Below are 46,260 nucleotides of genomic sequence, written 5' to 3'. Positions count from 1 at the left end.
AATCACGCAGCAAAACCTCCCACCCTCAGGCAATGCCCAAGGCGCAATCCGCAATCCCCAAAGCCGAAACCCCAGGGCCCTGCCGCAATCGCGATATCTTGTAAAGACCAAATCGGCAAACATCCAGGGCCGAAACCCCGGAAGGAGCAGAGCGCCCGTCGCCGTCGGTGATGCGTATATAGATCCGTGCCCCTTTCGCCGTCAACGCCCTTTCGCGATCGGCGTCGCATTTTTTTCATCCTCCGCCCCTCTCGCCTAGAGGGGCAAGGATTCCGGCTCGTGAGAAAGTGCCTCAAGCCTCACAGGCGCCATATTGGGCGGCACAATGCCGGTCGTCGCCGGAGCGCGCTTCGCACCGGTGGCGGCGCCCCGCGGACACGCCGCGGCGCCTTTGCAAGTTGACAGGGTCGGGGCGTGGACGCATCGTCCCTCCACTCCTGTGCAGAGCGTCATGGCCTGCTTCGCGTGGGCCGGCGTTCAGGCCTTCATGGCCCGCCGCCGGCGGTCCAAACGATAACCGTCCCGTCCGCCAGGACAGGCAGAAGGAGAAGCTGGCAGCGCCCATGGCAACCGTAGACCTCGGCAGGGAGCCGCCGCTCGGTTTGACCCGGTCCGCGCAGGACCAGCTGCCGGATCGCCATTTCCTCAATCTTCGCTGGCTGGCCTGCACGTGCCTGACCGGGCTCGCTGGCGGCACACTGATCGCGGGAGCGCTGTTCATCGCCGCCGACCGGCAGGCCCAGTTCGCGGAAGCCCCGCGAATGGCGGTCGGCCAGGCCGAGGCCGCGTTCCAGCGCCCCTCGGCCTTCGGCTCCGGCAAGACAGACAGGCTCGTCGTCCTGCCACGCCGAGCCGCGAGCCGGCAGGTCATCCAGGAGTCCTCGACGCGCAGCGTCGGCGGGAAGGAGTTCGTCAACGTCAGGTCCTACATCCGGGCCGGCGGCAACCTCGCTCTCAATCGCGGCGACCACGCCGAGCGCGCCCCGAAATTCGACCCCGTGAGGATCTACGCCGAGGTCGGCGCCTTCAGTGCCGGCAAGGCGGACGACGCGCCGGCGACGAAGCAGGACGACCCGGGCGACGAGAACGTCGCCGTCGCCTTCAGCGACCTCTCGGCTTCGCTCGCGCAGTTCGACGAGGCGGACCTGCTCAGCCCGGAGGAAGTGTCGGAGACGGTCCGCGAAACGGCCGCCTTCCTGCCGGAAGGGACGGCCTTCGCGGTTCCGATGATTTTTCCCGTCGGCACGGGCACCGCCGGCTGGGCCACCGCCGCCGCAAGCCTCGGTCCGGCCGCAGCGGGTGACCTCGTCTCGAGCTTCGGGGCCAACGTCACGACGATCGCGAAGAGCGGCGCGTCCCTCCCGGAGGAGGCGACCGACGAGATGAGCGTGACGCTCAATGCGGGCGACACGCTGAGGTCGGTGCTCCTTGCGCACGGGGCGACCGAGGACGAGGCGGACGAGATCCTCGCCGCGCTCGGCCGGGGAGGCCAGGCGCCTTCGCTGCGGCCGGGGGAAGAGGTGCGACTGACGATCGCACAGGCCGGAGAGTCGGAGCGACACCGGCCGGTCCGGGTCAGCCTCCCCTCGGAGCGCGGGCACCCTCTCACGGTGGCCCTGGCAGGAAACGGGTTCCAGCGCATGGCGAACGTGATCGCGCCCGCGATGCTTCGGCCTTCGCAAGGCGCTTCCGCCCGGCAGGGTCCCCGCGCCAACGTCTACGACGCGCTGTGGGAAACCGGCGCGGAGCTCGAGATCCCCGAACCGCTCGTTTCCGAGCTCATCCACATCTTCGCCTTCGACGTCGACTTCCAGCGCACGACGAGCCCTGGCGACACGATCGAGGTTTTCTTCACGGATACCGACGAAGACGGCGAGCAGGCCCAGCCCGAGATCCTCTTCGCCTCGATCACGACACGCGGCGAGACCCACCGCTTCTACCGCTACCGCACGCCCGACGACGGCGAGATGGACTATTACGACCCGACAGGAAAGAGCGCGCGGAAGTTCCTTCTGCGCAAGCCGGCTCCCAACACGGTCTTCACCTCCGGCTTCGGCATGCGGCGCCATCCCATCCTCGGATACTCCCGCATGCACACCGGCGTCGACTGGGCGGCGCGTACGGGCACGCCGATCATCGCGGCAGGCAACGGCAAGGTCGTGCAGGCCGGGTGGAGCTCCGGCTACGGACAGCGTGTCGAGATCCAGCATGCCAACGGCTATCTTTCGACGTATAGCCACATGTCGGCGATCTCCGTGAAGGAGGGACAGTCCGTCCACCAGGGCCAGCTCATCGGCAAGATCGGCTCGACCGGCCGCTCGACGGGACCGCACCTGCACTACGAGGTGAAGGTCAACGGGCGGTTCGTGGACCCGATGCGCATCAGACTGCCGCGCGGTCGCGTGCTCGACGGTCGCGTCCTCGCGGGCTTCGAGAAGGAGAAGGCCCGCATCGAGGCGCTGATGAACCGGTCGCCCGCCTCGACCAGGGTCGCGTCCGCCGGCGGAGCCTAATGCTCTCAAGATCCGACGCCGCGGAGCCCGTTCCCTCCGAGAAGAAGCCGCCGCTCCTCATCATCGACAGCGACGGCGGCGTCGACGACATGCTGGCCTTGACGATGGCGGCCAGCCTCTGCCGCGACCGCCTCGCCGCCCTCACCGCGGTCTTCGGCAATGTCGGCGTCGCCCAGGCAGCCTCCAACATCGCCTACTCCCTGAGGCTCGCCGGGATCTCCCCCCTGCCCCCCATCGCGCTGGGTGCCGCATCTGGGTCCTGCGGCTTCTCGCGCGGGGCACAGGATGTCCACGGCGAAGACGGTCTCGGCGGCGCCAGACGGGTGTTCGCCGGCGAGGATCCGCCGGAGTTCCCTACGCTCGACACGGTGGTCGAGCGTCTCCTTCCCATGCACGGACGGCACGCTCGCTTCGAGATCCTGGCGATCGGCCCCGCGAGCAACGCTCCGCGCCTCGTGGAGCTCCTCGGGCCGAGCCGGATCGTGCGGATCGTGACGATGGGAGGCTCGCTCCTCGACCGGGGCAACATCACCGAGGTGGCCGAGTTCAACGCCCACGCCGACCCCGAGGCCCTGCGATCCGTTCTGGCCGGCACGGTGCCGGTGACGCTCGTCCCGCTCGACATCTGCCGGAAGGTCGTCTTGTCCCGGGCGGCGATCGAGGCCTTGCCGCCAGGCCCGGACGGGCGGCTGGAGCCGCTGAAAGCTGCGTTGAGGGCGTACGCCGCCGGCTATCGACGGTGGGAAGGCATAGAGGGGTGCTTCCCGCACGATGCGATCGCGCTGCTCGTTCTCCTCCGCCCTGACCGCTTTCACATCGTCCGCTGCGATGTCGATGTGGACCTGACGCCGGAGCGGTACGGCATGACGCGGGCGATGCGCATGGACGACGGCGGAAGGCACGGCGTCGCCTTCGGCGGCGACCTGAAATGGGTGCGCGGCATGATCGAGCGAGGTTGGCTCCGCGACGCGGCGGGTTCCGCTACCTGAAGAGCATCACCGGGATCCGGCAGGAGCGCACCATCTCGGTCGTCGTGGAGCCGATGACGAGGCTGCGGATGCGCGAGTGGCCGTAGGCGCCCATGACGAGGAGGCCGATCCTCTCGTTCTCCACCGCCTGCGCGATGACCGTGTCGGCCTGCCCCGGCACGATGTCGGCGTCGACCGCGTAGCCGGCGCCTTCGAGCACCCGCCGGGCGTCGTCGAGGCGCTTCGTGTTCTCCGCCGTCTCGTTGCCGACGGTGAGCAGCCGGCACTTCAGCCCCTGAAAAAGAGGGCTCCGCGCCACGTGATCGAGGGCCTTCATGCTGGAGACGCCACCGTCATAGGCGATCAGGAAGCGCTCGACGGGAGCGAAGGCGCGGGAGGCGACGAATATCGGCTTCTTCGACGAGCGCACGATCCGCTTGAGGTTCGAGCCGAGATGCCCCTTGGCGAAATCGGCCGCCTCGCCTCGTTTCCTGACGATTACCATGTCGGCCCCGGCCTCGAGCTCGGCCACCGTCTCGACGATGTCGCCGATCCGCAGGTTCATGCCGGCCCCAAGGCGCCGCTGCAGTGCAATACGACGCCCCGGGGACCGCCGCGGAACGACAAAGCCGGACGCGGTGGCCGCGTCCGGCTTCAAGAGACGCGGCGGCAGCCCGTCAGGTGCGGCGGGCGACCATCATTTCCTTGATCTCGGCAATGGCTTTGGCCGGATTCAGTCCCTTGGGGCAGGTCTGGGCGCAGTTCATGATCGTGTGGCAGCGGTAGAGGCGGAAGGGGTCCTCGAGCTTGTCGAGCCGCTCGTCCGTCGCCTCGTCACGGGAATCCACGAGCCAGCGCCGCGCCTGCAGCAACGCGGCGGGCCCGAGATAGCGCTCGGAGTTCCACCAGTAGGACGGGCAGGCCGTGGAGCAGCAGGCACAGAGGATGCACTCGTAGAGGCCGTCGAGCTTCTCGCGGTCCTCATGGCTCTGACGCCATTCCCGTTCCGGCTCCGGCGTCTTCGTCTGGAGCCAGGGCTCGATGAAGGCTTGCTGGGCGTAGAACATCGTGAGGTCGGGCACGAGATCCTTGACCACCGCCATGTGCGGCAGGGGGTAGACCTTCACCGGCCCTTCGATCTCGTCCATGCCCTTCGTGCATGCGAGCGTGTTCATGCCGTCGATGTTCATCGCGCAGGACCCGCACACGCCCTCCCGGCAGGAGCGGCGGAGCGTCAGGGTCGGGTCGACCGTGTTCTTGATCCAGAGAAGAGCGTCGAGCACCATCGGCCCGCAATCCTCGACATCGACCTCGAACGTGTCGATACGGGGGTTCTGGCCGTCGTCGGGGTTCCAGCGATAGACGCGGAACTCGCGGGTCTTCTTGGCGCCTTCCGGTTTCGGCCAGGACTTGCCCTTGGTGATCTTGGAGTTCTTCGGGAGGGTGAGCTGAACCATCGCTTTCCCTGGGGCTAAGGGGCATGCCGCATCCGCGAAGCGGCGCGTGCATCCGCGAGAAACTCTTGTTCCCGCACTCTTTCGCATGCCGCAGGGTCCGTGTCACCCCCGGCGCGCGGGCGGCAGCGAGGTTGCATGGCTGGTACGCGCGGCGCGACGCCGGCTCAGGCGGCCTCGTCGCGCTTCACGTCGCGCCGGACCGTCTCGAGATGCTCTTCACCGAGCCAGCCGCGCTCCGCGGCATGTTCGGCCGCGACCCACAGGTCGTCGCCGCAGGCCGTGTCCACGCCGAGCCCGCGCGCTTCCTCCAGCGCCTCCTCGACGAGCGCATGGTGGCGACCGCCCTTGATCTCGCGGATGTAGATCGCGGCGATCCGGCCGGGATGGGCCTTGGCGATGTCGCGGTAGATGAAGGCGTCGCGCTGGCCGGAATCGCCGATGAGGATGAAGCGGAGGGCGGGATAGGCTGCGAGGATGGTCTCGATCATCTCGCTCTTGTGACCGTGGTGCCCGCCCGTCAGCCAGCGCGTCTGCGTCAGACCGAAATCCTTCAGCAGCATCGGCCCGTGCGGGATGCCCCGGAGATGCAGAAAGCGCTCGAAGAGGTCGAACAGGTTCCACGGGCTCGAGGAGACGTAGAAGACGGGGTTGCGTTCGCCCGGTCCCACGAGGCCGCGATAGAAGGCCGCGAGGCCGGGGAAGGCGACGCGGGTTTGGGCCGAATTGGCGATGACGGTGCGCCAGTGCCTGACGAGGTTCGTCGCCCCCGTCTCCACGATCGTGTCGTCGATGTCGGAGATGATGCCGAAGGAGGCATCACGCCCGGGTGTGCGCACCATGGCCCGGGCGAGGTGAGGCCTCGTTCCCCGGACGGGGCTGTCGAGAAGCTCGACCTCGACCGCCTGCCACGCCCTGCCGGTGTCGTGCGCGCCGCCGGGCTCGATCGTCGTCTCGAAGTACCCCTCCTCGTCCGTCGTCACCTCGCCGCTCCGCTCCCCGAAGCGCCATGCGAGACGGGCGTCAGGCACCTCGTCGGTCTCGTAGCGCTTGTAGGTGAGCCAGAGGTTTTGCCTCAGCGAGTGCTCCGCCGCCTCCTGCGAGATGCCGGGATCCTCGAGCACCCGCCCCTTGAGCCAGTAGCGGGTCGCGTCGCCGAAGCCGCGATAGGGAATGACGATCGGCGGCTCGACGAGGCCGAGCCGGTTCTTGACGGCGAAGCGCGTGCGATCCCAGACGCCCTCCGCCCGGCTCAACGGTCCTCGCGCGTGCCTGTGGAACGCGATGCGCATGCGGCCTCCCCGGCTTGAACTTGTGTGACGTCAACGTTGAGGCGGGAGGAACGTTCGGTAGCTCGCGCCTCGCCCTGGCGCTGCGGCGTCGCCCCGGCGCTGCGGCGTCGCCGCGGCCGCGCACATGGCCCCCAAGGCTGTCCGCGATCCTCTCGCGGACAGCCTTCGCGTCGTCTACTTCACCTCGCGGACAGGCATGTAGATGTCTCCGCCCTCTCGGTAACGCTGGGCCATGTCGGCCATGCCCCTCTGCGCCCGCGCCTCCTCGCGAATGTCGTGGCTGATCTTCATGGAGCAGAACTTCGGGCCGCACATGGAGCAGAAATGGGCGACCTTGTGTGCCTCCTTCGGCAACGTCTCGTCGTGGAAGCTGCGCGCCGTTTCGGGGTCGAGCGAAAGGTTGAACTGATCCTCCCAGCGGAACTCGAAGCGCGCGCGGCTCAGCGCATCGTCGCGGATCTTCGCCGCAGGATGCCCCTTGGCCAGGTCGGCGGTATGCGCTGCGATCTTGTACGTGATGACGCCCGTCTTCACGTCGTCGCGGTCGGGAAGGCCGAGATGTTCCTTTGGCGTCACGTAGCAGAGCATGGCCGTTCCGAACCAGCCGATCATCGCAGCGCCGATGCCTGACGTGATGTGGTCGTATCCCGGCGCGATGTCCGTGGTGAGGGGGCCGAGCGTGTAGAAGGGCGCTTCGCCACAGACGGCGAGCTGCTTGTCCATGTTCTCCTTGATCTTGTGCATCGGCACATGGCCGGGGCCCTCGATCATCACTTGGCAGTCGTGGGCCCATGCAATCTGCGTGAGCTCGCCAAGCGTCCCGAGCTCGGCGAATTGCGCCGCGTCGTTGGCATCAGAGATAGAGCCGGGGCGCAGCCCGTCGCCGAGCGAGAAGGACACGTCGTAGGCCCTGCAGATCTCGCAGATCTCGGCAAAATGCTCGTAGAGGAAGCTCTCGCGATGATGGTGCAGGCACCACTTGGCCATGATCGAGCCGCCGCGCGACACGATGCCGGTGACGCGGTCCACCGTCAGCGGAATATGCGCGAGCCGCACGCCGGCATGGATCGTGAAATAGTCGACCCCCTGCTCGGCCTGCTCGATTAGCGTGTCGCGGTAGATCTCCCACGTCAGATCCTCGGCGACGCCGCCGACCTTCTCCAATGCCTGGTAGAGCGGCACCGTCCCGATCGGCACCGGCGAGTTGCGCAGGATCCAGTCGCGAATGTTGTGGATATTGCGCCCGGTCGAGAGGTCCATCACCGTGTCGGCGCCCCAGCGGATCGCCCAGACCATCTTGTCGACCTCCTCGGCCATCGAGGATGTCACCGCCGAGTTACCGATATTGGCGTTGATCTTCACGAGGAAGCTACGCCCGATCACCATCGGTTCGGCTTCGGGATGATTGATGTTGGCCGGGATGATCGCGCGGCCCCGCGCCACCTCCTCGCGTACGAACTCGGGCGTCACGAAATCCGGGATGGCGGCGCCGAAGCTCTCGCCGTCGCGCTGGAAGCCTTCCGGTGCCGCCTGGCGACCGAGGTTCTCGCGGATCGCGACATATTCCATCTCGGGTGTCACGATGCCGGCGCGCGCATAGGCGAGCTGCGTCACCGCCTTGCCGCCCGCCGCGCGCAGAGGTCGGCGCGGGACGGGAAACGGCGGTGTCAGCTTCTCCCCCGACACGAACCCGTTGTCCGCAGGCAGGACCGTACGCCCCTCATAGGTCTCCACATCGCCGCGAGCCTCGACCCAGGCGCGGCGAAAGGCAGGAAGACCGCGGTCGATCGCGATCTCCGCCTTCATATCCGTGTAAGGGCCGGAGGAGTCGTACACCGTCACCGGCGGCTCGCCGGCGCTCGGATGCACCGAGATCCGACGCATCGGCACGGCGATCTCCGGATGGATCGCGCCGGAAACGTAGACCTTCTCGGAGGCCGGCAGCGGCCCCGTCGTCACGGCCGGAGTGGCTTGGGGAGGAGTGGCTTGGGGAATGGAACGTGCAGGCGACATGAGGCTCCCTCGCTCTCGCGCATGGAAACCCAGTTCCGAAACGAAGGCGGGGAAGAATGCCGGTCGATATGAGCTGCGCCGTCGCCCGGGCATTCGCACCGTCCCTACGCCAGTGTGAACTGGATCAGGTTCGTAGGGTCACCGCGCTGCCGTGAACGGCCAGCGGAATCTCAGCCCCTTGTCGGGACCCCCCTGGTGAAGATGCGAGGATGCTGGGGAACGGTGGGCCTGTCAACAATGTGCAGTTGGCCGCCTGCTGCTGTGGTGAAAGGCGCCATTGCTGCGTCGCCGCGCAAAGCCAGACCGGGGACCCGCGACCCGAGGAGCCGATACCGACAGACTCGTTCTCAACGTTATCGCCACGTGCAAGGAAGCGCCTTCGGCGTCAGCCGATGTCGCGCCGGGGCCGGAAGCCCACAAACGAAGCAGGCCGGCTCCCGGGAGCCGGCCCTACGTGATCCATTCGATGGGACCAGCCTCAGTACACCCGCGCCTTCGGCTCGATATAGGCGATGTCGTTCGACATCGTGTAGGTGTGCACCGGGCGGTAGTCGATCGTCACTTCGCGGGTGTTCGTGTCGGCCCAGGCGAGCGTGTGCTTCATCCACGTCGCGTCGTCGCGGTCGGGGAAGTCCTCGCGGGCGTGCGCGCCTCGGCTCTCCTGACGATTGACCGCGCTGTCCATCGTCACGACGGCCTGGCAGATCAGGTTGTCGAACTCGAGCGTCTCGATCAGGTCGGTGTTCCAGATCAGCGAGCGGTCCGTCGTGCGCACGTCGCGCGCCGCCTGCCAGACGTCGTTGATGAGCGTGTGGCCTTCCTCGAGGATCTCGCCCGTGCGGAACACGGCGCAGTTCGTCTGCATGACCTTCTGCATGTCGAGGCGCAGCTTCGCGGTCGGCGTGTCGCCGTCGGCGTAGCGGAACCTGTCGAGCCGGTCGAGCGAGTTCTGCCCCGCGTCCGAAGGCAGGTCGGGCTGGCTCTCGCCGGGCTTCAGAAGCTCGCCGCAGCGCAGCCCCGCCGCGCGTCCGAACACGACGAGATCGATGAGCGAATTCGAACCGAGCCGGTTCGCGCCGTGGACGGAGACGCAAGCCGCTTCGCCGATCGCCATCAGGCCCGGCACGACGTAGTCGGGATCGCCACCCTTCAACGTCAGAACCTCGCCGTGGAAGTTCGTCGGGATGCCGCCCATGTTGTAGTGCACGGTCGGCAGCACGGGGATCGGTTCCTTCGTCACGTCGACGCCGGAGAAGATCCTCGCCGACTCCGAGATGCCCGGCAGCCGCTCGTGCAGGACGGCGGGGTCGAGATGGTCGAGATGCAGGTGGATGTGGTCGTTGTTCCGGCCGACGCCCCTGCCCTCGCGGATCTCGATCGTCATGGCGCGGCTGACGACGTCGCGCGAGGCGAGGTCCTTCGCGGTGGGCGCATAGCGCTCCATGAAGCGCTCGCCCTCGGAGTTCACGAGGTAGCCGCCCTCGCCTCTGGCCCCTTCCGTGATGAGGCAGCCCGCGCCGTAGATGCCCGTGGGGTGGAACTGCACGAACTCCATGTCCTGCAGCGGCAGGCCGGCGCGCAGCACCATGGCGTTGCCGTCGCCGGTGCAGGTGTGGGCGGAGGTGCAGGAGAAATAGGCGCGGCCGTAGCCGCCGGTGGCGAGGATCGTGCGGCGGGCGCGGAAGCGGTGAAGCGTCCCGTCGTCCATGCACAGCGCGACGACGCCGCGGCAGACGCCCTCCTCGTCCATGATCAGGTCGATCGCGAAATACTCGATGAAGAACTCGCTCGAGTGCCGCACCGCCTGGCCGTAGAGCGTGTGCAGGATCGCGTGGCCGGTGCGGTCGGCGGCCGCGCAGGTGCGCTGCGCGGTGCCCTGGCCGTAGCGGGTCGTCATGCCGCCGAACGGGCGCTGGTAGATCCGTCCGTCCTCGGTGCGCGAGAACGGCACGCCGAAATGCTCGAGTTCGTAGACGGCCGCCGGCGCGTTCCTCACGAGGTATTCGATGGAGTCCTGGTCGCCGAGCCAGTCCGACCCCTTCACGGTGTCGTACATGTGGTAGCGCCAGTCGTCCTCGCCCATGTTGCCGAGCGAGGCGGCGACGCCGCCCTGCGCGGCCACGGTGTGGGAGCGGGTGGGGAAGACCTTGGTGATGCAGGCGGTGCGGAGGCCCGCCTGGGCGCAGCCGAGCGTCGCGCGCAGGCCCGCGCCGCCGGCGCCGACGACGACGACGTCGTAGGTGTGGTCGACGAAGGAATAGGCGCGGCCGTTCGCGCCGGGTGCGGAACCGTTGCTGCCGTTCTGGGCCATGCGCATCAGCCTCCGAAGGAAATCTTGAGAATGGAGAAGACGGCGGCGAGCGCGATCGCTGCGGCGAAGAAGTTGTTGCCGATCACGGCCAGGATCTTCAGCCCCTCGGTGTGGACGTAGTCCTCGATGATCACCTGCATCCCCACCCGCATGTGCAACGTGACGGAGACGATCGCGAGAAGGAAGGGGATCGCGACGAGCGGCCGCTCGAGGATCGCGACGACGGTCAGGTAGTCCTCACCGGCCAGCGCGACGACGAGGCCGATGAAGAACAGGATGAGCAGGATGTTGGACGCCGCCGTCATCCTCTGCAGCAGGAAATGGCCGGTTCCCTCGCCGGCTGCGCCGAGCCCACGAACGCGTGCGCCTGGTGTGCGGATCGATTTCGCCATGACGCCTCACATTACGATGTAAGCCGCGATCCAGATCAGGATCGTCAGCGTGACCGAGCCGATGATCGTCGCCCAGGCGAGCCGGCTCGCATTCGGCGGATCCATCGCCAGCTGGAAGTCCCAGATGAGGTGGCGGATGCCGCCCAGCATGTGATGGATCAGCGTCCAGGTGTAGAGAGCGAGGACGATGCGGCCGAGGATCGAGCCGTAGAGGCCATGCACCGTCTCGAAGGCTTCCGGCCCGCTCGCCGCGGCGACGAGCCAGACGACGAGAAGCAGCGTGCCGAAGTAGAGCGCGGCACCGGTGATACGGTGCACGATCGACATCACCATGGTGATGATCGGCCGGAAGACGGACAGATGCGGCGAAAGGGGACGTTTCTGTTCGAGTGCGGGCGTTGCCATCGAAGCTGCGCTGGATCTCGGTGAACGGGGCGGGGGCGAAGAGGCCCGGTCGTGCGGCACTTCTAGCGCGCGCCGCCGGGTGACGCAATTCGCAGGCGCGAAGGCATGGCTACCATGCCATCAGGGCGAGGCGGCGGAGCGAGATTCACCCACCTTCCTACCGCGGCAGCACCGCCCAATAGTCGAGGTCGAGCACCACGCTCGGATCGTAGCTGCCGTCGGGCTCGGCATAGGGGAAGTCGTAGCAGGGCCGATCCTTGGTGGCGACGAGACGCAGGCGGAGCGCGCCGACGTCCTCCCGGCCGGGCAGCGATGCCGTGTCGAGCACCTCGCTCCAGGCGTGGATCGTGTCGCCCGCGAAGACGGGCATGACGTGGCGCCCGCGATTGATGGCGGCGATCTGGAAGGCGTTCTGCAGGCCGTTGAAGGAAAGCGCCCGCGCCACGCTGATGACGTGGCCGCCATAGACGACCCGGCGACCGTACCGGCCGTTGACCTCCGTGATCTGGTTGAAGTGCAGCTTCGCGGAATTCTGGTAGAGGCGAGCAGCCATCTGGTGCTCCGCCTCCTCGATCGTCATGCCGTCGACATGGTCGATGCGCTCGCCGACGACATAGTCTCCGTGGCGCGAGGGGCTGCCCGACAGGCGCCAGTCCCATTCGCCGGCGTCGATCTCCGGCACGGCGTCTCCGAGCGCGTCCGGCGCGATCGCGGAGGGCACGTCCGGCACCAGCGGGTCCGGCGCCGGCGAGCCTTCCTCGGACTTGCGGATCAGGACCCAGCGGACATAGTCGAGCACCCGCTCGCCCTCCTGGTCGACGCCCTGGCTGCGGACATAGACGACGCCGGAGCGGCCGTTCGTGCTCTCCTTCAGGCCGATGATCTCGGAAATCGCCGTCAACGTGTCGCCGGGGTAGACGGCCTTCAGGAACCGGCAGCCGGCATAGCCGAGATTGAGGATCGCGTTGCGCGATATGTCCGCGACCGTCCTGCCGAAGACGACGTGGAAGACGAGGAGGTCGTCGACCGGCGACCGGGGGTAGCCGACCGCGCGGGCGAAGGTGTCGCCCGAAGGCAGCGCGAAGCGCGAGCCCGTGAGCGCGGTGTAGAGCGAGACGTCGCCATGCGTGATCGTTCGCGGCGTCGCGTGATGGATGACCTCGCCGACGGCGAAGTCCTCGAAGAAGCGGCCGACGGACGATTTCGCCTCGCCGGTCATCGCGCCTTCCGCCCGATGACCTCGTGCAGGGCGAGCGTCCGCCGGGCGATGTCGGCGTGGAGGATCTCCACCATCCGCCCGCCGAGGTTGATCGCTCCCTTGCCCTTGTTCTCGGGCCGGTCGAAGGCCTCGATGATCGCCCTCGCCTCCGCCAGATCCTCCTCGCCCGGCGCGAAGATCTCGTTTGCCGGACCGATCTGCGAGGGATGGATCAGGGTCTTGCCGTCGAGCCCCATGTCCCGCGCCTGGCGGCATTCGGCGACCAGGGCCTCCCCGTTGCGGAAGTCGTTGCACACCCCGTCGAGGACGGCGAGGCCATAGGCGCGCGCGGCGATCACCGCGGCCGAGATCCACGGCAGCATCGGCGCCCGGCCGGGCACCTGCCGCGCGCCTGTCTCCTTGGCGAGGTCGTTCGTGCCGAGCACGAAGGCGCCGAAGCGCGGGCCGGATTCCTCGGCCTTGGCGGCAATCTCGCGCAGGTTCAGCATCGCGTGCGGCGTCTCGATCATCGCCCAGAGCTCGACGGTCTCGCCTGCCCCGCCGCGCTCGGCAAGGTCGCGCGCCTCGTCGACATCCTCCGGGCGCCCGACCTTGGTTACGAGCACCGCCGACGGTCCCGCCGCGACGGCGGCCTCCAGGTCGTCGCGGCCCCACGGCGTGCCGAGCGCGTTGACGCGGATGACGACCTCGCGCTCGCCGAACCCGCCTTCCCTCACCGCTTCGCAGACCCGTGACCGCGCCTCTTCCTTCAATTCCGGCGCCACCGCGTCCTCGAGGTCGATGATCACGACGTCGGCCGGCAGCGTCTTCGCCTTCTCGAGGGCCCGTTCGTTCGTTCCGGGTAGATAGAGCGCGCTGCGGCGCGGGCGGACGTCGATCATCGTTCTTTGGTATCCGTCGGCTGGTCGAATGTGAGCGGAAGCCTAGCCGCTCGCCGCCCGATGTGCGAGTCTCCGGCGCCATCGAAGGGGGCAGGAATGGCAAGGCTACTGACGATCTCGTCCTGGGTCGCCCGCGGGCACGTGGGCAATTCGGCCACCACCTTTCCGCTGATGCGCCGCGGCCACGACGTGATCTCGCTGCCGACCGTGGTGCTGGCCCACCATCCCGGACACGCGCCGAACCCGACGCGGACCGAGATCACCGGCCTCTTCGAAATGGGAACGGACGTGCTGGAAAGCCCCGAGCCGCACCCGGTCGACGGGGTGCTCGTCGGCTACGTGGCTCTCGCGCCGCAGGCGGTGAACATCGCCGGCATCGTGGCGCAGGCGCGGGCGCTGAAGCCGGCCATACCGCTCGTCGTCGATCCGATCATGGGCGACGACGGAGAGCTTTATGTCGACCCGGCGGTGAACGGCGAGATCGCGACGCACCTCCTGCCGATGGCCGACATCATCGTGCCGAACCTGACCGAGCTCGCCGCCCTGAGCGATCCGGCATCCGTGTCGCGGGCCCTCGAGATGAGCGAGGCGGAGGCGATCGAGCGGGCGCTGGCCCTCAGCGTGCCGGCGGTGCTCGTCACCTCGGCTCCCGCGACGAGCCGCGACCGGATCTGCAACCTCCTCGTGACGAGGAACGGCGCCTGGCGGATCGAGACCGCCCGCCTGCCCTGCCGCGTCAACGGCACGGGCGACCTTCTCTCGGGCATCGTGCTCTCGGAGATCGCGATCGGGCGGAGCATGCTCGAAGCGGCCGCACTCGCCGCCGGTATCGTGCACGACGTGCTGGAGGAAACCGCGCGCCGGGATGCCGACGAGATGGTGCTGGCCGACGCACAGGACGTTCTCCTGTCGCCGCGAACGAGCGCGGTGGTCACGCCGATATGACGCGGTGGGTCGCCGGCGTCGACGCCTACCGCGCCGGCTGGATCGCCTGTGTGCTGACGGAGGATCTCACGTCGCTCCACTTCCGCGTCATCCTCCGTCTGGAGGAGATCGTCGACGGCCCGGATGCGCCCTCGATCGTCTCCGTCGACATGCCGATCGGGCTGCCGGAGCGTATCGAGGGCAGTGGCAGGGCGTGCGAGATGGCGGTGCGGCCGCATCTCGGCCCGCGCCAGTCGAGCGTCTTCTCGACGCCGTCGCGCCGCGCGGTCTTCGCCGGCGACTACGCCGCCTCCTGCGCCGCGGCCCTCGCGACCTCCATGCCGCCGCGCAAGGTGTCGAAGCAGTGCTTCATGCTCTTCCCCCGCATTCGCGAGATCGACGGCCTGCTGGTCGCGCGCCCGGAGCTGCGGGCCAGGGTGTTCGAGACGCATCCGGAGATGTCCTTCCTGCACATGAACGGCGGCCGACCGGCCTCGCTGCCGAAGAAGATCAGGAGCCGCGCCAACCCCGACGGCCTCCAGGAGCGCGCGCAACTTCTCCTCGCGGCGGGCATGCCGCAGGACATCGTCTCAACGATGGAGCGGCCTCCTGCCGGGGCGGGCGGCGACGACGTGCTCGATGCGGCAGCCTGCACATGGACGGCGCTGCGAATCCTGCGCGGCGAGGCCGTCGTCTACCCCAGCCAGCCGCCGCGGGATGCGAACGGCATCGAGATCGCGATCAGGGCCTGATTCCACGGGTCACGCGGCGCGGCGACCGAGCCATGCGGCCGGACGACCGTCCGTCGCTGCGATGCCGAGCGCGATCAGGGCCATACCGACGAATGCCTCCGGACCCAGCGCCTCGTCGAGGAACAACGCGCCCAGGACCGAGGCGCTGGCGGGAATGAGAAGCGTCACCAGCGTCAGGTTCGTCGCCCCGGCCGTCCGCAGGATGCGGAAGTAGAGGAGATAGGCGAGCGCCGTGGAGGCGAGCGCCAGCGCGAGAAGAGCGCCGATCGCAACGCCGCTCGGGACGTCGCCGAGCCACGGCCGCTCCACAGCGACCACGATCGGGACGAGGATGACCGTCGCCGAGAGGAGCTGGCCGGTCGCCGGCACGGTGAGGGGCTTGGAGCGGAAGCGCCGCGCCCAGATGCTCGAAACGGCATAGGCGATTGCGGCCCCGACGCAGGCGAGCGACGGCAGGAGCTCGTCTCCGACACCGTGCAGCGCCTTCGCTCCGATGAGGGTGGCGACGCCGGAGATGCCGATCACGACGCCCATCACCTTGCCCGTGTTGATCTTCTCGTCGTCGGTCAGGATCTGCGCGAAGATGACGGCGAAGAACGGCGTGGTCGCGTTGAAGATCGCGGCGAGGCCGGGCCCGATATGCTGGAGCGCCCAGAAGAGAAGCGAGAAGGGGATGACGTTGTTGAGGACCGCCATCACCACGTAGTCGAAGACGTCGCGCGGCCGCTCGACAACCTTCGACCCGCGCAGCTTCGTCGCCACGAGAAGAGCAAGGCCCGCGATCGCCACCCGCCCCAGGACGACGGTGAGCGGCCCCATCTCCCGTACTGCGAGGCCCGCGAACAGGAACGACCCGCCCCAGAGGAGCGAAAGCAGCAGGAGGAACGTCCACTCCGCCGTTCCCATCGGTTGAACCTTGTGCACGTCTCTCCTTTCGCGCGTGATCGGCGGCCGCCAGAGTTACGCCGCCCTCTTTCCCGCGGACACCCGTTTTTGGCGCCCGCGCGACCTTTTCCGCTCTTCCCGCGTTCAAGACGAGAAGGCTCGAAGCCCGCGTCGCGCCGCCCCGTTCGGCACGATCCGAAAGCCAGTCGAAGGAGCGAACATGTTCGGTGACAAGGAAAAGGCGAAGTCGCAGGAGAGCGAGCGCGAGAAGCGCGAGCAGGACCACGAGCTCGACGAGGAACTCGAGGACACGTTCCCCGCCAGCGACCCGCCGTCGACGACACGACCGGGCGAGCACGACAAGTAGGACCGGCGGCTCTCCCGCGACGGCGCGGCGCGCGCCGCGCCGTCTAGATTGACGGCGATCAACGCGGTTCCCATTCTGCCTGCTAAGCTTCGTGCCGAAGTCGAGCCGCACAGGAGCAGGGGCGATGGGCATCAGGGAAATTCTCCTCCATATCGACGCCGACGAGCAGACGGAAACGGGCCGGCAGAGGATCGGCTACGCTCTGTCGCTCGCCTCGCGGTTCGACGCGCACGTCACCGGGCTCCTCTTCGCGCTCGACCCCTTCGTGCCCTCGACCGTGCTCGGCGAGGTTCCGATCTCGCTGATAGACCAGCAGCGCGAGAGCAACCGCAAGCTCGCGCGCGCGGCCGCCGAGGCGTTCCGGCAGGAGGCAGACCGCGCCGGCATTTCCCATGCCGTGCGCGTCAGCGAGTGCACCGAAGGCGAGGCGCTGCAGATCCTCGCGTCTCAGGGCCGCGTCTCCGATCTGATCATGACAGGCCAGCGCGAGCCCGACGACCGCCTGCCCATCCGGGAGATCCTCATCGAGACCGCGCTGTTCGAGACCGGCCGCCCGTCTCTCATCGTGCCCTATATCGGGCCCTCGGAAGCGAAGCTCGACTGTGTCGCGGTGGCGTGGGACGGACGCCGTGAGGCCGCGCGTGCCGTTCACGACGCGATGCCCATCCTCAAGCGAGCCAAGCGCGTCTGCATCGTCACGGTCGGGTGCATCGGCACGGCGAAGGGTGAGGACCCGGGAGCCGACCTCGCCGAGGCCCTCGCCCGCCACGACCTCGACGTGGAGTTGCAGCATCTCGACGCGACCCAGGACATCGCCGGCACTCTCCTGTCGAATGCCGCCGATCGCGGCTTCGATCTGATGGTGATGGGAGGCTACAGCCACTCCCGGCTTCGCGAGATCGTGCTCGGGGGCGCGACGCGCGGCATTCTCGAAAGCATGACGGTGCCCGTTCTCATGTCACATTGATCCCGCAACGATGGTCGGGTGAGACCCTAGCCCGAACATCCGGGATCAAGATGCCCACGAGCCGAGCCCACGCGACCTCATGTCCATCCACAATCTAGACTCGCTCTTCCGGGCGCGATCCCTCGCCGTCGTCGGTGCGAGCGCCGATCCCTCCGCGGTCGGCGGCATCATCGTGAGAAACCTCGCCGAGGCGGGCTTCGCCGGCGAGCTCCATCTCGTGAACCCCAAATACGACGAGATCGGCGGCCGCCCATGCCACCGTGGCGTGGCGACCCTGCCTGACGGGATCGATTGCGCGGTCGTGTCGATACCCGCGCCGGCCGTCCCCTCCACGATCGAGACGCTCGCGAAGAAGGTGTGCCGCTCCGCCGTCGTCATCACCGCGGGGCTCGGCTCCGGCCCGGGTTCCCTGAAGCAGGCGATGCTCGACGCGGCCCGGCCACTCGGCACGCGGATCGTCGGCCCGAACTGCCTCGGCGTGGCGGTACCGGGCACGGGCATGAATGCGACGTTCGCGCAGTCGAGCCCGATGAAGGGGGACCTCGCTCTTATCTCCCAGTCGGGCGCGATCGTGACGACGCTCATCGACTGGGCGAACGACCGCCGCATCGGCTTCTCCGGCATGGTCTCGCTCGGCGACATGGCCGAGGTCGATTTCGGCGACCTGCTCGACTGGTTCGCGCTGGACCCGAACACGCGGGCGATCCTGCTCTATGTCGAGGCGATCACCCGGCCGAAGAAGTTCATGAGCGCCGCCCGCGCGGCCGCCCGTTCGAAGCCGGTGGTCGTGATCAAGTCCGGGCGGCATGCGGCGGCGGCGAAGGCCGCGGCCTCGCACACCGGTGCGCTGGCAGGCGTCGACGAAGTCTATGACGCTGCCTTCCGGCGCGCGGGGCTGCTGCGCGTCGACGATCTCGACGAGCTCTTCGACGCGGCCGAGACGCTGAGCCGCGTGAAGCCCTTCCGCGGCGACCGCGTGAGCGTGCTGACGAATGGCGGCGGTATCGGCGTGATCGCGGTCGACCGCCTGCTCGACGAGCGGGGCACGCTCAGTCCTCTGTCGCCCGACACGATAGCCGCGCTCGATGCGGTGCTTCCCCCGACCTGGTCGCGCGGCAACCCCGTCGACATCGTCGGCGATGCCGGGCCGGATCGCTACGCGGCCGCCCTCGAGGTGCTGCTGAACGACAAGTCGACGGACGCGATCCTCGTGATGAACTGCCCGACCGCCCTCGCCTCGAGCAGCGCGGCGGCGGAGGCCGTCGCAGAGACGGTGCGCGAGCAGGGTCGGCACGTGTGGCCGAGGAAACCCGTCTTCGCCGCATGGCTCGGCGGGCAGGCCGCGGACGCCACCAGACCCGTCTTCGAGGCCGCTGGCGTGCCGCATTTCGCATCTCCGACAGCCGCCGTCCGCGGCGTCACGCATCTCGTGCGCTACTCCTCCGCCCTCGAGGCGCTGATGCAGACGCCTCCGAGCCTGCCGAGGGAGTTCACGCCCAACGTCGAGGCCGCGAGGTCCGTCATCGCGGAGGCGCTGAGCCGGGGCCAGAGCTGGCTCTCCTCCCGGCAGCGCCGTCGCATTTTCGAGGCGTACCACGTGCCCGTCATCGGCATCGAGGGCGCGGACACGCCCGAGCAGGCCGGCGACATCGCGGCTCGCCTGCTGCGGGAGCACGAGGCGGTTGCGGTGAAGATCCGCTCCCCCGACATCCAGCACAAGAGCGACGTCGGCGGCGTGCGTCTCGGCATGACGAGCCGTGCGGCCGCGGAGCAGGCCGCGCGCGACGTCATCGATGCGGCGCGGGCCGCCGTCCCCACCGCACACATCGAGGGCGTGACGGTCGAGCCGATGGTCGAGCGCCCGGCCGCGCGGGAACTGATCGTCGGCCTCACGGACGACGAGACGTTCGGCCCGATGGTCCTCTTCGGGGCCGGCGGGATCGCCGTCGAGACGCTGCGCGACAAGGCGCTCGCGCTGCCGCCGCTCGACCTGACGCTCGCCCGCGACCTCATCGCGCAGACCCGCATCTCGCGGCTCCTGAACGCCTATCGCAACCAGCCCGCCGCCGACCTCGACGGGATCGCCCTCACCCTCGTGAAAATCGCGCAGATGACGGCGGACCTGCCGGAGATCCGCGAGCTCGACATCAACCCGCTGCTCGCCGACGAGCACGGCGTGCTGGCGCTCGATTCCCGCATCAGGGTGGAGGCGGAGACGCATCGGGGGCGTCATGGCGTCAACCCGCGCTTCTCGATCAGCCCCTATCCCAGCGAGTGGGAGCGCGAAATCGTGCTCTCGGACGCAAGTGCCGTCGAGGTGCGCCCCGTGCGGCCCGAGGACGAGCCGCTCTTCGAGGAGTTCTTCTCCCGCGTCTCGCCCGAGGATATGCGGCTGAGGTTCTTCACGCCGCATCCCGACCTGTCGCACCGGTTCCTCGCACGCCTGACGCAGATCGACTACGCGCGCGCCATGGCCTTCGTGGCGCTGACGCCGGCGACGGGAGAGATGCTCGGCGCGGTCCGCATCCATGCCGACGCCGACCACGTGAGCGGCGAGTACGCGATCATGGTGCGCTCCGATCTCAAGGGGAAAGGGCTCGGCTGGGAGCTGATGAAGCTCATCATCGACTATGCCCGGGCCGACGGAATCAAGGAGATCACCGGCGACGTGCTGCGCCAGAACGAGACGATGCTCGCCATGTGCCGCGAGCTGGGCTTCGCCGAGATCCACAGCCGCGAGGATCCGGGCGTCGTCCAGGTGAGGCTGCGGCTCGACCGGCCCGCCCGGGACTGAGGGTGATGGAAAGCATGCCCGTGATCGCAATGGGATCGCGGGCCTGCCTGCACATGATGGCGATAGGGGTCCGGCGCCTACGCCCGCTCGACGGTGGCGACCTGGAACGTGTGCATCTCGCCCTCGTCGTCCCTGATGGAGACGTACTCGCCGGGATTGAAGCTGTGGTCGCCGAAGCGGTAGCCGGGCTCGTCGTCCTCGTCGCCCTCTATGTCGTAGTGGAACGCCCAGCTGCCGCCGGGACGGTGGACGAGATGGCCGAGATCGTCCTGCTCGCCCGCCCAGAACCGGCGGACCCGGCAGCGGTCACGCGCCTTGCGCCATGCGCCCGCGTCGATCTTCCCCTCCTGATCGAGAGGCGCGACGAACTCGTAGCCATGACGCGAGCTTCCATGCGGAAAATCGTGGCTCCGTGCCAGGTTCAGCCGCACGCGGCGCAGGTTCAGTGTCTCGGTCACGGCCGTTCCCTCCGTCTGTCTTCTTCGCGGTCTCTTGTGCGATCTCGCACGCCAACATATCGCAGCAGCACATCATGACGCGAGAAGACCAGCTCGGCACCGCGTCCGCCTTGAGCGAAGTCAACGGAGATCCGCCATGGCAGAGAACGAGCACCGGGACGACCAGCGCGAGACGGTTGCGTTCCTCTCCGATAGCGCCACGCATGGCGGGGTCGAGCCCGAGACCGTGGAGACGCATGCCGCGATCGTCTTCCTCGCCGGGGAGAACGCCTACAAGCTCAAGAAGGCGGTGCGCTTTCCCTTCCTCGACTTCACGTCGCTCGAGGAGCGCGAGCGGGTCTGCCGCCGCGAGATCGAGCTGAACCGCAGGACGGCGCCGCAACTCTATCTCGGTTGCCTGCCCGTCACGCGCGACGGCGGGAGACTGTCGATCGGCGGCGGCGGCGAGCCCGTCGACTGGGTGGTCCACATGCGCCGGTTCGACCAGAGCGCCACGCTCGACCGCGAGATCGAACGGCACGGCCTGAAGCCGGACATCGTCGACGAGCTGACGGATGCGGTGGCGGCGATGCATGCGGAGGCGGAGGTCCACCGCGACGGTGAGGCGCTCGCGCAGGTAAAGCGGGTGGCGATGTCGAACCTCGCCGACATCGAGGCGGATGCCGCGGCCTTCCCCGCCGACGAAGCCGTCCGCCTCAGGACGCGCACCGGCCAGGCCCTCGGACGGCACGCGGCCCTGATCGCGCGCCGGGCCAGCGCGGGGGAGGTTCGGCGCTGCCACGGCGACCTCCACCTCGCGAATATCGCGCTGATCGACGGAAGACCGGTCGTCTTCGACGCGCTCGAGTTCGACGAGCGCCTGGCGACGACGGACGTCCTCTACGACCTGGCCTTCCTGCTGATGGACCTCTGGCAGCGGGGTGCCGCGGCGGAGGCGAACCGCGTCCTCAACCGCTGGATCAGCCGCCGCCGGCACCGCGGCGACCTCGAGGGGCTGGCCCTCCTTCCGCTCTTCATGTCGATGCGCGCGGCGGTCCGTGCCAAGGTCTCAGCCGCCCGATCGAGGGACAAGGAACCCGGAGAGGCTGAAAGCCATCTGGAGGAGGCGCGGCGATATCTTCAGGTCGCGACGGTCATGCTCGAGCCGGCAGCCCCGACGATCGTGGCCGTCGGCGGCTTCTCCGGCAGCGGCAAGAGCACCCTGGCCCGCCGCATCGCCCCCCATCTCGCACCGCCGCCGGGCGCCGTCGTGCTGCGCAGCGACCAGATCCGCAAGGAGCTTGCCGGGGTGGGCGAGATGGAGAGGCTTCCAGCTTCCGCGTATACGCGCGAGGCTTCGGACGCGGTCTATGCCGCGATGCGCGTCCGCGCGCGCGTCGTCGCCTCGTCCGGCCTCTCCGCCATGGCGGACGCCGTCCACGGCACGCCGGAGGAGCGACGGGCCATTGCGGAGACCGCGCGCGATGCCGGGGTCCCGTTCGCCTGCGTGTGGATCGACGCGGACCGCTCGACGCTGTCCACCCGGGTCGACGTGCGCACCGGCGACGCGTCGGACGCCACACCGGCGGTCGTGTCGCAACAGGTGGAGCACCTCTCGGTGCCCGAGGATTGGCCGCAGGTCAGGAACGACGGCGCGGTCGAGGACGCGGAGACGGCGGCTCTGGATGCCGTCCGGCGGCAGGTTCCCGGCTCGCTTGAACCTTTCGTTAGCCAGAAAAGGCGCTAATCTGCCGTCGAGGCGACCGGCGACCTCGACAACTGCATTCGCTGCGCTCTCTTCCCGTCATCATATTGACCGGTGAGCTCTCATGCTGAAGTTCTCGGCGAACATCTCTACCCTCTTCACGGAGCTGCCCTTCCGGTCGCGTTTCGCCGCGGCAAGCATGGCGGGCTTCGACGCGGTGGAGTGCCAGTTTCCCTACGCCCTCACTCCCGGTGCCATCCTGGCGGAGCTGGAGGCCAACAGGCTCAGGCTCGTCCTGCTCAACGCCCCGCCCGGAAACTGGGAGGAAGGCGAGCGCGGCCTGGCGGCCCTCCCCGGGCGCCAACGCGAGTTCGAGCAGGCGATGGGACAGGCCTTCGCATACGCCGAGGCGCTGGACTGCCGGCTGATCCACGTGATGGCGGGGGTGCTGCCGGCCACCTCGGACCCCGACAGGGCGATGGACATCTACGTCGAGAACCTGGCGCAGGCGGCCGAGGAGGCCCGCCGTCGGCAGATCACCCTGCTGATCGAGCCGATCAACCGCCGCGACATGCCGGGCTATTTCGTCTCCCGCACCGAAACCGCGCGGCGCGCGATAGATGCCGTCGCCTCCCCGCACCTCCGGCTGCAGTTCGACATCTATCATCGACAGATGACAGAAGGAAACGTCACGCACGGCTTGCGCGAACACTGGGACATCATCCGGCACATCCAGATCGCGAACCCACCGGATCGCCGCGGCCCGGACGAAGGCGAACTGAACTTCGAACACATCTTCGGCGAGATCCGGGCGCTCGGATATGACGGACATATCGGATGCGAATACTCGCCGCATGGCTGCAGCCGCGCGAGCCTGGAGTGGTTCCAACAGCATCGTCCGGTCCGCGCGAAGGAGACATCGCCGACGCAGGTGGAGTCGGCCTGAGGCTCCCCGTTCCCGCGCGCGCAGTCCCCGTCTCCGCTCCCGATGACCGTGCCCTCCCGGCAACGCCTGCGGCCCCAGGTGGACCTGCCGCGCTCGGGCCGCCTTCTCGCCCCATTTCGACGTCAAGCCACCGAGGCACGACCAGAGTGGAGGGACGCGTGGATGACTCCGAAGAGCGGAGGCGTTGCAGCGGCCGGTGCCGCCTTGATCTTGAGCCTCGTCGCCACCGACAGCGCAGCCGCACAGTGCGGTCGCGCCTCTTGGTACTCGCATGCGGGCCAGAAGACGGCGAGCGGCGAGATTGCCAACCCTGATGGACTATCGGCCGCGCACAGGAGCCTGCCCTTCGGCACGAAGGTGATGGTCGAGAACCTGAAGAACGGACGCTCGGTCACCGTCCGGATCAACGATCGAGGCCCCTTCGTCGGCGGTCGCGTTATCGACGTGACGCGGGCGGCTGCCGACAGGCTGGGATTTCGCAACGCCGGCACGGCCAGTGTCCGCATCTCGGTCGGCGGCAAGCCCGTAAGGTCCTGCGGCTGAGGGTGGCCGAACGCCCGGCCGTTCGGGTATGACGGGTCGATCAGCCGGACGAACCGCCTCTGATGCCGACCGACACGAACCGCATCTTGCGCACCGGGCTCGCCGCATTCGGAATGGCGTCGCGGGTATTCCACGCGCCACTCATCGCCGCCGAGCCCGGTCTCGATCTGACCGCAGTCGCATCGATCCGGCCCGAAGCCGTCGCCGAGGCGCTGCCGGACGTACGCGTGCTGCCTGACCCGCTCACCCTCTGCCGCGATTCCGAAATCGACCTCGTCGTCATCACGACCCCGAACGACACTCATGCGCCGCTGGCGGAGGCCGCCCTTGGCGCCGGCAAGCATGTCGTCGTCGAAAAGCCCTTCACTCTGTCTGCATGGGAGGCGGAGCGGCTCCTGAGGATGGCCGAGCGGTCCGGTCTCACGCTGACGGTCTTCCAGAACCGCCGGTGGGACAGTGATTTCCTGACACTCCGCAACGTCATCGCCTCGGGCCGGATCGGCCGTCCCGTGCAGCTCGAATCGCATTTCGACCGGTTCCGCCCAATCGTCCCGGACCGGTGGCGCGACCGGCCGGGGTCCGGAAGCGGCCTCTGGTACGATCTCGGACCGCATCTCCTGGACCAGGCGCTGCAGCTCTTCGGCATGCCGGAGGGGATGACGGTCGACCTCGCGTCCCTGCGCGACGGGGCGCAGACGGACGACTACCTCCACGCCGTCCTCGACTATGACCGGCTGCGTGTGATCCTGCACGCGACGACCCTCGCCGCGGCCGAGGCTCCCCGCTTCGTCCTGCACGGCACGTCCGGCTCGTTCGAGATACGCGGCCTCGATCCGCAGGAAGGACAGCTGAAGGCGGGTATGCGGCCGGGCCAGCCGGGCTGGGGAGAAGGTGCGCCCGACGGAACGTTGATCGGCGCCCATGGGGAGGAGCCGGTGGCGCGACGGGCAGGCGACTACCGCCCCTTCTACACCGGCGTGCGTGCGGCGATCGAAACGGGCGCTCTCCCTCCGGTGACGCCGCAGGAAGCACTCGATCTCATGCGCATGCTCGACGCCGGCCGGGCGAGCGCGCGCGAGGGGCGGCGCATCCGGCTACAGATGTGACGCGGCGTCGACCCGGCCCGGGACGAGGCCGGCGTTATGCGTCAGTGTTCGACCTGAACAAGTCAGGCGTCACCTTTGGCCGATATTTAACCCACTCGTGATCTACTTCCCCTCGAACGATCATCGACGCCCACGATGCTGCCTCTGGAACAGCGAAATCGGGCGCAGCGGGGGAAAGATGCGATGGACGCTGCCGTGTCGGCGGAACGGCGATACAGATCGATCTCCGCACTCTGGCCGAAACTCGCCTTGGAGGGCGTTTTGCTTGCGACCGTCGCGGCCGGCTTCTTCGCCGCCGGCTCGACGCCTGCTCCGGTGCAGATGGCGGGATGGGCGACGGTCGGCCTGCTCGCCGCGGCGGCACTTGTGATCGCCCGGCACCGCCGCCCGCCGGATCTCGGCGCTCCACCGACGCAAACCGCGGAGGATCTTGATCGGACGGAATATATGAGGACCGCGCTCGACCAGATGTCGCAGGGCCTCTGCATGTTCGACGGCGACAAGCGGCTGATCGTGTCGAACGCCCGCTACGCAGAGATCTACGGCATAGATCCCGGCTTCCTGCGGCAGGGGGTCCATTTCCTCGACGTGCTGCAGCACCGCGTCGACAGCGGGAGCTTCGCCGGCAGCGATCCAGAGGGCTACCTTCGCGAGCGCATCGCGGCGGTCGAGGAGCGACGGCCGTCGGTCAAGATCCACCAGCTCGCCGACGGGCGCTCGATCGCCATCTCCCACCGCCCCCTGGAAGGCGGCGGCTGGGTCGCCACGCATGACGACATCACCGAGATCCGGCGGATCGAGGCGCAGATCGCCCACATGGCCCATCACGACGGGCTTACGGATCTGCCGAACCGGGTCCTCTTCCGCGAGGAGCTCGACCGGGCGCTCGGCCGTGTCCATGACGGACACCAGCTCGCGATCCTCTGCCTGGACCTCGATCACTTCAAGCACGTCAACGACACGCTCGGTCACCCCGTCGGCGATCAGCTCCTGCGACAGGTCGCGGAGCGGCTGCGGGCCCAGACGCGGGACACCGACCTCGTCGCGAGGCTCGGCGGCGACGAGTTCGCGATCCTGCAGGGCGGCGTACGGGGGCCGCGCAGCGTGAAGAAGCTCGCCGACCGCATCATCTCCGCGCTGAGCGAGCCCTACGACATCGACGGCCACCAGGTCGTCATCGGCACCAGCATCGGTGTCGCCGTCGCGCCGTTCGACAGCGACGACGCCGACCAGCTCATCAAGCTCGCGGACCTCGCGCTCTACCGCGCGAAATCCGATGGCCGACACACCTGCTCCTTCTTCGAACCGGCGATGGATGTCGAGGTGCAGGCGCGCCGGGCGCTGGAGGTCGAGCTGCGCAGGGCGTTCGAGGAGGAGGCGCTGGAAGTGCACTACCAGCCGCTTCTCGACATTGCCTCCGGGGAGGTGACGGGGTTCGAGGCCCTCCTGCGATGGAACCATCCCCAGCGCGGCGAGGTTCAGCCGGCGGACTTCATCCCACTGAGCGAGGAGATCGGCCTGATCGGCCCGATGGGCGCCTGGGTGCTGATGGAGGCATGCCGCGAGGCCGCAACCTGGCCGGAGGAGCTGCGCCTGGCGGTCAATCTCTCGCCGGCCCAGTTCAGGGGTCGCGACCTCCGCCTCGACGTCGTCGTCGCTCTGGAAGCCTCGGGCCTCGCCCCCACGCGCCTCGAGCTCGAAATCACCGAGACGGTCATGCTGCAGGACACCGGCTCGACGCTCGAGACGCTGCACGCGCTTCGCAGGCTGGGCGTTCGCATCTCGATGGACGACTTCGGAACCGGCTATTCCTCGCTCAGCTTCCTCCGCAGGTTCCCCTTCGACAAGATCAAAATCGACCGTTCGTTCGTGCAGGACCTTCCCGACGAGGCGGGCTCGCTGGCCATCGTGAAAGCCGTCGCCGGCCTCGGCGCCAGCCTCGGGATGGCGACGACCGCCGAAGGCGTGGAAACGCCGGCCCAGCTCAAGAAGCTTCGGGAGGAGGGTTGCCTCGAGGTCCAGGGTTTCCTGTTCAGCCCCGCACGGCATCCGCGCGAAATTCCACTCCTCCTCGAGCGCCTGCGCAACGAGGTGCGGCCTGCGCCGAAGCGGCCGCCCTCAGCCGCCTGAACCGCTACACGGCGGTGCCGAGCTGCTCGCGCGCCACGTCCGCGCCGCGCCGCTGCTCGAACTGGAGGCGCGCCAGGCGCGCATAGAGGCCTCCACGACGGATCAGCGTCTCGTGAGTGCCCTCCTCCACGACGCGCCCCTCGTCCATGACCAGGATCCGGTCGGCGCCGAGTACGGTCGCGAGGCGATGGGCAATGACGAGCGTGGTGCGGCCCTCCATCAGCCGGTCGAGGGCCTCCTGAACCAGCGCCTCGCTTTCCGCATCGAGCGCGCTTGTCGCTTCGTCCAGGAGCAGGATCGGCGCGTCGCGCAGCACGGCACGCGCGATCGCCAGGCGCTGCCGCTGCCCGCCGGACAGCGTGATCCCGCGCTCGCCGATCTCGGTCATGAGGCCCCTTGCCAGACGGTTCGAGAACTCGTCCACCCGCGCGGCCGCGGCCGCCGCAGCCACCTCCTCGCCGGTCGCATCCGGGCGACCGTAGCGGATGTTCTCCTCGATGGTGCCGGAGAAGAGCACCGGCTCCTGCGGCACGAGCGCGATGCGAGCGCGCACCTCCGCCGGATCCGCGTCGGGCAGCGGCACGCCGTCCAGCAGGATCCTGCCCGCGCTCGGGTCGTAGTAGCGCAGCGCCAAATGGAAGAGCGTCGACTTGCCCGCTCCCGACGGCCCGACGATCGCGACCGTGCTGCCGGGCTGGGCCGTGAAGCTGACCTCGTGCAGCGTGCGGGCGTCCGAGCGCGTCGGATACGCAAATGAGACGTTCTCGAAGGAAAGCCTGCCGCGGGCTGGCACCGGCAGCGCGACGGGCTCGGCCGGCGCCTGGATCGATGCCTGCGTGCGCTTCAGCTCGTCGAGACGCTCCGCCGCGCCGGCCGTCTGCTGAATCTCGCCCCACACCTCGGACAACTGCCCCAGCGCCCCGGCCGCGAAGACCGCGTAGAGCACGAACTGCGACAGGATGCCGGCCGTCATGTGGCCCGCGAGCACGTCCCGCGCGCCGTACCACAACACCGCGACGATGCTCGCGAAAACGAGGAACAGGGCGACTCCCGTCAGGATCGCCCGGGCCCGCGTGCTGACACGCGCCGCCTCGAAGGCGTCCTCGACGGCCGAGCGGTAGCGCCCCGCGACGAGCGTCTCGTTGTTGTAGGCCTGGATCGTGCGCGTCGCCTGTATGTTCTCTCCTGCGAAGGCGGTCGCCTCGGCGAGCCTGTCCTGCGCATCCCGCGAGCGGCGGCGCACCGTGCGGCCAAAGCCGACGAGCGGCAGCACGATGAAGGGAATGGCAAGGAACACGAGCCCCGAGAGCCGCGGGCTCGTCAGCACCATCATCACCGCCGCGCCGACGCCCATGAACAGGTTCCGGAGCGCGATCGAGGCCGAGGCGCCGACGGCCGACTTGATCTGCGTGGTGTCGGCGGTGAGGCGCGACAGCATCTCGCCCGTGCGGCCTCGGTCGAAGAAGTCGGCCCCGAGCGAGACGATGTGGCCGAACACGTCCGTCCTCACGTCGGCGACCACACGCTCGCCGAGCCAGGTGACGAGATAGAACCGCGCGGCGCTCGCCAAGGCGAGAACGAGCACCACGATGATCAGCATCCCGAAATACTGGTTGATGAACTCCGGGTCGGCCGCGCCGAATCCGAGGTCGATCATGCGCCGGACGGCCTGGGGCACGGCCAGCGTCGCCGCAGCGGCCGTCGTCAGCGCGACGAGGGCGAGGCCGACCTGGAAACGGTATCGTGCGAGATAAGGCGCCAGCATGCGCAGCGGCCTGAGAGAGCGACGTTTTGCCGCCCCCGGATCCTCCGCGGCGGCGTTGTCTTTTCTGCGGCGAGCCACGATTGTCCCTGTTTCCGATGATTGGGCGACGGGGAGATGGTCCCGCAGCCATGGGCGTCTTGTCTGCCTCGGCGTTCCGGGCTATACCCCTCGCAAATTCCACGTCAACGTCACAATAGGTCGCGGCGCTGTCAAAGCGATAGGGTCGGCGGCGAAAGGCATGCGAGCGATGAAGAAGGACATTCATCCGGATTACCACACGGTGAAGGTGGTGATGACCGACGGCACCGAGTACATGACGCGCTCCTGCTATGGGGCGGAGGGCGACACGATCACCCTCGACATCGACCCCAAGACGCATCCGGCGTGGACGGGCGGCAGCCAGCAGCTCACCGATCGCGGTGGCCGCGTCAGCCGGTTCAAGAAGAAATTCGAAGGCTTCATCTGAGAAGCCCGTCTCGCGCGCGACCTCACAGGCCCCGGCATCGCCCGGGGCTTTTTCTTGTCCGCCGCTCCGCCGCACGGGGCCGCCCAACGAAAAAGCGGCGCATCCGCGCCGCCGCTCGAAAAAACCGGCGTTCCGCTCGCCTGTGCGCACCCGGAAGAGACGCCGGGTGCGAGGCTCAGTCTCCACTGCCGCCGAACACGCTCTCCACGCGTGCCAGCTGCGCCGTCACCGCGTTCGGTGCCGCGCGGGCGGGGGCCGGCGCCGCGTTCAGCTGACGGTCGAGATGGCGCACCCGGGACTGCAGCCGGAGGCTGCGGTCGATGAGCGCCATGAGCTCTTGCGGCAGCTCGTCGAAGGCGGTCGAACGCTCCTGGTCTTCGGGCTGCTCGAGCCTCACCTTGCTCTTCTCCTCGGCCGCCTGGTCCGGCGACATCTCGCCGTCATTGACCGCCCGCTGCAGGAGAAGCCAGGAGGCGACCTGCATCAGCCTGGTCGTCAGCTTCATGCTCTCGGTGGCATAGGCGAGGCTGCCGAGGCGGCTCAGATGGCGCGAGGAGTCGCGGCCCGGCCCGTCGAGATAGTCGGCCGTCTCCTCGAGCAGTGCCATGCCTTCCCGAAAGAGCGTGGCGAAGCCCTCCGAGGTGGCCATTCGCTCGGCGAAGGAGATGGTGGTGATGTTGCCCGCGACGGCGCTCTCGGCGCTGTTTCCTGTCATCTTGATCGTCTTCCGAACTGCGTTGTCTCCGGGTGGAACGGCTCTCGACCCGGCCGAGATCGCACCCGATGCCTCTGGCCCAATACGGTACAAGCGGAGCACGTCCTGCGAAACCCGCTGCAGGTTTCGTGCCGCATGTTCCGCCCGCGAATCCTGGGCCGCTTGCCGCGCAAGATTGGCGAACAAGCCACGCAACGAAAGACAAAAAGAAAGAGCCGCCTTGACGACGGCTCAGTTTGGTTAACAGGGAGGCGTCAAACAGAGTGGACAGGAAACCACTCGAATCCAGAGGACTGGATAACCCTGTGTTTACCGTGGAAAGATTATCAAATGGTTAATTTCGGGGTTGCCGCAGAGGAAGTTTCAGGCTTCACCTCCCCTCGCGCCGAACACCCCTTCGGCTTCGGCAAGAGAACGATCCTTCCTCTTCATCTCGTCCTCGATCCGCAGCTTCTCTCGCGCCAGCAGGTCGAGTCGTTCGCGCAGCTCCGCGACCGAGAGACGCGACAGATCCTCGCCGACCCGGTGGCTCGGCTCCGTCTTCCTGGCTTCGTCCCAATCCGGGCTCATCGATCGACCTCCATCGGCTGTCGGCGCTCCCGCCGTCCCCTCCCGGGAGCTGCCATGGCGCGACGAAGATTGCCAGAACGGTCGCGCTGCTCCAACTGAGGACACGGCGGACGCCGGCCCTTGCCATTGTCAGCGCGGCGCTTGCCCGGCTATTGCAGGCCCCACCCACGCCAAGGAGGAAGAGCATGAGCGCACTGCCGACCACCATGAACGTCGTCGCGATCCGGAAGCCCGGGGGGCCGGACGTGCTCGTCATCGAGGAGCGCCCGGTGCCGCAACCGGGCCCCGGCGAGATCCTCGTGCAGGTGGCGGCGGCCGGGGTCAACCGGCCCGACGTGATCCAGCGGACCGGCGGCTACCCTCCGCCCAAGGGCGCCCCCGAATGGCCGGGCCTCGAAATCTTCGGCACGGTCGTCGGCCGCGGCGAAGGCGCGAACCTCTATCCCGAGGGCACCGAGATCGTCGCCCTCCTCGCCGGCGGCGGCTATGCGGAATATGCCGTGGTGCACGAGACGAACGCGCTTCCCGCGCCTCAGGGCCTCTCGCCCGTGGAGGCGGCGGGCGTCTGCGAGACGTTCTTCACGGTCTGGCACAACGTGTTCCAGCGCGGGGCTCTGAAGGAGGGAGAGACGTTTCTCGTCCACGGCGGCACGAGCGGCATCGGCACCACGGCCATCCAGCTCGCCAAGGCCTTCGGCGCCCGTGTGATCACCACGGCCGGCTCGAACGACAAGTGCGAGGTGTGCCGGCAGCTCGGCGCCGACCTCGCCATCAACTACCGGGAGGAGGACTTCGTGAAGGCGGCGAAGGACTTCACCCAGGGCAAGGGCGTCGACGTCATCCTCGACATGGTCGGCGGCGACTACATCGCCAAGAACCACGCCGTCGCCGGCACCGAGGGGCGCATCGTCCAGATCGCGTTCCTGCGCGGCGCCAAGGCGGAGGTCGACTTCACCCGCCTCATGCTCAAGCGGCTCCATCACACCGGCTCGACGCTGCGCTCGCGCTCCGTCGAGGACAAGGCGGCGATCGCCGCGGAGCTGAAGGAGAGGGTGTGGCCGCTTCTGGCTTCGGGCCAGGTCAAGGTGATCATGGACTCCACCTATCCGCTCGCCGAGGCGGCGAAGGCTCACGCCAGGCTCGACGAGGGAAGCCACGTGGGCAAGGTCGTGCTGACCGTGGCGGCCTGATCTCCTGCTTTGCGCTGGGGCAGGGACGCGCTATATAGGGCGTCAGATTCCATGAACACCCTGAAACGGACCGGGGGCAGCGTCGCGAAGAGAAGCGGCGCGCAAAGGAGAAACTCATGCCCGCAACACTGTTGATGCCAAAGGCGACGGCCATCTGGCTCGTCGACAACACTTCGCTCTCCTTCAAGCAGATCGCCGAATTCTGCGGCCTGCACGAGCTCGAAGTGGCCGCAATCGCCGACGGCGAGGCGGCGCAAGGCATCAAGGGTCTCGATCCGGTGTCGACCGGCCAGCTGAGCCGCGAGGAGATCGAGAGGGCCCAGAAGGACCCGAAGTACAAGCTGAAGCTCCAGGAACCGAAGGTTCGCCTGCCCCAGCCGAAGAAGCGCCGCGGCCCTCGCTACACGCCCGTCTCGCGGCGCCAGGATCGGCCCAACGCGATCCTCTGGCTGATCCGCAACCACCCGGAGCTCAAGGACGCCCAGATCATGCGCCTCGTCGGCACGACGAAGGCGACGATCACCTCGATCCGCGAGCGGACCCACTGGAACGCGGCCAATCTTCAGCCCTCCGATCCCGTCACGCTCGGCCTCTGCTCCCAGCTCGAGCTCGACATGGAGGTGCAGAAGGCCGCGAAGGATCGTCCGGCCATGGTGCAGTCGGAGGGGCCGCGCCTCCTGACGCCGGAGGAAAGCCTGGCCGAGGAGGCGGCCGAGCGGGAACGCGCCCGCTACGAGGAGCAGGAGCGCGAGGAGACCTACAGCGCCGACTCCGTGTTTGCGCGTCTCAACGCGCCGCGTGTCGAAGAGGACGAGGAGGAGTAGGCGAACTCCGCCTGCCGTCCCCCGAGAGCCACGAAAAAGGGCCGCGCACCGCGCGGCCCTTTTTCGTGTCGTGCCGGCTGCGCCGGCTGAGGCCGATCGCCTACACCCAGCCCGCCAGCTCGCGGCGGACGACGTGCTCGATCACGTCCATGCCCTCCTCGCTGTCGTTCAGGCATGGCAGCGCGGCGAAGTGCTCACCGCCCTCCTCCTCGAAGAACTCCTTGTTCTGCCCCGCGATCTCCTCGAGCGTCTCGACGCAGTCGGCGACGAAACCCGGCGTGAGCACGGCGATGCGCTTCACGCCGTCGCGCGCGAGCTGCTTGATCGTCTCGTCGGTGTAGGGCTTGATCCACTCCGCCTTGCCGAAGCGCGACTGGAACGTCATCTGCAGGTAGTCCTTGTCGACGCCCAGCGCCTCGCGGAGCAGCCTCGTCGTCTTCGCGCAGTGGCAGTGATAGGGGTCGCCCTTGTCGAAATATTCCTGCGGCAGGCCGTGGAACGAGGCGATGATCTTTTCCGGCTCGAAGTCGAGCTTCGCCAGCTCCTTCTTCACCGACTTCGCCAGCGCATCGATATAGACGGGATCGTCGTGATAGGGCGGCACGGTGCGCACCGCCGGCTGGCGGCGCATCTGCATCAGCGCCTCGAAGGCCTTGTCGTTCACGGTCGCCGTCGTCGCTGCCGCGTATTGCGGGTAGAGCGGGAAGATGACGATCCGCTCGCACCCTTGCTCGGTGAGCCGGTCGAGCCCCTCCTTGATCGAGGGATTGCCGTATCGCATCGCCCAGTCGACGACGACCTTCGGCCCGAGCGGCTTCAGGCGCTCGGCCAGAAGCTGGCCCTGACTGCGCGTGATAGTGCGCAGCGGGCTCTCGTCGAGCTCACGGTTCCAGATCAGGTCGTAGGCCTCGCCCGACGATTTCGGCCGCTTCGTCAGGACGACGAAGTTCAGAATCGGCCACCAGATGTAGCGGGGCGTCTCGATCACGCGGCGGTCGGACAGGAACTCCTTCAGGTAGCGGCGCATCGACTTGTAGTCCGTCGCGTCCGGGGTGCCCAGGTTGACGAGCAGGACGCCGACGCGGCCGAAGGCGACGTCGGGGTGGCCGGCCGGCAGGTGCGACTTGTCCTGGGCCGGGAAGGAAATCACTTGGGGCTCGGTCATCGATCTCGCGGGGCTGACTGAGGGTCGGGGGCGCGACGTCGCGCCCTTAGTTTGGAATGAGTTTAGAGTAGCTGCCGGCGAAAATGAACGCCTGCGCGCTGTTCTGCCGCATCGGCGCGGCCGCTGCCATTCGTACGAATCCCGAACCGCTCCGGATCCCACGCAGGCAAGGACGATCAGTCGGCGACAGCGACCACCGCGGCTCGACCATCGGCGAACCACCGGTCGAGAGCCGCATCGACCCCGTCGGTCAGCTTTGCCTGCCAGACCCCGATCGTGGCGTCGACCGCCTCCCGGTTCGCCTCGACGAACCCCTCGCGGTTCCATGCCTCGGCCGCCTCGTTCATCGCATAGTCGGCGGCGACGCCGAGCAGCCCTCCGGCGACGGCGCCCATCACGGTGCCGCCGACGGGTTGAATCGCCGTGCCGGCCGCGGCACCGCCGCCCGCCAGCGCGATGCGTCCGGCGAAGGCCGCTGTGAAGCGGCGGCCAAGGGCGGCGAAGATCTTGCCGGTCGCCCGCTCCATCACGGGCTTCAGGACGAGCGCCCCGATCGTGCCGCCGGCGGCGATCGTCGCGAGCGAGGTGACGCCGTCGAAGGCCGCCTCGTCCATCAGGTGGACCGGAGCCTTGAAGGACTGCGACTTCCAATCGAGCTCGAGTGCCGTGAGCGCCTCGTCGGCGGCAGGCCCGTCGATCGGCCGGCCATTCTCGGCCAGAAAGAGCTGCAGGCGCAGATCCTCCTGCGCCACGGCCGCCTGGTAGCGCTCGTGCGCGCGCCGCGCCGCCTCCTCGAAGCCGCGGGTGATCATCGGGTCGCGGAACTCGGGCCGCAGGACCTGCTCGGTGTAGTGCGTGAGGAAGTACTCCTGGACGTCACGCTCGACGGCCACGCGCAACGGCTCCACCCCGCCGATCGAGACGAGCCTCGTCCCGCTCGAGGCGAGCGCCTCCTTCAGCACGACATAGGGTCTGCGCCAGGCGAAGAACCAGTCGGCATAGGCTTCGATGGCGTCGTCGCGGTCGGCGAAGGCGAGATCGAAGAGCTGTGCGATCTCGCGCCCGGCCGCCTCCTTGGCCGCGAGCTTGGCGGCGTCGAGCCTGCGGAGGCTGTCATGGCGAAGGCGTCCGCCGCCGACTTCTCGACGAGGAGACGCCGCAGCGTCCCATCGGCGTCACGCGTGACGACCGTCACCGCCTCCGCCAGCGGCGCCGGTCCCCGCACCGCCACCTCGCTCGCGTCCGGACGGGTGGGAGCGGAGAACAGCCTGTCGCGCTCGACGCTCTTCCAGAACGTCGTGCCGAACGTCATGAGCGCGGCGACAACGAGAATGAGACTCGCCGCCACCGACAGCGGCCAGAGAAGCGAGGCGATCAAGCCGCGCCGGACCACTTTCGCGCGAGGCTCGCGACGAAACGGCAGCCAGCGGCGCCACGCGGGGGCGGAACGACCGTTGCGGACGCCGTCCGCCGTCGCAGGCACGAGATCGGTCATGTCGGGGCGTCTCCGGGGCAAGCGGTCGAAAGGCCACCATATGACGGCGGCGGGGCCGAAATACGGCGGGGCCGCTCCGTCACGCCCTCCCGTTCAGCGTCAGGATCGGCTTGTAGAGATCGGGCCGCCGGTCGCGGAACAGGCCCCAGCTCGCCCGCCGCGACGCCACCTCGTCGAGGTCGAACGTCGCCGTCAGGATCGTCTCGCTCTCCCGGTCGGCCTCGGCGACCTTGTTGCCCCGCCAGTCGGCGATGAAGGACGAGCCGTAGAACTTGATGCTCGAGCCACCGATCGTCTCCTTCCCGATCCTGTTCGAGGCGACGAGCGGCATCAGGTTCGCGCCGGCGTGGCCGCACATCACCGTCTGCCAATGGGCCATGGAGTCGTAGGAGGGATCGGGAGGCTCCGACCCGATCGCGGTGGGATAGAGCAGGATCTCGGCCCCCATCAGCGCCATGCAGCGGGCCGCCTCGGGAAACCACTGGTCCCAGCAGATGCCGACGCCGACCCTGCCGAACTTCGTGTCCCAGACCTTGAAGCCGGTGTCGCCGAGGTTGAAGTAGAACTTCTCCTGATATCCCGGCCCGTCGGGAATGTGCGCCTTGCGGTAGGTGCCCTGAAGCTCGCCGCCTGCGTCGACCATCACCATCGAATTGTAGTGGGCGTTGTTGTCGCGCTCGAAGAACGAGACGGGCAGGACGACGTTCAGCTCACGCGCCAGCGCCTGGAACCGGGTGATTGTCGGATGCCCCTCGACCGGGTGCGCGCGCTTGAAATCCTCGGGAACCTGCCGCTGGCAGAAATAGAGCCCCTCGAAAAGCTCCTGGATCAGGATGACGTTCGCGCCCCTGCCCGCGGCTTCGCGGACGAGCTTCTCCGCCCGCGCGACGTTCTCCTCGACCACGTCGGTGCAGGCCATCTGCGTGGCCGCCAGGGTGACCTCTCTCATGAACCTTCAGACCTTCCAAAACCGGAATCGTGGGGCAGGCATCCCTCGCCGCCATCGTGCAGTACCAGAGGTAGTGCATTCGGCCGGCCATGGCCAACGGTCTCGCGGGGCCGCTACCCGCCGACGTCCCGTCTCGTCGCCATGGCATAGGCGAGGAAGACCTGGCCCAGGATCAGCACCCCCGCCGAGGCGACGAGCGCGGTCGAGAAGTCGAAGCGTGGGCTGAGCTCCGCCATGTAGCCGGCGGCTGCGGGCCCGGCGATCTGGCCCATCCCGAAGAAGACCGTCAGGATGGCGAAGCCGCGCCCGCCGCCGCCGTGCCGGCCGAGGGGCAGCGTCAGCGCGCTGATCGCGGTGAAGGTGCCACCGAACAGGATGGCGGCCGCGACGGCCGCAGCACCCGACGTCGACAGGACGGGCAGAAGCACCGCCACCACCTGGGCGGTGTAGGCGAGCATGAGGGCCGTCGCGAAGCCGATCCGCTCCGCCGCCTGCATCCACAGGAGGCAGGCCGGCAGCGCCGACAGCCCCACGATGACCCACACCCAGTCGCCCAGCACCTCGCCACCCGGCCGCGCCTTCACGATCGCGACGATGAAGGTGACGAAGACGGAGTAGCCGAGGCCCTCGCAGGTGTAGTTGACGACGAGCGGGACGAGCGGCAGCGGCCGAGGCACGCGTCTCTGCCGCCGCTGCGCCCGCCGGCGCACGGGCAGGTCGCGCTCGCGCACCTCCGCCAGGACGACGGGCAGCATCAGGCCGCAGACGGCGGCGCCCAACAGCCAGAGACCCGAGGAGTCGAACGTGTCACTGGTGAGCCGCACCAGTGTTCCAGACAGGGCGATGCCGAACCCCACCCCGCCGAAGAGCCATCCGACGCGGCCGGAATCCTCGATCCGCGCCAGGGCTTCCGACACGATTCCCGCGGCGGACAGCATCGCCACCGCACTCGCGACACCCGAGAGCGTGCGCCACACCATCCAGAGCCCGATATCGTCCGTCAGCCCCATGGCCGCCGTCGTCGCCACGCTGGAGACGACGCCGACCCGCAGCCCCCACAGTCGCGGCTGCCCCCGGGCCAGAACGATGCCGATGGCCGATCCGACGAAGTATCCGACGAAGTTGAGCGATGCGAGGAGGCCGAGGAGCCCGGGCTCGAGGCCGTACTCGTCGCGCATCAGCGGCAGGAGGGGCGTGTAGATGAACCGCCCGATCCCCATCACCATGGCGAAGGTCAGGAAGCCGCCGAGGAGCAGGCGCCCCGCGGAGGCGCGGGCCGCGGCCGCCTCCTCGGTCGTGGTATCGAGACAGGACATGGCGGTTCGCTTCGATGGCTCCTTCCGCGAAGCCACCGACCATAAAGGCCAAGCCCATTCGCCGGCTATGGCGTGTCGGCAGGGCAGCCATGCACCCCTCTGGCCGGCGCGCGAGCTCCCGGGCAGGCCCCTGCCGGATCCCTGATCCGAACGCCGCCTCAGAAGGTAACGTGGGTCTGCAGCAGCAGCGTCCGGCCCTCGCCATAGCCGCATGTGTAGATACCGCCGCAGCCGGCCACGTACTCCTTGTCGAATACGTTCTTCGCGGTCAGCGACACGCCCCAGTTGTCGCGCTCGTAGCGGATGGCCGCGTCGAACACCGTGGCGTCCGGCACCTTGAGCGTGTTCTCGTTGTCGGCGTAGCTCTCGCCCTGGTAGCGGACGCCGGCGCCGAAGCCGAGCCCGTCGAACGTGCCGCCGCGGACCGTATAGTCGATCCAGAGCGAGGCGAGCGTCTCGGGGATCAGGTAGGGCTGGTTGCCGATGAAGGCGGGATTGGCGTCGTCCTCGATCTCGAGATCGTAGGTGGTGAAGGTCGCGGCCAGCTTGAGGCTCTCCGTGATGTTGGCCTTCGCCTCGAGCTCGATGCCCCGGGAACGCACCTCGCCGAGCGCCTCGTTGACGAAGCTCCCGTCGCCGAGCTGACGGCTCTGCAGCGTGTTGCGCCGGGTGAGGTCGAACACCGACGCGGTGAAGACGGCCGGCATGAAGGTCGGCGCCCACTTGATCCCCGCCTCGTACTGCTCGCCATCCTGCGCTCCCACGGGCTGCCCGGCGGTGTTCGTGCCGATCTGGGGCTCGAAGAGCTTGGAAACGCTGACATACGGGACGAAGCCGTTCGGGAACTCGTAGGCGAGGCCGGCACGGCCGCTGAAGGCGCCGTTTTCGACGTCGTAGTCGTTGTGGGCGGCCGTGCGGTCGCCACGGTCGATCCAGTACTGGTCGTAGCGCGCGTTCAGCGTGGCGATCCAGCCGCCGCCGAACTTCAGCTGGTCCTGCACGTAGACGCCCAGCTGATCGAGCGAGACCTTCTCGTCTATGTAGGGAGCAAAGAGGGCCCCGAGCTCGTTCGTGTAGTCGGGGTCGACCGGGTCAAGCGGGTCGGCCGGTCCGGTCGCCTGCCACTGATCGATCCGGTAGTGCCTGTAGTCGACGCCGGCGAGCAGCTGGTGCGACACCGCCCCGGTCTGGAAGTCGAAGATCGCCTGGTTGTCCGTCTCGAACAGGTCGGCCTTCGTGTCGTGGGCGAAATTGATGCGGTTGAGCACGTCGTCCGTCGTGTCCCAGTCATAGGGGTAAGGCCCGTACTCCTCCCGTTCGACATGGATCCACCGCGTGTTCGACCGCAGGGTCGTCCAGTCGTTCACGTCATGCTCGAGCTCGAAGCCGAGCGCCGCCTGCTGCGCCTCGAACTTGTCGACGCCGGGCTCGCTGTAGAACAGATCCCTCGGCACGACGCCGTAGGGCGCCCGCACGACGCTGCCGACATAGGGCCAGAAGCCGCCCATGTGGCGCTGGTCGTCGTACTGGTAGAGGCCGTAGACCTCGAGGCGGGTGCTTTCGCCCTCGAAGAGCACGCTCGGGCTGACGACGCCGCGGAAATTATCCGCGTGGTCGGTCTGCGTGTCCCCGCCCTTCACGCGGCCGACGAGGCGCCAGCTCCAGGGGCTCGTCTCGGAGAACCGGTCGCCGATGTCGGCGCCCACATAGCCGTTCGGGTTGTCGTCGATGCCGGCCTCGACATAGCGGTAGCGCTGGCCGTCCGCACGCTTCAGCACCGAGTTGACGATGCCGCCGGCGCTCGAGCCGCCGTAGAGGACCGATGCGGGCCCGCGCAGCACCTCGATGCGGTCGATCAGGAACGGATCGACCGTGATGCCCGCGAAGGCGTAGGAGTAGAGCTGCAAGCCGTCGAGAAAAACGCCGCTCTGCGTCGCGTCGAAGCCCCGGATGTAGATCCAGTCCGTGTCTGAATCGGCGCCGAACGGCTGCGCGAACACGCCGGGCGTGTATCGCAGCGCCTCGTCGACCTTCTGCACGCCCCGGTCTTGAAGCTCTTCCGATCCGATCACGGAGACTGACTGGGGAACCTCGACCAGCGGTGCGGCGGTCTTCGAACCAGCCGTCACGTCACGGGCGACATAGCCGTCCACGGGGGCGGGATCGGCCACGCCGACCGCGTTCTCCGCCTCCACGACAACGGTGTCGAGCTCGACGGCCGTCTGTGAAAAGGCGGGCCCGCCCGCGAAGATGACGGGGACAGAGGACACGAGCAGGCGGCGAAGGAGGTTTCGCGAGGAATGCACGAGGAAGACCTTGGGTCGGTGTTGATCTTGCAGACTTGCCTAGCCCCGGAAAAGCTGACTTTAAAGGTCATAATATCGGACTGGCCGACTTCGCCCGCGGACTGTGCTTCTGCCGCCACACACGCGGCGACCGGCCTGTTGCCTGCTTGACACGATACCCCCGCGCGGCAACGATCCCGGCGCCGACGGTCTCCGCCCATCCGGGCGGGTGAAAAGGGAACACGGTGAAGGCGACCTGCCGATTCCGTGGCTGCCCCCGCAACTGTGAGCGGCGAGCTTCGCGTCGATCGTGCCACTGGGCGGCTCCTCCGGGACGTCGCGTGGGAAGGCGGACGCGAAGCGGCGACCCGCGAGCCAGGAGACCTGCCGTCGACCGTCACCCGACCTTCGGCACGGGGTGCGCCGAGGTGCGGTATTCCGTAGCGGTGACATCTGGCGAGCGGACCCGTGGAGCATGGGATCCGGCGCGTCGGGTGGAACCGATATGCCACCTTCCGCGCCCTCTCCATGTCCTCCGCGTGTCCTTTTGAAGGTCACTGGCCCGGACTCCGCCCGGGCACGACGGAAGGGGGGTCCCGTGAGGGGACGAAACGGTTTGGCCGGCCTTGTCGCCGGCAGCCTTGCACTTGCAGCGCCTCATGTGCCGGCCGCGGCTCAGGAGGTCTTCGACCTCGGCGAGATCGTGGTGTCGGCCGGACGCACACCGGCGCCGTCAGGGGCCATCGGGCGGGCGCACACGGTGCTGGACAGCCAGCGCATCGAGGAGTTGCAGATCCGCTACGTGTCGGAGGCGCTGCGCCACGTGCCGGGCGTCTCGGTCTCGCAGACCGGCACCACCGGCGGCATCACCCAGGTTCGCATGCGGGGCTCCGAGAGCAACCACGTCCTGGTGATGATCGACGGGGTCGAGGCGAACGAGCTCTCGCAGGGAGAGTTCGATTTCGGCGGGCTGCTCGCGGCGGACATCGAGCGCATCGAGGTGCTGCGGGGGCCGCAGAGCGCGTTCTGGGGCTCGAACGCGACCGCGGGCGTCATCAATATCGTGACGAAGTCCGGCCGGCGCGGGTCGAGCGAGGCGAGGGTCACGAGCGAGGTCGGCAGCGACGGGACGGCGATGCTCAACCCGTCCCTCCGGGTGGGTGGGGAGCGCTACGACTTCGCCGTCTCCGGTGCCTTCAGGCGCAACGACGGCTTCAATATCTCCGACCTCGGCACCGAGGACGACGGTCACCGCAACGCGACCGTGAACGCGAAGACGCGGATCGATCTCGCGCATAACCTGTTTCTCGACGCGAGCGGCCGCTACGTCGATCGCAGCGCGGATTCCGATGCGCAGGACTTCTCGGGCGGCCCCTACCAGGGGCTCGTCATCGATACGGACGATTGGACCGATACGACCGAGAGCCTGGGCGGCATCGGGCTGACCTGGGAGCTTCTCGGCGGCCGCTTCGTGCAGGAGGCCCGGCTGAAAGGGTCGCAGATCCGCCGCGACAATGCGACGGACGGCGCCCGCTCGTCCTCCAACGAGGGCAGCCGGGTCGAGGGCACCTACCAGGCGACCTTCAACTTCGACACGCCGGAACTGCTGGACGCTCATCACAGGCTGACAGGGGGCGTGGAGGCGAAGCGGGAGACCTATCGCAATCTCCCGCCGGCGACACCCGACCAGCTCGAGGAGCAGGAGCGGCGGACGACGAGCTTCGTGGCAGAGTACCGGGTGGATCTGCTCGACCGGCTGTTCCTCACCGGCGCCGTCCGGCACGACGACAACGACGCGTTCGAGAATACCACCACGTGGAGCGCGTCCGCCGCGTACCTGCTTCCCACCGAAACGCGCCTGCATGCATCGGTCGGAACCGGCATCACCAATCCGACCTTCACCGAGCAGTTCGGCTACTATCCCGACAGCTTCATCGCGAACCCGGACCTGAAGCCGGAGGAATCCTTCGGCTGGGACGTTGGCATCGAGCGGTCTTTCTTCGACGGCCGGATGACCGCCGACATCACCTACTTCAACGCCACCCTCAGGGACGAGATCACGACGATCTACCTGCCGTCCGGCCTCTCGACCGCGGTGAACCAGTCGGGGAAGAGCCCGCGCGAGGGCGTCGAGTTTGCGTTCACCGCGCGGCCGGTGGAGGGGCTCAGCGTCACCGCGGCCTACACCTACCTCAGTGCCCGGAACCCCGACGGCAGCGCCGAGATCCGGCGGCCCCGCCACTCCGGCTCCGTCAGCGCCGTCTACACCTTCGCGGAGGGGCGCGCGAACGTCTTCGCCGACGTCGTGTTCAACGGCAGGATGCAGGACGACAGCTACGTGAACTACTTCGTGGACTTCTCGGCGGAGCGCGTGATCCTCGACGACTACGTCGTCGTGAATGTCGGCGGCGAGTACCGCGTCAACGATCGGCTTGCCGTCTTCGGCCGGGTCGAGAACCTGTTCGACGAGGAGTACGAGAACGTGTTCGGCTACAACACGGCCGGGATCACGGGCTATGCCGGCCTGCGCATGACGCTCGGGAGCGAGCGGCTTTGAGGCTCCTTCGACACATCCTCGTCGCGGCGGCGCTCGTCGCGGCGGGCGCCTCGGGGGCGGTCGCCGGCGCGCCGGAGCGCGTCGTGTCGATGAATGTCTGCACGGACCAGCTCGCGATGCTCGTCGCCGCGCCCGGCCAGCTCGTGTCGATCTCGCATCTCACGCGGGACCCCGCGACCTCGGCTCTCGCAGAGGAGGCTCGGGCGTATCCGATCCATCACGGGCAGGCCGAGGAGATCTTCCTCCTCGAGCCCGACCTCGTGATCGCGGGGACGACGGCGCGGCCGACGACGCTCTCCATGCTGCGCCGGCTCGGTGTGCGTGTGGAGCAGATGCCTTCGGCCTCGACGCTGGGCGAGATCCGCGACAACATCGCCCACATGGGAGAGCTTCTGGGACAGCCGGAGCGGGCGCGGGATCTCGTCGCCCGCTTCGACGAACGGCTCCGCGCCGTCCGTGGCCGCCCCTATGCGCCGCCCCTCGCGGCGCCCTATTATGCGAACGGCTTCAGCTCGGGCGGCCGGAGCCTCGCGGCTGCCGTGATCGAGGCGGCCGGCTACGAGAATCTCGGCACCCGCCTCGGCCTCGAAGGCACCGCGCCGGTGCCGCTGGAGGTGCTGCTGATGCACGACCCCGCCCTCCTGATCCTCGGCACGCACGACTACGACGCGCCTGCCAAGGCGCAGGAGATCTTCGCCCACCCTGCTCTGGAACGCGCCTTCGGACGCGCCCGGCGCATCGAGATCGCCAACAGCGCGTGGGTGTGCGGCGGACCGTTCACGGCCGATGCCGTCGAGGCGCTGGCGCTGCGGCGTTCGAAGACCGCCCGGGCCCCGCGTTGACCCCGCGCGCCACCGCCCTCGTCTACCTGCCGCTGATGCTCCTCGTCGCGCTGCTCTTCGTCGGATCCCTCCTCGTCGGTCCAGCCGGCATCGGGATCGCGAGGGCGCTCGAAGCGCTCTGGTCGGGCGGGGCCGACCCGATCGTGCTGGTCATGCAGGAGATCCGCCTGCCCCGCGCGATCCTCGCCGCGGCGATCGGGGCCGTCCTCGGCCTGTCGGGCGCCGTTCTCCAGGGGCTCCTGCGCAATCCGCTCGCCGAACCGGGTGTCGTCGGCGTGACCTCCGCGGCTTCGTTCGGTGCCGTCCTCGCGATCTATAGCGGGCTCTCGGCCTCCCTGCCCTTCGCCCTGCCCCTGATGGCCATGACCGGCGCCTTCCTCGCGGTCTTTCTGGTCAACGCCCTCGCGGGCCGCAGCCAGGACACGCTCACGGTGATCCTGGCGGGCGTCGCGATCACCACCTTGTGCGGCGCCCTGACCTCGCTCGCCCTGAACCTCTCGCCGAACCCGTTCGCGGCGGCCGAGATCGTCTTCTGGATGATGGGCTCGCTCGCCGACCGCAGCATGGACCACGTCCGGCTCGCCCTGCCCTTCATCCTGGTGGGAGCGGGCCTGCTTCTGGCCACCGGCCCGGCCTTGGACGGCCTGAGCCTCGGCGAGGACGTCGCCCGCACACTGGGAATCGGTCTCACGCGCACCAGGCTCCTCGCGACGCTCGGCACGGCCTGCGGCGTCGGCGCGGCGACCGCCGTCGCGGGCGCCATCGGCTTCGTGGGCCTCGTCGTTCCGCACCTCCTGCGGCCGCTGGTGGGGAGCCTCCCGAGCCGGCTCCTGCCGGCCAGCGCGCTCGGCGGCGCGGCGCTCGTGCTGACCGCCGACATCGGCATCCGCGTCGTGATGCCGGAGCGCGACCTGAAGCTCGGCGTCGTGACCGCCCTTCTCGGCGTCCCCTTCTTCCTCTGGCTCGTGCTGCGGGCACGGCGGGAGATCTCGTGATGCGGCTCGACGTGGAGCGGGTGAGCCTCGGGCGGGGCGGCCGACAGGTGCTGGACGGGGTGTCGTTCTCCTGCGAAAGGCCCGCGCTCGTCGGGCTCATAGGGCCGAACGGAGCGGGCAAGACGACGCTCATGCGCCTCGTCGCCGGCCTTGCGCGCCCCGGTCCGGGGCGGGTCGCCCTCGACGGGAAAGACACGGCCGACATGGCCGGGAAGGAGCGCGCCCGGCGGATCGCCTATCTCTCGCAGGAGCGGAGCGTGAGCTGGCCGCTCGCCTGCCGGGACGTCGTGATGCTCGGCCGGCATCCCCACCGCCGCCCGCTGGCGCCTCCCTCCCCGCAGGATCACGAGATCGTCGACCGCGTCATGGACGAGCTGCGGATCGCGCCCTTCGCGCACCGGCGGATCGACACGCTCTCCGGCGGCGAGAAGGCGCGCGTCCTGATCGCGCGGGCTCTCGCCCAGGCGCCGGACGTCCTTCTCGCCGACGAGCCGACGGACGCGCTCGACCCCGAGCACCAGATCGCCCTGATGGAGCGCCTGGCGCAGATCGCACGGTCCGGACGGCTCGTCATGGTCACGATGCACGACCTGTCGCTCGCCGCACGCTGGTGCGACCGCCTGATCGTTCTCGACCGCGGCCGGCTGAAGGCGGACGGCCCTCCCGACGAGACGCTGACGCCGCAGCTTCTGTCCGAGGTCTATCGGATAGAGGCGGCCACACTGTCGTGGGAGGGAGTGCCGCTCGTCGTGCCGGTGCGCCTCGCACCGCGCGATGACGCCGAGCGCGCGGTCTAGGTCCGGGCCGGGACGGTGGGCCCCGGCTACTCCGCAGCCGCGAGGCCGGCCCCCTTCTGGTGAAGCGCCTGCGCCTCGTGCAGCCGGCGATAGGCGCCCCCGGCCGTCAGCAGATCCTCGTGCCGCCCTTCCTCGGTGATGCCGTCCGGCGTCAGCACGACGATGCGGTCGGCGTTGCGGATGGTCGCCAGCCTGTGGGCGATGACGAGCGTCGTTCGCCCTTGCGAGAGCTCGAGGAGCGAGGCCTGTATCGCCCGCTCCGTCTCGGTGTCGAGCGCCGAGGTGGCCTCGTCGAGTATGAGGATCGGCGGGTTCTTCAGGAAGATCCGGGCGATGGCGACACGCTGCTTCTGCCCACCGGAGAGCTTGACGCCGCGCTCGCCGATGACCGTGTCGAGCCCTTCGGGCAGATCTTCGATCAGCGTGTCGAGCCGGGCCCGCCTCGCGGCATCCCGGAGCTCCGGCTCACTCGCATCGAGGCGGCCATAGGCGATGTTCTCCCGCAAAGTGCCCGCGAACAGGAACACGTCCTGCTGCACGATGCCGATCTGGCGGCGCAGCGAGGCCATCGTCATGTCCCTGATATCGATGCCGTCGACCGTGATGCGGCCCGCCTCGACGTCGTAGAAGCGCGGCAGGAGCGACAGGAGCGTCGTCTTGCCGGCCCCCGAGGGCCCGACGAACGCGACCGTCTCCCCCGCCGGCACGCGCAGGGTCAGATCCGTCAGCACCGGCCGCCCCGGCGAATAGCCGAAGGTCACGTTCTCGAAGGCGACGTCGCCCCTCGGCACGTCGACCTCGCGCGCGCCCGGGGCGTCCACGATGTCGGGCTCGGTCGCCAGGAGCTCCTGGTAGCGGCGGAAGCCGGCGATGCCCTTCGGATAGGTCTCTATCAGCGCCGCGATCTTCTCGAGCGGCTGGTAGAAGACGTTGATCAGCAGGAGGAACCCGACGAAGCCGCCGACCGAGAGGTCGCCGCGCGTGACGAACCAGGTGCCCGCCAGGAGGACGACGACCTGGACGAGGCGCATGCCGAAATAGTTGATCGCCGTCGCCGCGGCCATCAGCCGGTAGGCTTCGAGCTTCGTCGCGCCGTAGGCGGCGTTGTCGGCGGCGAAGAGCGCACGCTCGTGCTCCTCGTTGGCGAAGGCCCGCACGACGCGGACGCCTCCGACATTCTCCTCGATGCGCGCGTTGAAGGCGCCGACGCGGCCGAACTGCGCCTGCCAGTTCTTCGTCATCGCGCCGCCGTAGCGGACGATCAGCCACATCACGAGCGGCGCGATGGCCGCCGTGACGAGCGCCAGTGGCACGTGGACGAGGAA

At 68.5% G+C, this 46,260-nt stretch carries 40 protein-coding genes and 2 riboswitches (1 of these 42 cut by a window edge); of the genes, 19 read left to right on the top strand and 21 right to left on the bottom strand.

The window, feature by feature from the left end; genetic code table 11:
- Positions 1 to 563: 563 nt before the first annotated feature.
- Positions 564 to 2,513: a M23 family metallopeptidase gene (locus N177_RS04850; protein ID WP_040485147.1), complete on the top strand. Its 1,950-nt coding sequence runs from the start codon at positions 564 to 566 to the stop codon at positions 2,511 to 2,513.
- Complete coding sequence (locus N177_RS04845) at positions 2,513 to 3,502, top strand: nucleoside hydrolase (protein WP_023431129.1); 990 nt, start codon at positions 2,513 to 2,515, stop codon at positions 3,500 to 3,502. The genes N177_RS04850 and N177_RS04845 overlap by 1 nt, the downstream gene beginning before the upstream one ends.
- Here the strand turns inward: N177_RS04845 and N177_RS04840 are convergent.
- The 9 genes from N177_RS04840 to N177_RS04800 form a co-directional block, all read right to left on the bottom strand.
- Positions 3,495 to 4,046: a universal stress protein gene (locus N177_RS04840; RefSeq protein WP_023431128.1), complete on the bottom strand. Its 552-nt coding sequence runs from the start codon at positions 4,044 to 4,046 to the stop codon at positions 3,495 to 3,497. The two genes, N177_RS04845 and N177_RS04840, sit on opposite strands and share 8 nt — an antisense overlap.
- Positions 4,047 to 4,158: 112 nt before the next feature.
- Entirely contained in the window at positions 4,159 to 4,938 is a 780-nt protein-coding gene (locus N177_RS04835; RefSeq protein WP_023431127.1) for a succinate dehydrogenase iron-sulfur subunit, read from the bottom strand.
- A 164-nt stretch (positions 4,939 to 5,102) separates the two neighbouring features.
- Positions 5,103 to 6,227, bottom strand: coding sequence for an App1 family protein (locus N177_RS04830; RefSeq protein ID WP_040485146.1), 1,125 nt, complete (start codon positions 6,225 to 6,227; stop codon positions 5,103 to 5,105).
- Between the two features lie 174 nt (positions 6,228 to 6,401).
- Complete coding sequence (gene thiC, locus N177_RS04825) at positions 6,402 to 8,240, bottom strand: phosphomethylpyrimidine synthase ThiC (protein WP_023431125.1); 1,839 nt, start codon at positions 8,238 to 8,240, stop codon at positions 6,402 to 6,404.
- 83 nt (positions 8,241 to 8,323) lie between these two features.
- Positions 8,324 to 8,444: riboswitch (TPP riboswitch) on the bottom strand.
- Between the two features lie 274 nt (positions 8,445 to 8,718).
- Complete coding sequence (gene sdhA / locus N177_RS04820) at positions 8,719 to 10,551, bottom strand: succinate dehydrogenase flavoprotein subunit (RefSeq protein WP_040485178.1); 1,833 nt, start codon at positions 10,549 to 10,551, stop codon at positions 8,719 to 8,721.
- Between the two features lie 5 nt (positions 10,552 to 10,556).
- Positions 10,557 to 10,943: a succinate dehydrogenase, hydrophobic membrane anchor protein gene (gene sdhD / locus N177_RS04815; RefSeq protein ID WP_023431123.1), complete on the bottom strand. Its 387-nt coding sequence runs from the start codon at positions 10,941 to 10,943 to the stop codon at positions 10,557 to 10,559.
- Between the two features lie 6 nt (positions 10,944 to 10,949).
- The gene (gene sdhC, locus N177_RS04810; protein WP_023431122.1) at positions 10,950 to 11,348 is read right to left on the bottom strand and encodes a succinate dehydrogenase, cytochrome b556 subunit; all 399 of its coding nucleotides are present in this window, start codon (positions 11,346 to 11,348) and stop codon (positions 10,950 to 10,952) included.
- A gap of 157 nt (positions 11,349 to 11,505) precedes the next feature.
- Positions 11,506 to 12,567: a MaoC family dehydratase gene (locus tag N177_RS04805; protein ID WP_023431121.1), complete on the bottom strand. Its 1,062-nt coding sequence runs from the start codon at positions 12,565 to 12,567 to the stop codon at positions 11,506 to 11,508.
- Positions 12,564 to 13,448 carry an HpcH/HpaI aldolase/citrate lyase family protein gene (locus N177_RS04800; protein ID WP_023431120.1) on the bottom strand — a complete coding sequence of 295 codons (885 nt, stop codon included), beginning with the start codon at positions 13,446 to 13,448 and terminating at the stop codon, positions 12,564 to 12,566. Before N177_RS04800 ends, N177_RS04805 begins: the two co-directional genes overlap by 4 nt.
- Positions 13,449 to 13,544: 96 nt before the next feature.
- Between N177_RS04800 and N177_RS04795 the strand changes: the two genes are divergently transcribed.
- Together N177_RS04795 and N177_RS04790 are read left to right on the top strand one after the other, a co-directional pair.
- Complete coding sequence (locus tag N177_RS04795; RefSeq protein ID WP_023431119.1) at positions 13,545 to 14,393, top strand: bifunctional hydroxymethylpyrimidine kinase/phosphomethylpyrimidine kinase; 849 nt, start codon at positions 13,545 to 13,547, stop codon at positions 14,391 to 14,393.
- Positions 14,390 to 15,124 carry a DUF429 domain-containing protein gene (locus N177_RS04790; protein WP_023431118.1) on the top strand — a complete coding sequence of 245 codons (735 nt, stop codon included), beginning with the start codon at positions 14,390 to 14,392 and terminating at the stop codon, positions 15,122 to 15,124. Before N177_RS04795 ends, N177_RS04790 begins: the two co-directional genes overlap by 4 nt.
- A gap of 9 nt (positions 15,125 to 15,133) precedes the next feature.
- Here N177_RS04790 and N177_RS04785 read toward each other — a convergent pair whose 3' ends face one another.
- Positions 15,134 to 16,048 (bottom strand): DMT family transporter, encoded by a 915-nt coding sequence (locus tag N177_RS04785; RefSeq protein ID WP_023431117.1) that lies wholly within the window; start codon positions 16,046 to 16,048, stop codon positions 15,134 to 15,136.
- A gap of 181 nt (positions 16,049 to 16,229) precedes the next feature.
- On the opposite strand from N177_RS04785, the gene N177_RS21825 reads away from it, so the two are divergent.
- The 3 genes from N177_RS21825 to N177_RS04775 all read left to right on the top strand — a co-directional run bounded on the left by N177_RS21825 (position 16,230) and on the right by N177_RS04775 (position 20,137).
- Entirely contained in the window at positions 16,230 to 16,376 is a 147-nt protein-coding gene (locus N177_RS21825; RefSeq protein ID WP_023431116.1) for a hypothetical protein, read from the top strand.
- A 124-nt stretch (positions 16,377 to 16,500) separates the two neighbouring features.
- A complete protein-coding gene (locus tag N177_RS04780) occupies positions 16,501 to 17,343 on the top strand; it encodes a universal stress protein (RefSeq protein WP_023431115.1) in 843 nt (280 codons plus the stop codon).
- A 79-nt stretch (positions 17,344 to 17,422) separates the two neighbouring features.
- Positions 17,423 to 20,137, top strand: a complete 2,715-nt coding sequence (locus tag N177_RS04775; RefSeq protein WP_023431114.1) for a bifunctional acetate--CoA ligase family protein/GNAT family N-acetyltransferase — start codon at positions 17,423 to 17,425, stop codon at positions 20,135 to 20,137.
- 77 nt (positions 20,138 to 20,214) lie between these two features.
- On the opposite strand, the gene N177_RS04770 is transcribed toward N177_RS04775, so the two are convergent.
- A complete protein-coding gene (locus tag N177_RS04770) occupies positions 20,215 to 20,595 on the bottom strand; it encodes a hypothetical protein (protein WP_023431113.1) in 381 nt (126 codons plus the stop codon).
- 136 nt (positions 20,596 to 20,731) lie between these two features.
- Here N177_RS04770 and N177_RS04765 point away from each other — a divergent pair, with 136 nt between their 5' ends.
- From N177_RS04765 to N177_RS04745, 5 genes are all read left to right on the top strand, one after another.
- Entirely contained in the window at positions 20,732 to 22,321 is a 1,590-nt protein-coding gene (locus N177_RS04765; protein ID WP_023431112.1) for a bifunctional aminoglycoside phosphotransferase/ATP-binding protein, read from the top strand.
- Positions 22,322 to 22,403: 82 nt separating this feature from the next.
- Positions 22,404 to 23,225 (top strand): hydroxypyruvate isomerase family protein, encoded by an 822-nt coding sequence (locus N177_RS04760; RefSeq protein WP_023431111.1) that lies wholly within the window; start codon positions 22,404 to 22,406, stop codon positions 23,223 to 23,225.
- Positions 23,226 to 23,387: 162 nt separating this feature from the next.
- Positions 23,388 to 23,768 (top strand): septal ring lytic transglycosylase RlpA family protein, encoded by a 381-nt coding sequence (locus N177_RS04755; protein WP_023431110.1) that lies wholly within the window; start codon positions 23,388 to 23,390, stop codon positions 23,766 to 23,768.
- A gap of 62 nt (positions 23,769 to 23,830) precedes the next feature.
- The gene (locus tag N177_RS04750; RefSeq protein ID WP_023431109.1) at positions 23,831 to 24,874 is read left to right on the top strand and encodes an oxidoreductase; all 1,044 of its coding nucleotides are present in this window, start codon (positions 23,831 to 23,833) and stop codon (positions 24,872 to 24,874) included.
- A gap of 261 nt (positions 24,875 to 25,135) precedes the next feature.
- Positions 25,136 to 27,004, top strand: a complete 1,869-nt coding sequence (locus N177_RS04745; protein WP_200863365.1) for a putative bifunctional diguanylate cyclase/phosphodiesterase — start codon at positions 25,136 to 25,138, stop codon at positions 27,002 to 27,004.
- Between the two features lie 4 nt (positions 27,005 to 27,008).
- On the opposite strand, the gene N177_RS04740 is transcribed toward N177_RS04745, so the two are convergent.
- Entirely contained in the window at positions 27,009 to 28,850 is a 1,842-nt protein-coding gene (locus tag N177_RS04740; protein WP_425280791.1) for an ABC transporter transmembrane domain-containing protein, read from the bottom strand.
- A 166-nt stretch (positions 28,851 to 29,016) separates the two neighbouring features.
- Here N177_RS04740 and rpmE point away from each other — a divergent pair, with 166 nt between their 5' ends.
- Positions 29,017 to 29,235, top strand: coding sequence for a 50S ribosomal protein L31 (gene rpmE, locus N177_RS04735; RefSeq protein WP_023431106.1), 219 nt, complete (start codon positions 29,017 to 29,019; stop codon positions 29,233 to 29,235).
- A 175-nt stretch (positions 29,236 to 29,410) separates the two neighbouring features.
- Here the strand turns inward: rpmE and rcdA are convergent, their stop codons facing one another.
- Together rcdA and N177_RS04725 are read right to left on the bottom strand one after the other, a co-directional pair.
- Complete coding sequence (gene rcdA, locus N177_RS04730) at positions 29,411 to 29,950, bottom strand: protease adaptor protein RcdA (RefSeq protein ID WP_023431105.1); 540 nt, start codon at positions 29,948 to 29,950, stop codon at positions 29,411 to 29,413.
- 363 nt (positions 29,951 to 30,313) lie between these two features.
- Positions 30,314 to 30,520 carry a DUF1192 domain-containing protein gene (locus N177_RS04725; protein ID WP_023431104.1) on the bottom strand — a complete coding sequence of 69 codons (207 nt, stop codon included), beginning with the start codon at positions 30,518 to 30,520 and terminating at the stop codon, positions 30,314 to 30,316.
- Positions 30,521 to 30,705: 185 nt separating this feature from the next.
- Between N177_RS04725 and N177_RS04720 the strand changes: the two genes are divergently transcribed.
- On the top strand, positions 30,706 to 31,710 hold the full coding sequence (locus N177_RS04720) for an NAD(P)H-quinone oxidoreductase (RefSeq protein ID WP_023431103.1): 1,005 nt from the start codon (positions 30,706 to 30,708) through the stop codon (positions 31,708 to 31,710).
- A gap of 116 nt (positions 31,711 to 31,826) precedes the next feature.
- Positions 31,827 to 32,534: a DUF1013 domain-containing protein gene (locus tag N177_RS04715; RefSeq protein WP_023431102.1), complete on the top strand. Its 708-nt coding sequence runs from the start codon at positions 31,827 to 31,829 to the stop codon at positions 32,532 to 32,534.
- Positions 32,535 to 32,634: 100 nt separating this feature from the next.
- On the opposite strand, the gene hemH is transcribed toward N177_RS04715, so the two are convergent.
- From hemH to N177_RS04685, 6 genes are all read right to left on the bottom strand, one after another.
- Positions 32,635 to 33,699 carry a ferrochelatase gene (gene hemH / locus N177_RS04710; RefSeq protein ID WP_051402243.1) on the bottom strand — a complete coding sequence of 355 codons (1,065 nt, stop codon included), beginning with the start codon at positions 33,697 to 33,699 and terminating at the stop codon, positions 32,635 to 32,637.
- 176 nt (positions 33,700 to 33,875) lie between these two features.
- The gene (locus N177_RS04705) at positions 33,876 to 34,661 is read right to left on the bottom strand and encodes a hypothetical protein (protein WP_023431100.1); all 786 of its coding nucleotides are present in this window, start codon (positions 34,659 to 34,661) and stop codon (positions 33,876 to 33,878) included.
- Positions 34,655 to 35,194, bottom strand: coding sequence for a hypothetical protein (locus N177_RS04700; RefSeq protein ID WP_040485144.1), 540 nt, complete (start codon positions 35,192 to 35,194; stop codon positions 34,655 to 34,657). The genes N177_RS04705 and N177_RS04700 overlap by 7 nt, the downstream gene beginning before the upstream one ends.
- 79 nt (positions 35,195 to 35,273) lie before the next feature.
- Positions 35,274 to 36,143, bottom strand: coding sequence for an N-carbamoylputrescine amidase (gene aguB, locus N177_RS04695; RefSeq protein ID WP_023431099.1), 870 nt, complete (start codon positions 36,141 to 36,143; stop codon positions 35,274 to 35,276).
- A 113-nt stretch (positions 36,144 to 36,256) separates the two neighbouring features.
- Complete coding sequence (locus N177_RS04690; protein WP_023431098.1) at positions 36,257 to 37,459, bottom strand: YbfB/YjiJ family MFS transporter; 1,203 nt, start codon at positions 37,457 to 37,459, stop codon at positions 36,257 to 36,259.
- Between the two features lie 158 nt (positions 37,460 to 37,617).
- The gene (locus tag N177_RS04685) at positions 37,618 to 39,765 is read right to left on the bottom strand and encodes a TonB-dependent siderophore receptor (RefSeq protein WP_023431097.1); all 2,148 of its coding nucleotides are present in this window, start codon (positions 39,763 to 39,765) and stop codon (positions 37,618 to 37,620) included.
- Between the two features lie 170 nt (positions 39,766 to 39,935).
- Positions 39,936 to 40,150: riboswitch (cobalamin riboswitch) on the top strand.
- Positions 40,151 to 40,360: 210 nt separating this feature from the next.
- Between N177_RS04685 and N177_RS04680 the strand changes: the two genes are divergently transcribed.
- From N177_RS04680 to N177_RS04665, 4 genes are read left to right on the top strand one after another with little or no spacing between them, the layout of a single operon-like run.
- A complete protein-coding gene (locus tag N177_RS04680; RefSeq protein ID WP_023431096.1) occupies positions 40,361 to 42,301 on the top strand; it encodes a TonB-dependent receptor plug domain-containing protein in 1,941 nt (646 codons plus the stop codon).
- On the top strand, positions 42,298 to 43,143 hold the full coding sequence (locus N177_RS04675) for an ABC transporter substrate-binding protein (protein WP_023431095.1): 846 nt from the start codon (positions 42,298 to 42,300) through the stop codon (positions 43,141 to 43,143). Before N177_RS04680 ends, N177_RS04675 begins: the two co-directional genes overlap by 4 nt.
- A gap of 35 nt (positions 43,144 to 43,178) precedes the next feature.
- Complete coding sequence (locus N177_RS04670; protein ID WP_051402245.1) at positions 43,179 to 44,138, top strand: FecCD family ABC transporter permease; 960 nt, start codon at positions 43,179 to 43,181, stop codon at positions 44,136 to 44,138.
- Positions 44,138 to 44,935 carry an ABC transporter ATP-binding protein gene (locus tag N177_RS04665; protein ID WP_023431093.1) on the top strand — a complete coding sequence of 266 codons (798 nt, stop codon included), beginning with the start codon at positions 44,138 to 44,140 and terminating at the stop codon, positions 44,933 to 44,935. Before N177_RS04670 ends, N177_RS04665 begins: the two co-directional genes overlap by 1 nt.
- A gap of 26 nt (positions 44,936 to 44,961) precedes the next feature.
- Here N177_RS04665 and N177_RS04660 read toward each other — a convergent pair whose 3' ends face one another.
- Positions 44,962 to 46,260, bottom strand: partial view of an ABC transporter ATP-binding protein gene (locus tag N177_RS04660; protein WP_023431092.1) — the 3' portion only. The gene runs 447 nt beyond the window's last position; 1,299 of the gene's 1,746 nt are visible here — the last part of the coding sequence; its start codon lies beyond the right edge, outside the window; the stop codon is at positions 44,962 to 44,964.

The organism is Lutibaculum baratangense AMV1, assembly GCF_000496075.1.
GTDB lineage: Bacteria > Pseudomonadota > Alphaproteobacteria > Rhizobiales > Tepidamorphaceae > Lutibaculum > Lutibaculum baratangense.
The sequence above is the reverse complement of the archived record's forward strand: the minus strand, read 5'-3'. Positions and strand labels throughout refer to the sequence as shown.

What these genes read in the sequence shown, in the direction of transcription:
- N177_RS04760 (WP_023431111.1), top strand. Translation starts at nt 22,404, where the DNA reads ATGCTGAAGTTCTCGGCGAACATCTCTACCCTCTTCACGGAGCTGCCC.
- N177_RS21825 (WP_023431116.1), top strand. Translation starts at nt 16,230, where the DNA reads ATGTTCGGTGACAAGGAAAAGGCGAAGTCGCAGGAGAGCGAGCGCGAG.
- N177_RS04790 (WP_023431118.1), top strand. Translation starts at nt 14,390, where the DNA reads ATGACGCGGTGGGTCGCCGGCGTCGACGCCTACCGCGCCGGCTGGATC.
- N177_RS04805 (WP_023431121.1), bottom strand. Translation starts at nt 12,567, where the DNA reads ATGACCGGCGAGGCGAAATCGTCCGTCGGCCGCTTCTTCGAGGACTTC.
- N177_RS04750 (WP_023431109.1), top strand. Translation starts at nt 23,831, where the DNA reads ATGCCGACCGACACGAACCGCATCTTGCGCACCGGGCTCGCCGCATTC.
- N177_RS04765 (WP_023431112.1), top strand. Translation starts at nt 20,732, where the DNA reads ATGGCAGAGAACGAGCACCGGGACGACCAGCGCGAGACGGTTGCGTTC.
- thiC (WP_023431125.1), bottom strand. Translation starts at nt 8,240, where the DNA reads ATGTCGCCTGCACGTTCCATTCCCCAAGCCACTCCTCCCCAAGCCACT.
- N177_RS04775 (WP_023431114.1), top strand. Translation starts at nt 17,423, where the DNA reads ATGTCCATCCACAATCTAGACTCGCTCTTCCGGGCGCGATCCCTCGCC.
- sdhC (WP_023431122.1), bottom strand. Translation starts at nt 11,348, where the DNA reads ATGGCAACGCCCGCACTCGAACAGAAACGTCCCCTTTCGCCGCATCTG.
- N177_RS04800 (WP_023431120.1), bottom strand. Translation starts at nt 13,448, where the DNA reads ATGATCGACGTCCGCCCGCGCCGCAGCGCGCTCTATCTACCCGGAACG.
- N177_RS04840 (WP_023431128.1), bottom strand. Translation starts at nt 4,046, where the DNA reads ATGAACCTGCGGATCGGCGACATCGTCGAGACGGTGGCCGAGCTCGAG.
- N177_RS04835 (WP_023431127.1), bottom strand. Translation starts at nt 4,938, where the DNA reads ATGGTTCAGCTCACCCTCCCGAAGAACTCCAAGATCACCAAGGGCAAG.
- N177_RS04665 (WP_023431093.1), top strand. Translation starts at nt 44,138, where the DNA reads ATGCGGCTCGACGTGGAGCGGGTGAGCCTCGGGCGGGGCGGCCGACAG.
- N177_RS04720 (WP_023431103.1), top strand. Translation starts at nt 30,706, where the DNA reads ATGAGCGCACTGCCGACCACCATGAACGTCGTCGCGATCCGGAAGCCC.
- sdhA (WP_040485178.1), bottom strand. Translation starts at nt 10,551, where the DNA reads ATGGCCCAGAACGGCAGCAACGGTTCCGCACCCGGCGCGAACGGCCGC.
- N177_RS04690 (WP_023431098.1), bottom strand. Translation starts at nt 37,459, where the DNA reads ATGTCCTGTCTCGATACCACGACCGAGGAGGCGGCCGCGGCCCGCGCC.
- N177_RS04780 (WP_023431115.1), top strand. Translation starts at nt 16,501, where the DNA reads ATGGGCATCAGGGAAATTCTCCTCCATATCGACGCCGACGAGCAGACG.
- N177_RS04715 (WP_023431102.1), top strand. Translation starts at nt 31,827, where the DNA reads ATGCCCGCAACACTGTTGATGCCAAAGGCGACGGCCATCTGGCTCGTC.
- N177_RS04795 (WP_023431119.1), top strand. Translation starts at nt 13,545, where the DNA reads ATGGCAAGGCTACTGACGATCTCGTCCTGGGTCGCCCGCGGGCACGTG.
- N177_RS04755 (WP_023431110.1), top strand. Translation starts at nt 23,388, where the DNA reads ATGACTCCGAAGAGCGGAGGCGTTGCAGCGGCCGGTGCCGCCTTGATC.
- N177_RS04670 (WP_051402245.1), top strand. Translation starts at nt 43,179, where the DNA reads ATGCTCCTCGTCGCGCTGCTCTTCGTCGGATCCCTCCTCGTCGGTCCA.
- rpmE (WP_023431106.1), top strand. Translation starts at nt 29,017, where the DNA reads ATGAAGAAGGACATTCATCCGGATTACCACACGGTGAAGGTGGTGATG.
- hemH (WP_051402243.1), bottom strand. Translation starts at nt 33,699, where the DNA reads ATGACCGAGCCCCAAGTGATTTCCTTCCCGGCCCAGGACAAGTCGCAC.
- N177_RS04700 (WP_040485144.1), bottom strand. Translation starts at nt 35,194, where the DNA reads ATGACCGATCTCGTGCCTGCGACGGCGGACGGCGTCCGCAACGGTCGT.
- N177_RS04830 (WP_040485146.1), bottom strand. Translation starts at nt 6,227, where the DNA reads ATGCGCATCGCGTTCCACAGGCACGCGCGAGGACCGTTGAGCCGGGCG.
- N177_RS04845 (WP_023431129.1), top strand. Translation starts at nt 2,513, where the DNA reads ATGCTCTCAAGATCCGACGCCGCGGAGCCCGTTCCCTCCGAGAAGAAG.
- N177_RS04850 (WP_040485147.1), top strand. Translation starts at nt 564, where the DNA reads ATGGCAACCGTAGACCTCGGCAGGGAGCCGCCGCTCGGTTTGACCCGG.
- aguB (WP_023431099.1), bottom strand. Translation starts at nt 36,143, where the DNA reads ATGAGAGAGGTCACCCTGGCGGCCACGCAGATGGCCTGCACCGACGTG.
- N177_RS04725 (WP_023431104.1), bottom strand. Translation starts at nt 30,520, where the DNA reads ATGAGCCCGGATTGGGACGAAGCCAGGAAGACGGAGCCGAGCCACCGG.
- sdhD (WP_023431123.1), bottom strand. Translation starts at nt 10,943, where the DNA reads ATGGCGAAATCGATCCGCACACCAGGCGCACGCGTTCGTGGGCTCGGC.
- rcdA (WP_023431105.1), bottom strand. Translation starts at nt 29,950, where the DNA reads ATGACAGGAAACAGCGCCGAGAGCGCCGTCGCGGGCAACATCACCACC.